We start from the raw sequence: 57671 nt of genomic DNA on the forward strand, positions 1-57671 counted from the left end.
CGCACCGAACGCACCGGCGCTATCAGCGGCAACGCCATCGATGAGCTGATCTATCACCACCTCGTCGATCTGCACTACGCCCGCCGCGGCACCCGACCCAACCGGGGCATGCTGACCAACCGCGGTCGCGCCGCCAAGGAACATCTGTCGATCGCGCCCGCGGTGACCATCGACCATGTCGCCGGGCAGCCGCTGAAGCTGACCCGGGCCGACTTCGAGGAACTGATCTCGGATCTGCTGCGCGATACGGCCGTCTTCGCCGCCGCGGCATTCGCGCGGTCGCCGAAGTTCCCGCAGGCCGTGATCGTGATCGGCGGCGGCGCCAATATCCCCGCGGTGATCTCCACCCTCGCCCGTGAGCTGGATCTGCCGGTGCACACCGTCGACGATCCGGAGGCGGTGATCGCCAAAGGCGCGGCACTGGTGGCGGATTCGATGCAGCCGTCGGTATTCCCGGTGGTCGCGCTCGGCGCGGCCGACGCACCGGTCGGCACCTTCACCAAGGTCGTCGGCACGCTGGCAGGTGCGATCGTGGTGGTCGGGCTGGTCGTCGGCTACGGCGTGAAGACATTCGCGCCGACCGGCAACGATGAGATCTCTCCGGCGGGCACCACCAGCAGCGCGCAACTACCGACTCCGCCGGTATCGGCGGTGCCGGCGACCGGCGTGGGTACCTCGACCACCGGCCCGAACCGGGAGAGCCCGAACCGGCCCTCCGGCGCCAATATCCCCTCGCTCACCCCGGATCGGAGTCAGCCGCCGACCTCGACCACCTCGACACCGGCCGCGACCACCATCCCGAACGCGCCGACGCTGCGTCCGGATCCGAATCTGCCGCCGATTCCGTTCCCGGAGTTGCTCGGTCCGCTGTTCGGTAATTCGAATGCGCCGGGTGTGGGCTCGTCTGGGCCGGAACACACTCCGGCCCAGGACTCGTCGACAGTGCCGCCGATCGGTACGACGCAGGCGCCTGCGCAATCGCGAATTCCCCTTCCGCCCAGGGCGAATTCGGGATCGTCTTCCGGGCACTCGGGAGCCGTGGTGCGGGTTGGGCCGAACGGCTGACCAGTGTGCGCGCTCGGTGCCGGACAGCGCTGCGCTTGGCAGCCGCGCGCTCGGTCGCGATCCGAACCCCCTATGGGGAGTCAGCCGACTCGACTGACCGAGACCGGGAGGCCGGGGTCGGTGGCGACCGTCAAGGGCGATGGTGTTGCGCCGCCCGCGATCACGTGGGCGCCAAGGGCCGCGATCATTACGCCGTTGTCGGTGCACAGGCGGGGTTTGGGGACGCGCAGGCGCAATCCGGCCGCCGCACAACGTTCTTCGGCCATGGAGCGGATTCGGGAATTAGCGGTGGCGCCACCACCGAGCACCAGGGTGTCGACCCCGACGTCCTGGGCCGCGCGCACCGCCTTCATGGTGAGCACATCGGCGACCGATTCCTGGAAGGACGCCGCGATATCCGGAATCGGCAGCTCCTCGGCGGTGAAGCCATTGCGCTGGGCCGCCTCGACGTAGCGGGCGACGGCGGTCTTCAGACCGGAGAAGGAGAAGTCGTAGCGCGGATCGCGCGGTCCGGTCATACCGCGCGGAAAGGCGATCGCCTTCGGATCGCCGTGCGCGGCAGCGGCATCCAGCGCGGGCCCGCCCGGGAAGCCGAGGCCGAGCAGCCTGGCCACCTTGTCGAAGGCCTCGCCTGCGGCGTCGTCGACGGTGCTGCCCAGTTCGACGATCGGCTCGGACAGATCGGTGACGTGCAGCAGATGCGTATGCCCGCCGGAGACCAGCAGCGCAACGCACGGTGGCATCGGACCGTGCTCGAGGGTATCGACGGCGACATGTCCGCCGAGATGGTTCAGGGCGTAGAAGGGCACATCCCAGGCTGCCGCATAGGCTTTCGCGGCCGCGACACCGACCAGCAGCGCACCGGCCAGTCCGGGGCCGATGGTCACCGCGAGCGCGTCGGGCTTGCTGATGCCCGCGGCCGCCAGTGCCCGGCGCATCGCGGGCACGATGGCCTCGAGATGTGCGCGCGAGGCGATCTCCGGCACCACACCGCCGAAGCGGGCGTGCTGTTCGACGCTGGAGGCGACCTCGTCGGCGAGCAGTTCGCAGGTTCCGTCGTCGTGCCGGCGCACGATGCCGACTCCGGTTTCGTCGCAGGAACTTTCGATACCCATGACGATCACGACAGCACCTCGTTCGGTTGTGCCGTTTCGCTCGGCTGCGGGCCCCAGACCTGGTTCGCGGCGGTCAGCGCGGGCCTGCGCATGGTGTAGGCGTCGGCGCCGCTCGGGTGGTAGTAGTTTTTGCGCAGGCCGATGATGTGGAAACCGTGTTTGGCGTACATCGCGATGGCCGGGGCATTGTCGGTACGAACCTCGAGGAAGACCGGTCCGCCGCGCTTGCCCGCCTCCGCGAGCAGCGCCTCCAGCAGCATGGTGCCGATGCCGCAGCGGTGGCAGCCGGGATCGACGCCGATGGTGTGCACCTCGGCCTCGGGGTGTTCGGCATCGCCGAGCAGTGCGATGCCCGCATAGCCGACCATCCGCCCGGCGTCGTCGCGGGCGACGATATAGCGGTTGTGCGGCCCGGCCAGTTCGGACCGGAAGGACACCGCCTGCCACGGATCGTCCTCCGGGAACAGCAGTTGTTCGAGTTCGACGCAGCGTTCGATATCCGCGCCGTCCATGGGCTCGATGCGAATCATGGATCTACCGGTCTCCACTGCCGTCACGCCCCCGTCCGATCGAGCGTGCGGTAACTGCGTTCGACCGCGTCCGGCCTGCGCAGGTACAGCGGGACCAACGGTTCCGGGGCGGTGCGCGCCAGTAGTTCGGCGGCCGCGACGCGCACCAGCCCGGCGGGCGATGGCGTCTCGGCCGGAAGCACGGGCAGGTCGAACAGGTCGACGTGCGAGGCGGATCCGGCGATCATGCTGGCGTGCACGGGATCCAGATCACCGGGCTTGCTCACATCCGGGCCCTCGATGCGACGTCCGTCACGGTAGCGCGCCCAGTACACCTCGCGCCGGCGCGCATCGGTGACCACCAGGAGCTCGCTCTCGGCTGTGATGTCCGGCACCACCGTGGGTTCGAGCACGGCGTCGGAGGCGATCGCGTCGAGGCTGCAGACCCCATAGACCGGCAGGCCGAGCGCGTCACCGAAGGCGGCGGCGGTCGCCATGCCGACCCGGAGTCCGGTGAACGGACCGGGCCCGATGCCGACCACGACGGCATCGATATCGGCCCTGGAACGACCTGCCTCCGAGAGGCATTCGAGGATTTGCGGGGTGAGCACCTCGGCATGGGCACGGGCGTCGACCCGGACGCGCGAGGCGACGGTGCGCACTCGCGCCGGGGCACCGGTGCCGGATGCGGCCTGCTCCAGTTCCACCAATCCCGCGGTAACGGCGGGTGTCGCGGTGTCGACGGCTAGTACAAGCATGATTGACCCAACGATACCGGGTGGTACCTGCGCGCGGTGCGGAGCTACTCGGTGGCTACACCACCGCGACGATCAGCGACGATCGCGGGCTATCCGACCCATTCCCAGATCGCGGTGCGGACATCGGAATTCGGCTCGCGCGAGAGCAACACGTACAGATGGCGCTCGGCGAGGTGTTCCACAACACCCTTGCCCCACTCCACCACCACGACCGCCTGATGCAGATCGGTATCGAGATCCAGCGCGTCCAGCTCGTCCAGGTCGCCGCCGAGTCGGTAGGCGTCCACATGCACCAGCGGCACCGGCTCAGCCCCGACGCGCGCTCCGGCGCGGTGCTGGCGGGCGATGATGAATGTCGGTGAGCTGACCCGGCCCTGCACGCCGAGTCCCTCGGCGATCCCGCGAGTCAGCGCGGTCTTGCCCGCGCCGAGGGGACCGTCGAGCACCACCAGGTCACCCGCGACGAGTCCGGCGGCGAGTTCGCGACCGAAGGCCTCGGTATCGGCGACCGTGGGCAGGATCCGCTGCTGCCGTTCAGCCACCGGCGACCTCCGAGGTTGACGGGATATGTTCGATGACACCGGCGCGCACCAGTAGCCGGTCGAGCGCGGCGTTGACGATATCCGGGAATTGCAGGTGCGCCATATGCGCGGCGTCATCGAGGCGGATGAGTTCGCTTTGCGGCAACTCGCGCGCCAGCGCCCGCGAATTGCGGAACGGAATGACGACATCGTGCGCGCCGCCGAGTACCAGCACCGGCATATGCGCGAGTGTTGGCAGCGCCGCCGATTCGTCGTGCAGTTCGAAGATCCTGAGAAATTTCACGATCGTCTCGACGGGCGTGCGATCGATCATCAGCGTGGAGAAGCGCGACAGGGTGGGGCTCACCGGCCCGTGATACGAGCTGACATGCAGTATCGGCGTGATCACATGCCGAACGGTGCTGCGCCCGGCCTGCACCAGGGTGGGCGCGGTGTGCACGGCCAAACGGAAGCCGTCGATCGCGGGGTTGCGCAAGAGCTGGGTAATGCCCGCCGAAGTGACCTCGGCCGCCGCGGTCGAGAGCAGACCGATCCCGATCACCCGCGCCGCGAACAACTCCGGGAACTGCGCGGCCGCGGCCAGCACCGCCATACCGCCGAGCGAATGACCGACCAGGGCGACCGGACCGGTCGGCGCGGTCGCCTCGATGACGGCGGCCAGATCGCGGCCGAGTTGGGCGACGGTACAGCTCCTGGTGGTCGGCGTGCCGGAGCGGCCGTGGCCGCGCAGATCGAAGAAGACCAGGCGAACCCTTGGGCCCCAATGCTTTTCCAGATCACGGCGCTGGAAGTGGAAGGTCTCCATGGTGTTGCAGAAGCCGTGTACGAAGATCACGGTGACCGGGGCGTCGGGCGGACCGCATTCCCTGGTGGCCAGGCGCACACCGTCTTCGGTGAGCACCGCGCCGGAGCGGTCCTCGTCGAGCAGGTTGAAGTTCTCGTCGCGGTATTCATCGACACGGGCGGGCCAGAGCACCCGGGCGCCGATGCGCCGCAAGGTGTGTGCGCCCGCCAGCGCGCCGACCACACCGGCGGTGGCCACTCCACCGACGACGGTGCGGTTTCTCATCCGGTTCCCCCTCCTACATGGCGCCGGACCACTCGGCCGTGTGGTGCGCACACGACCTCATAGTGGATGGTGCCGAGCAGATCCGCCCAGTCCTGGGCCCGCGGTCGGTCCGCGCCGAACAGGATCGCGGTGTCGCCCTCGGTGACGCCCGCCGCATTATCGCCCAGGTCGACGACGAATTGGTCCATGCAGACGCGACCGACAGCGGGGCGCAGCGCACCGCCGAGCCACACCGAGAATCGGTTGCTCAACGGGCGAAACACGCCGTCGGCGTATCCGGCCGGAATGAGGGCGACGGTGGTGTCGCGCGGTGCGATCCACTGGTGGCCGTATGAGACGCCTTCTCCGGCGGCGACCGGCTTCACCAATGCGACGCGGGCCTGGAAGGTCATCGCGGGCCGCAGGCCGAAGTCGCCGAGTTCGGGTATCGGGGAGAGTCCGTACATCGCGATGCCGGGGCGGACCATATCGAAGGCGAGATCCGGGCGGGTCACGGTGGCGGCCGAGTTGGCGAGGTGGACCAGCTCCGGTTCGAGACCGTATTCCTTGGCGGTGGCGATGGCATCGACGAACCGGTCGCGCTGGACGTCGAGGTAGGGGTGTTCCGGCTCGTCGGCGTGTGCGAGATGGGAGAAGATCGCGCGCAACCGCACCACCTGCTCGTCCACCAGCGCACGCAGCGCCGCGAGCACCGTCGGATACTCGAGCGTCGCGATGCCGTTGCGATTGAGGCCGGTGTCGACCTTGAGCGAGACGATGGCGGTCCGGCCGGTGCCGCGTGCCGCCGCCTCGATGGCCCGCAGATGGGCCAGGGATGAGACGCCGATCTCGATATCGTGTTCGATCGCGGCGCCGAAGTCGGCATCGGAATTATTCAGCCAGCACAGAATCGGCGCGGTGATGCCCGCCTCGCGCAATTGCACCGCCTCGGCGACCGTGGTGACCCCGAGTTCAACGGCCCCGGCCGCCAGTGCGGCCCGGCCGACCTCGACAGCGCCGTGGTTGTAGCCGTCGGCCTTGACCACCGCCATCACCGCCGCATCACCGGCGTATTCCCGCAGAATTCGCACGTTGTGGGCAATGGCATCCAGATCGACAACCGTCTCCACTTGCGCCTCCACGGCTACTGATCCTGCCATTCGCCGTAACGCTCGCGCGAGGGCGTCGGTCACCGCGGGCATACCCCCGGGTCAGCTGGCTGCAACGGCACGCAGAATGGCGGGGGCGGCGGTGATCGAGCAGGGGCGGCGCCGAGGTCGGGGCGGCGCAGAGATGGTCTTGATGTGCGGCAGTACTCCAGTGCGGGTCGCGAACGGTCACCGGCACCCGGCGCGGCCGGGCGGGCGGAAGCCAGCGCTGGTCAGTGCGCGGCGAGAGCGCGCAGGATGCGGATGGCGGGGCGGAGGTGGTCGAGCAGGGGCGTTGCGGAGGTGGGGGCGGCTGACGGGTGGTTTTCGTGGGCGGCGAGGTTCGCGGCCAGGGCGTGGGCGCGGGCGGCGGCGGCCGCGGACCAGGCCGGATCGCGGCCCGCGGCGAGGAGGGCGCCGATAATCCCGGACAGGACGTCACCCGCGCCCGCCGTGGCGGCCCAGGAGCCGCCCGCCTCGTTGACGAGTACCGGTCGGCCCGGGGTGGCCACCAGGGTTGCGCGGCCTTTGAGCAGGACGGTGAGTTGCCAGGATTCGGCGAGGTCGCGCACGGCGGATACCCGGTCCTGGCCGACCTCATGTCCGGTCAGGCGGGCGAATTCACCGGCGTGCGGGGTGAGGACGGTGGGGGCGGTGCGGCCGAGGATCAGGTCGGGATCGGCGGCGACCAGGGTAAGGCCGTCGGCGTCGATGACGACGGGAAGGTCGGTGGACAGGATTTCGGCGAGCCGTTTGCCGGCGTCGGCATCGGTGCCAGCGCCGGGACCGAAAACCCAGGACTGGACTCGGCCGGTGGACGAGATGGTCGGGGCGGCGATGACTTCGGGGAAGTGGTCGAGCACCGCGGCCGCACCGGTTCCGGCATAGCGGACCATGCCCGAGGTGGCCGCGACGGCGGCACCCGTGCAAAGCACCGCGGCTCCGGGGTAGGTGTCACTGCCAGCGCAGATGCCGGTCACTCCCTGGGTGTACTTATCGTCGGTCGGGCCCGGGGTCGGCCATCCCGCACCGATTTCCGCTGGCGCCAGGGCCGCGAGATTCGGTTCCGGTAGTCGTAAACCGATGGGCACCAGCTCGATTCGTCCACAGTAGGGCGCGGCCAGGGCATGCACCGGCTTGTAGGCGCCGAATGTGACGGTGATAGCGGCGCGAACGGCGGGGCCGGTGACCGCACCGGTATCCGGATCCACTCCGCTGGGCAGATCCGCCGCGATGATCGGAACATTCAGAGCGGCAACGAGTTCCGCCGCCGTGGGGCGCAGTGGACCACGGCCGGAAATGCCGACGATGCCATCGATCACCAGATCAGGTGCTGCCGAACCGGTTTCGGCCAGAATTGCCGCACCGTGCCCCGATCCCGCAGCCGCCCCATCGCGTATCACGTCCGATGCGGTTCGGATCCGACCACCCGCCTTGCGCAGTGCGGCAAGGCCTTTCGGGTGGGTACGTTCCGGATTCAGCAGTACCGCGGTCACGGCGACGCCGCGGCGGCGCAGCATCGAACCCGCCCAGAGCACGTCACCGCCGTTATCGCCCGAGCCGACGAGCAGCAGCACCGACCGGCCCGCGATACCGCCGGTTCGCGCACGCAATTCACCCGCGACCACCGTCGCCAATCCGTAGGCCGCCCGGTGCATCGGCATGCCCTCGGGGACGCGGGCGAACAGCTCGGCCTCGGCCGTACGCACTTCATCGGCGGTGAAATAGCCCCGCTGGCTGGACATGAACGCTCGCCTCCATGGTATTGGTCGGGCACTGCGATTCCGCTGGTGCGGGGCATCGCCATCGCGGTCGAACCGGCACCGCCATGGCGCCGCGCAGACCCGCACGGTCAGCAGACTACGCTTGGCCAGCATGCCGATGGTGCGCCGTGCGATATCCACCCGGGTCGCAGCCGGGTTCGTCCTGGCGACGACGCTCTTGCTAGCGGGCTGCGGCTCCAGTGAAACGAAGTCACCCGCCCCGGCCACCACAGCCGAGACGAGCAGCCAGGCATCCACCGCCAAGTCCGGCGATACGAAAACCGCCGCCGTCACCGTCGATGTCGCGGATATGAAGTTCTCCCCGGCCGACGTCACCGTCAAGGTCGGCGACACCGTGACCTGGAAGTTCAAGGACAGCGTGCCGCACACCGTGCAGGGCATCGGCGATAAGGCAATGGGCATCAATAGCCCGATCTTCGACCGGGGCCAATGGAGCTACACCTTCATCGCGCCCGGCACCTATCGCTATCTGTGCTCGCTACATCCGCAGATGCGTGGCACCGTCACCGTCGAATAGCCCACCGGCCGAGCGTGCGGGACTCCCACGCCGCGTGCCGTGTTGGAGTTCATCGCCGCCACGGCCGCGACCAGCAGCCAATTCATGGTCGGCGGCCTGGCGGACAGCGACGACACCATCACGTCGCGTCGCCCGACGCCACCGGCCAAGCATGCGAGATTCGCACGCTACCTGGCGGATTCGAGTTCATCGCCGCCACGGCCGCAACCAGCAGCCAATAGAGGGTCAGCAGCGGCTTGGCCGAGAGCCACGACACCATCACGTCACGTAGCCCGATGGCCCACCGATCGGGTGAGTGGGACTCCTACACCCCGTGCCGCGTTGGAGTTCATTGCCTCCACGGCCGCGACCAAGGGGGCCAATTCCGGGTCGGCAGCGGCTTGGCCGAGGGCGCTCGACAGGGCCTCGTCGTGGGTGGGGCGCGCTCGGGCCAACAGTTCCAGGCCCGCGGGGGTGACATCGGTGTAGATGCCGCGGCGGTCGTCCGGGCAGAGATAACGCTGCAGTAGGCCGCGGTCTTCTAGGCGAGTGACCAATCGGGTCGTCGCGCTCTGACTCAGCACAACGGCTTCGGCGACCTGGTTCATGCGCAGATGTCCGCCGGGTCCGTCGTGCTGGCGACTGAGCACGACGAGCAGTGAGTACTCCCGCACGCTCAGTTCTTGACCGGATTGCAGGGCGCGTTCGATATGCGCCTCGATCCGATCGTGCAGCAGTGACAGTGCGTACCAACCATCGGCCAGGCCGGTCAGGGCGGCATCCGCGGTCATGGCATTCCTTCTGCTTCGGGACTCTTCCCCTCCAGGATAGATGGCCCCCGCAATAGCCCGCGCTTGCAATTATCAAGCGCCTGCAATTATTGTTGTCGCCTGTAAAGCTCAGGCGCAACATCACGTGGAGGCTCATGCTCATGCCGCTCGCACTACTCGCCCTGACACTCGGGGCCTTCGGAATCGGCACCACCGAATTCGTCGTCGTCGGCCTGCTCCCCGACATCGCCGACACCTACACGGTGTCGATCCCCACCGCGGGTCTGCTGGTCACCGGGTATGCGCTCGGCGTACTGGTCGGGGCGCCGATCATGACCGGACTCGGCACCCGGGTATCACGCAAGCGCATGCTGCTGATCAGCCTGCTGCTGTTGATCGCGGGCAACGTATTGTCCGCGCTCGCACCGACTTTCGGCCTCATGCTGACCGGGCGCATCGTCGCCTCGCTGGCCCACGGCGCCTTCTTCGGCATCGGCTCGGTGGTCGCCGGAAATCTGGTGCGCCCGGACCGCAAGGCCGGTGCGATCGCCATCATGTTCACCGGCCTCACCGTCGCGACCATCGTCGGCGTACCGCTCGGCACCCTGCTCGGCCAGCAGTTCGGCTGGCGGCTCACCTTCGGGCTCGTCGCGCTGGTCGGCGTAGCCGGGCTGTTCGGCATCGCCGCGCTGGTTCCCGACCAGCCCGCACCACACGACGCCCGCCTGCGGCACGAACTCGCCGTACTCACCAATCCGCAGGTGCTGCTGGCCATGGCGATGACGGTGCTCGGCTTCGGCGGCGTCTTCGCGGCGATCACCTACCTCGCGCCGATGATGACCGAGGTCACCGGCTATGCGGAGAGTTCGGTCACCTGGGTGCTCGTCCTGTTCGGCATGGGCTTCTTCCTCGGCAATCTGATCGGCGGCAAATTCGCCGACCGGCACCTGATGCCGATGCTCTACACGACACTCGGCGGCCTAGCGCTGGTGCTCGCGCTGTTCACACTGACGGCGCACAACAAAATCGCGGCCGCGATCACCGTCGTACTGATCGGCGCACTGGGCTTCGCGACCGTCCCACCGCTGCAGAAGCGCGTCCTCGACCAGGCGGGATCGGCACCCACGCTGGCCTCGGCGCTGAATATCGGCGCGTTCAACCTCGGCAATGCGGTCTCCGCATGGCTCGGCGGTGTGGTGATCGCCGCGGGGTACGGGTACACCGCACCGAACTGGGTCGGCGTCGGCTTGGTCGTCAGTGCCCTCGGACTGGCGGTGCTGTCCGGCATCCTGGAGCACCGGACCGCCGAACGGGCGAGCGAGACCACCGAACCGCTGGTTGCCGCACACTTCTGAGCGCCCCGAACCGACTGGCGGCGATCGGGATTCGGCCGCGCGGGACAGTTTCCTTCGCGCAGCTCCGGGTGCGTCCGATGAGACCGACCGGGCCGCGCTTGATCCGCGCCCGGTCCAGGTCGAATCACTCGCGACACGCCGCGTCGTTCGGGCGCGATTCGGCGGCCTTGATGCTTCGGGTCGAGCCCTGGGGCCGTGTGGTCTTCAGCGCTGAGCAGCGAACCGCTATTCGACCGTGACGGATTTGGCCAGGTTGCGCGGCTTATCGATGTCATAGCCGCGAGCCTGCGCCACTTCCGCCGCGAAGATCTGCAGCGGCACGGTGGACAGCAGCGGCTGGAACAGCGTTGGCGCCGAAGGGATTTCGATGAGATCGTCGGCGAATGGACGCACCGTGTCATCGCCCTCTTCGGCGATCACGATGGTGCGGGCGCCGCGGGCCTGGATCTCGCGGATATTGCTCAGCAGCTTGGAGTGCAGCACCGCTCGACCCTTGGGCGAGGGCATGACCACAATGACCGGCAGCCCCTCCTCGATCAGCGCGATCGGACCGTGCTTGAGCTCACCCGCCGCGAATCCCTCGGCGTGCATGTAGGCGAGCTCCTTGAGCTTGAGCGCACCTTCCAAGGCCACCGGGTAGCCGACGTGGCGACCCAGGAACAGCACGGTCGGCACGTGCGCCAGTTCGCGGGCGATGGCACGCACCTGCGGTGCGGTCTCCAGCACCTGCTGCACCAGCTGCGGCATCGCCTCGAGTTCGGCGAATTCGCGCGCCACCTCGTCCGGATACTTGGTGCCCCGGGCCTGCGCCAAGGCCAGTCCGACCAGATAGTTCGCCGCCACCTGCGCGAGGAACGCCTTGGTTGACGCGACGCCGATCTCCGGTCCGGTCCTGGTGTAGAGCACCGCATCGGACTCGCGCGGAATCTGTGCGCCGTTGGTATTGCAGATGGCGAGCACGCGCGCCTTCTGCTCCTTCGCGTGTCGCACCGCCTCGAGTGTGTCCGCGGTCTCGCCCGACTGCGAGATGGCCACAACCAGCGTCGAACGGTCCAGCACCGGATCGCGGTAACGGAATTCGCTGGCCAGCTCCACCTCGACGGGCAGCCGGGTCCAGTGCTCGATCGCGTACTTGGCCAGCAGTCCGGCGTGATACGAGCTGCCGCAGGCGACGACGAATACCTTGTCGAAGTCGCGCAGTTCCTGATCGGCGAGACGCTGCTCGTCCAGCACGATCCGGCCACCGGCCGCATCGTGGGTGAAGTGCCCGATCAGTGTGTCGGCGACACCGGCTGGCTGCTCCTCGATCTCCTTCAGCATGAAGAAGTCGTGGCCGCCCTTCTCGGCGGCGGCCAGATCCCAGTCGATGGTGAACGGGCGGGTCCGCGCCAGCGCGTCGTTGCCCGCGAAATCGGTGACCGTATAGCTGTCGGCGGTAATCACGACCGCTTGGTCCTGGCCGAGTTCGACGGCCTCGCGGGTGTGCTCGATGAATGCGGTGACATCGGAGGCGATGAACATCTCGCCCTTGCCGACACCGACGACCAACGGCGTCGAACGGCGCGCGGCGACAATGACATCCGGGTGGTCGGCATGGGCGAAGACCAGGGTGAAAGCGCCTTCGAGCCGACGCAGCACGGCCAGCGCGCTCGCGGTGAAATCACCGGCGGTCGGCCCCTCGGCATACGCGCGCGCCACCAGGTGCACGGCGACCTCGGTATCGGTATCGCTGCCCAGCTCCACCCCGGCGTCCTCGAGTTCCCGGCGCAGCGGGGCGAAGTTCTCGATGATGCCGTTGTGCACCACGGCCACCTTGTTGGTGGTGTCGCGGTGCGGATGGGCGTTGCGGTCGGTCGGCGCGCCGTGGGTAGCCCAGCGGGTATGTCCCATACCGGTGGTGCCCGCGAAGTGGTCGGTCCCGACTTCGGCGAGTTCGGCCTCGAGATTGGCCAGTTTGCCCGCCTTGCGTTCCACCGCCAACACGCCCGCGCCATCCAGGATCGCGACGCCCGCGGAGTCGTACCCGCGATATTCCATGCGGCGCAAAGCGTCAACGACAACGCCGAGGGCGTCCCGGTATCCGACGTACCCCACGATTCCGCACATGGCTCACCAGAGTACTTATCGGATAACGTTCACGTCGTGTCGGCGTCTGTGAAATCACTTCTGAGCACCCTGACCAGCCGGGGGCCCCACCGCGTACTGCGCGGCAATCTCGCCATCGCCGGTCAGCCCGGCGTGGTGTTCACCCCGGAGTCCGGACTGAATCTGCCCGCGGTCGCGTTCGGCCACGGCTGGCTGACCAGCACCGCCAACTATCGCACCACCCTCGAACACCTGGCGTCCTGGGGTTTTGTGGTCGCGGCCCCCGATACCGAGCGCGGGCCGATTCCGTCACATCTCGGGCTGGCCACCGATCTGCTCACCACTCTGGATATCTGCACCGGCGTCCGGTTGGGTGACGGTGCGATCAGCGTGCATCCGGAACGCCTGGCCCTGGCCGGTCACGGGATGGGCGCGGGTGCGGCGGTCATCGCCGCCGGACAACGCCGCGTCGCCGCGGTTGCCGCGCTCTACCCCGCGCCGACCGCGCCGTCCGCCGAGACCATCGCGCCCGATATCGATGCGCCCGCATTGGTGCTGGCAGGGGCCACCGATATCGAATCGGTCAGCTCGAATGCGATCCCGTTGGCCGCGGCGTGGGCCGGATCGGTGGTGCTGCGGGAGGTCGACGGGGCGTCGCACAACGGCATTGTCGAAGGGCGTCGGGCGCTCGCGGCATTGGGTGCCGGAAAGCATGAAGCCAAGACCACCCGGACTACCCGGGCCATCTTGACCGGCTATCTCCTGCACAAACTGTTGCGCGACAAGACATATGCGGCGTTCTCCGATCCCGAGGCACACATCCCGCACACCACGGTGGTCGATCCGGAAGCGCCACCCGAGCAGGAGAAGCCGAAGCTCTCGGTCCTGCAAATCGCGCAGCTATTGCGCAAATAGCGCGCTGGTGGTCAGGGACGTAGTCCATCGAGCGCGAGTTCGATGAACCGCCGCCAATCGCCGAACCCGTCGCGGCTGATCGTGGCGACCGCGCCGACGAGCATATAGAGGTCGGCGACGGTGGCATCCGCGCGAATGCTGCCGTCGGCCCGGCCTCTGGCCAGTAGTTCCGCACCGAGTTCGGCCAGATCGTCGCGCACCGTACCGCGCGGTTCGGTATCACCGAGCACCGATTCGATGGTGCCCGACAGCACACGCCCCTGCTCATGCACTTCGGCGACATGGCCGAGGAAGCCTGCCAGCGCCTGCCTGGTATCCGGATTCGGGAGGCAGGTCCGTCGCACGTACTCGAGAATTCCGGCGAAGCGCTGTTCCGCGGCCGCCTCGATCAAGGCACGACGGGTCGGGAAATGGCGGTAGACGGTGCCGACCCCGACCCCGGCGGCGCGCGCCACATCGGCCATCTGCACCTCGTCACCGCGTTCGGTGAACAGCGCCGTCGCGGTTGCGAGCACGTGGTCGCGGTTGCGGGCAGCATCGGTGCGGAGCTTGCGGGTGTTCGGGTCGGTCATCGATCTCCCTGTCTGCTGACCGGTCGTAGGTTAGACCGGGCTCGGGATCGGTGCGCGGGTGCGTTCGACCACGATCGCGACCGTCAAGAAGATGAGCATCACCAAGGCGATGAAAAGTTGCGGATCCATTCCGATGACCTTGGTCGCGTCGGCCGCATGCTCGGGATCCTGCGCGGCGGTGCCCGGGAAGAGCAGCGCGCCGTACATGGCGAGCCAGGTGACGGATCCGAGTGCGGCGGACAGGAAGAACTGGTTGCGGAGGTTTCCGGTGCGCTGCCACAGGACGACCAGGCCGATCGCGCCGATCAGTACGCCCATGCCGATGTATTGGGCGTCATGGAATTTGGCGTGTGGGGGCCAGGCCGGGTTGTGCAGGTGGAGGTCGGCGATATCGGGGATGACCAGGTCGGCGAGGAGGGGGCCGATGAGGGTGTTGAGGAGGACGGCGCCGACGAGGATGCGCGGGAGGGTCCAGTGGGTGGTCATGGGTGGCCTATCGGTCGGGAATGATGAACCGGAATCCGATTCCGTTTTAACGGTAAGTCGGTGGCTGCGGACTGTCAACGGGCCGTGTGGGTTTCGCAGTTGTTCGCTCGGTTGTCCGGGTCGGGCGACGGCATTTGTCGACCGTGGACGACCTGTGCGGACTCGCTCGCGGACCGCTTGCACGGTGATCGGCCGCTCGGTACGGTCGATCCAGCTGAAAAAAGGGGGCGGGGAGCCGGTCCAGCCCTGTTCGATGTCATCGACATCCGGCGACGGGGAGGACCAGATGGTCAGCAGGGGGAAGCTCGTGGTTGGTGCCGCGTTCACGGTTGGTGTCGTTGTGTTGTCGGGGTGTGGGTCTTGAAGGGCGGCGGCCGAATACAAGGACCTGGAAACGAACCTGCCTCAGCAGAATCCGGCCACGCCGAAAATCTTCTCCTGGCCAGGTCTGTAAGAAAGGGGCGATCCGTTGTCCGGCAATGAGTCCACCCAGATCCCCCCGAAGGGGGAAAACGTATTCCATTGGGACCGTGGCGAAATCGAGGACGCGTTCAAACCGCTGGATCCCAAACCATCTCACGACGCGGCTATGACGTACTCCAACGTCGCCACCCAATGGGACCAGGGCCTAGAGACTTTCGCCCGTTCCGTCCAGGGCTCCATCGCCGAGGCATGGGAAGGTTCGGCCGCCGACAAGGCCAAGGATGCGATCAACCGATATGTCACCGACGCCCACCAACTGACTCCACTGATCACGCAGATGTCCAACGACATGCAGTCCGCCGCCGAGGGAGTCCGCGCGGTCGCCAATGGAATTCCGGAAGCCAACCACCACTCTTGGACCGCAAATGTCTGGCCGCCCCGCGCCCATGAGGAAGAGACCACCAAGAACGAGGCCACCGCTGGCGCCCGCAATGCCATGCTCACGAACTACGTGAACAAATTCGCCGAATTCGATGGCCGAGTCCCCGTGCTGCCCACCGCGCTCGACCCGACCAATCCACTCGATATCTCCGGACCGACCAAATCCGGTGGCAACGAGCCGGGTTCGTCCGGCCCCGGCGGAACGGGAGGCCCCGGTACAACCGGCGGTCCGTCCACCCCAGGCGGCGAAAGTCCTGAGAAGACCGATGGCGGCAAGACCACCGAAGAGCCGTCTTCCACGGACACCAACCCGACCGATACCACCACGAGCTCGACCGACCCGAGCAGCACGACGTCGACCACACCGACAACGACAACACCCACTATCCCGACCACAACAACGCCGAGCACCGCAACAACCCCGAGCTCGACTCCGATCACGACGGGCTCGCCGGGCTCCCCGGGTAGTTCCACTTCGACGTCGCCGAGCCCTGGCCGCACCGTATCCGGCACCCCACGCACGACCACCACCAATCCCGCTGCGGCCGCGGCCACTACATCCACCTCGACGACCGGACGTAGCGGAATGGGTATGGGTGGTATGGGTGCCGGTGCCGGCCGAGGAAAGTCCGACGAAGACAGCACCCACCAGATACCGGACTACCTCATCAACGCCGCCAACACCGAGGAACTGCTCGGCGAAATCGCAAGGACTGTCGAAGGTGGTGTGATCGGCGAGAACCCCGAATCGCCTCCGCCAGTACGCCCCTGATCGCGCTGATATCCGCTCCGGCTGTACGCGACATCGTGCGGCCGGAGTATCGGCGTGCCACCGGGCCCACTCAACTCGGGGCAGCGACCGGCCGCGGCAACTCCGGCTCGAACTCGGGCAGCGCCAGCGGACTCCTCCACCGCATCGCCGACAAACCTACTGGCAGCAACCGGAATACGTATTCCGACCGGACACATATACACCGCACGATCGATTGGATCCGCTAGATGGCTGAATGGACTTGGGAACCGGACGATTTCGCCGCACTGTGGTTCAGCCCCGCGAACGACCGCTTCCCCAATCCACTTCGCTTCACCAGCCGCTTCGCCTACCGCGACGACTTCGACGCCCACCGGGTCACCATGCGCGAGCGCTACTCCCCCGACGAACTCGAAGAGATCGAGCTCGCCCTGCACACCCTGTCCACCTCGACGATCCACATCCAAATCTTCGGCGGCACCACCCAACACAAGAACCCCAACGGGGGCGTCCGCGTCTACCGCATAGTCGGCGCACGCACCGACCACCACGCAATGTCATTGGCCCAAGCCACCTTCGGCGACACCAACGGCCCCATCCGCTGCCGCCTGTTCCCGGTGGACCACCTCCCCGCCCAACTGACCAGTTCCCTCCCGCCCTGCTCACCCGGCACTCACCCAGCCGCAACTTTCCACCCCGACGACATCTACGGCCGACCCAACGGCCACCTCGAAAGCATCACCCGCAACTCCCCTCGCGAGCGCTACCAACGCCTGCTGAACCGCCCAGCCGACGGCGGCGGCTCCGCCCTCCTACACACCGGCTCCGTCAATAGACTCACCACCCCCCGCACCACCGTCCAGTGGCACGACATAGCCAACGACGGCCGCTACACCGAACTCCGCGGCCCCCACATAACCATCCGTCCCACCACCCCCACCGCCCTGACCACCCACTTCACCAATTGGATCGACCAAACAACCCAACGCCTGCGCGAAGCGGAGGAAGACCGCTGGTAACCCGGGCGGTTAGGCGGCTGGATCTATTGCGGCACAACGTCTTCGGGTAGACCGCAACATCGCCCGCCTTCAGACCAACCAACTCTTGCGACGGTAGTACTCCGACTCCTCATCGCCCTCGTCATCGATCGGCATCACAACATCCTGCGCCTTTCGAGCCGCGATCGACCGCGCAATCGCCTCCCGCTGCTCACGCGCCTCCGCCGCCACGCGGTCTTGCTCTGCCCGCGCCTCGACCTCGAGCCGCTCCTTCTCCTCTGCCGCGAGACGCTCCTGTTCCGCGTACTCCGCTCGAGCTTGTTCGACTGCGGCGAGCACCTCGGCTCCGCCGTGCCCACTGAGGCTCTGCCGCATATCCTCGTATTCCTGCTGAAGCCGCCGGACCCCGCGCAGGTGTTCCTCTACGACACAGTCGATTTCGTAGGCGTAGTCCACGGTGTCATCCCTCCCGATTGATTGCCAGCATGGTCACAACGGCCCCGCCTCGGCGAGTTTGGCGCCACTATCGGTTGCCTCGCCGGGTTGGGTGCCGCTCGGCATCGGTTCCGGATAATGCTCGCCATCCTCCTCGCGCTTGCCCGATGACGGGACCCCAGGAACAGTCCCCGACTGTCCTGAGGGAGTCCCTTCAGGCGCGGGAGATTCGCCACTCGACTTCTCCGGCGTCGATTCCGAGGCGGACTTGTCGCCCGATGTGGACTTGTCGTCCTCTCCCTTGGGGTCGTCGGTCGAAACCGTCAGATTCCCCTTGTCATCCAGCTTCACCCCGTACTCATGGGTCTTGCCATCCGCATCGGTCATTACGAATTTCGGCTGACCATCGGCGCCGATCTCGAGCTTCAGGTGCTTGCCAGCCAGGTCGAACTCGGCTTTGACCGTGCTGTCCGGCTTGCCGTCGCCATCTTTGTCCTCGGTCTTGTTCGTATCGAAAACCTTCTCGATCTCTTTCACCGCGTTTTCGACCCCGTCCTTGATCGAGGTACCCAGCGATGTGAGTCCTTGACCGACGGATTCACCCAGGGACGTCAATTGCGACGCTGCCGAGGTCAGGGATGAGAGCCCGGACAGGAGACTGCTCGCTGTTGTGGCCGCCGTCGTAGTAGTGGTCGGCGAGCTGCCGGGATTGCTCGGCGAAGTGCCAGGGTTGCTCGGCGAGCTGCCAGGGTTGCTCGGCGAGCTGCCAGGGTTGCTCGGCGAAGTGCCAGGATTGCTCGGCGAAGTGCCAGGTGCCGACGGACTGGTCCCCGGATCGTTGGTGGTGGGCTTCACCGTAGTATCCGCTGGCATCGGGTACGCCCCGATGTCCAGTGTGTTGAGCGCCTTCTCGAGGTCGCCGTACAGTCGGCGAATATTATCCTCGGTACTTTTGCACAGCTCCTCGAATTTGGTCACAGTTCCTTCGACATGCGGAACAAAGGTCTCCTTCAACCACTTCTTGGCATCCTCGCCGATCTCGGAATCAGGCTGAAGGCAGCCGTAATCGATCAGCGAATCAATTTCTTTCCTACTGAGACCGTTCCCGTCCGGAATATCCGCCTGCGACCTGTTCCAGTATTTGTCAACCGTTTCCGCCTTTGCCTTGACGATACTTCGCAGGCCAGCAGTGGTCGACTTCAGCGTCAACGAGATTCCGGTGACATGATCATAATCGGTCTCAGCCCTCTTGACCTGGGCGTCCAGCATGTTCAGGGCCGCGTCTCCCGCCTGACCCTGCCACACCGTGGACAGCGCCGACCGCTGCCGACGCTGCGTATTCAGCTCCTCACTGAGCGAACTGACGATCTTCTCGAGGGTAGTAGAAATATTGTCGAGCTGCCCGAGGTCCATATCCCGCTCGGTATCATATTTCGCACACAGCTTCGTATACTCTTCATTACCGCACAGCTCGCGCTTACCGTATCCGAAATACGCAAATACCTTCACATATCTCGGCAGATAGTGTTCGAAATACTGCAGCCCGGGAGCGCCACCGTCCAGCATCTCCTTGACGGTTGCATTCGCCGAGGCGGTGTACGCAGACGATGCGTTATCAGCCATTAGCTCACCCCGCACATTCCAAATACATCAATCTGCCGGGAAATTTCACGAAGTTCCAGCATCACAGATCCACCCCCGCCGCTGTAATTTTCTTGACATTTGCATCATCGACGGTCGCGTAGGCATTCGCACTCGTACTGGCTTGGGTCCCCATTTTATCGACTGCCGTCTGCCAGTTCCTGAGCCAAGTTCCGATACGCCCCAGGGCGTCGCCGACCTTCTTGCCCTCGGCCGCGTAGTCTCTGCCCGCTTGGGCGGGACCGAACTTCCAGCCCTGAACATCGGCGGTCTTGCCGCCGACATTGGCCGCCGAAGTCTTCAGGTTGTTGCCGAGCTTCTGCAGCGCGGTTGGATCTACCGTTACCTGCCCACTGGCCACGAGAACCCTCCATCCCAACTACTTCGCGGTCGTCCCCACCCCAGCTGCAATCCAATGCCACAACAGGGTGCTGTCATATCTCTATGGACGCGCCCGCGTCGGGTTCGGTTCCATCGGATTGATTGCCCAGGTCGTATCAGCAGGAATCTACTGGGTGGGTCTATCGGCTACAACCGACCATCAGCCCGGCGAGCGGGTCTCACCGCGTCGATCAGATCCGCAGGTTCCACTGATCCGCACGTCTGTCGCGCGGATCAGTGCAGCCTGCGGCCGACGGTACCCACGAAGGGTCGGAGGTGTGGGGCCGTTGTCGGACAGTGTAATTGGGGGTCGGTAGCGTCGTCGAGACATAGACCGACGACGGGTCCACCCGGGCAGTCGCAGCACTGGGAACGTAGTGATCCCCAGTGCTGCAAGCAGTTTGATGCGCGGACCAGATCAGCGGTTAGTTGCCGATCTTCCCCTTATCGGTCCGCACCCACTCCGACGACCCATCGGGATGCCGGTGGAACTCCCATGCGGAGTAGTCGCCGTCCTTCTCCACCACGGTCACCTGGTCGGCGATGCCGTCGTGGTCCCAGTCGGTCCACACCTGCATGGCCTCGGGGCCGGTTGTGGTGATGGTGTCGAGGGTGCCGTCGCCGTCGATGTCCTGGGTGGGGTGGTGCAGTTCGACTTCGCCGAGGCCGTCCAGGGCAGAGGATGCGTCGATGCCGGGTAGATCCATGCCCGGGAATTCACCTGAGGTGATCATGACTCCTCCTGGTCGGGACTCGCGTGGGCGACACGGCGGTCGATCGGTGGGTACCGGTCCATAGTGTCATCCGCGAGTCCCGGGCGCAGCCGCTGCCCTATTTGTTGGGGACGATCACTTTTTCGGAATGATCAGCCACAGCACCAGATACACGATGAACTGCGGGCCGGGGAGCAGGCAGGACAGGACGAAGAGCAGGCGAACAACGTTGGCGTTCCAGCCGAAGTATTCGGCGATGCCACCGCAGACACCGGCGATCCACTTGTCGTTGTTGGAGCGGCTCAGGCGGCGGGTGGGGGCGGGGGCGGTCATGGCGTTCCCTCTCTGGTGATATTCGGTACGACATCAACTCTGCCGAGGAAAGCCGCGGCCCACATCGGTCGCATGACCTATCCCGACCCTGATTTCCGCAGGTCGGAACTCAGGGTGTGACCCCGAGCCCACGATGACCCGGCCCGCTGCGGACGCGCTGGGCGAACACGGCAGACTCGTGCGGGTGAGCACCACTCTGCACGCCCGCGGACTGTCCGCGGGCCACGGCGAACGAACCCTGTTCGACGACCTGGACTTCACCCTCGCCGCGGGTGATGTGATCGGCCTGGTCGGCATGAACGGCGCGGGCAAGTCGACGCTGCTGCGTATGCTCGCGAACCGATCCACGCCTACCGGCAGCATCACCTTGTCACCACCCGACGCCACCGTCGGATACCTGGCACAGGAGCCCGAGCGGGTCCCCGGGGAGACGGTGCTCGAATTCCTCGGCCGCCGTACGGGTGTGGCCGACGCGCAGCGGATCATGGACGCCGCGGCCGAGCGTTTGGCAGATGGCGGCGAGGACGAATATTCGCCAGCCCTCGAGCGCTGGCTCGCACTCGGCGGTGCCGATCTGGACCAGCGGGCCCAGGAGGTCGCGGCGGATCTCGGTCTCACGGAAGGCCTTCCGAACGGCCTCAATACACCGATGATCGGACTCTCCGGCGGTCAGGCGGCACGGGCCGGACTCGCATCGGTGCTGTTGTCCCGCTTCGACATTCTGCTGCTCGATGAGCCGACCAATGACCTCGATCTGGACGGCCTCGCCCGGCTCGAACAGTTCGTGACCGGCGTTCGGGTACCGCTGATGGTGATCAGTCATGACCGAGAGTTCCTGGCGCGCACGGTAAACCGCATCGTCGAACTCGATCTCGCGCAACAGCAGGTGGGGATCTACGACGGCGGCTACGAGTCGTACCTGATGGAGCGGGAGATCGCCCGCGAGCATGCCCGCGAGGCCTATGCGGAGTACGCCGACACCAAGGCCGGACTCGAAGCCCGCGCCCAGATGCAACGCAACTGGCTCGAGCACGGGGTTCGCAATGCTCGCCGAAAGGCGCGCGACCCCAAGAAGATCGATTCCGATAAGGCGGGTCGCAAGATGCGCGCGGAATCCACCGAGAAGCAGGCCGCCAAGGCCCGCCAGACCCAGCGGCGCATCGAACGCCTGGAGGTGGTCGACGAGCCGCGCAAGGAATGGGAGCTGCGCATGAGCATCGCCGCCGCCCCGCGCAGCGGTTCGGTGGTCGCCACCCTGTCCAATGCCACCGTCACCCGAGGAGAATTCGTCCTCGGCCCGATCACCACTCAGATCGACTGGGCCGACCGTATCGTGCTTACCGGAGTCAATGGTTCGGGAAAGTCCACGCTGCTCGCGCTGCTGCTCGGAAAGATCCAGCCGGACAATGGAACTGCCGCACTCGGCTCCGGCGTCGAAATCGGCGAGGTCGACCAGGCCCGCGGCCTGTTCCGCGGAAGTGCCGCCCTCGCCGACACTTTCAGCACCGAAATGCCCGACTGGCCCGATGCCGATGTCCGCACCCTGCTGGCCAAATTCGGCCTGCGCGGCCCACACGTCCTGCGTCCGTGCGAAACCCTGTCCCCTGGCGAACGCACCCGCGCCGCCCTCGCCCTCCTCCAAGCCCGCGGCGTAAACCTGCTCGTCCTCGACGAGCCGACCAACCACCTCGACCTGCCCGCCATCGAACAACTCGAGCAGGCCATCGAATCCTTCGAGGGCACAATGCTTCTGGTAACCCACGACCGCCGCATGCTCGACTCGGTCACCGCAACCCGCCGCTGGCACATGAATAACGGCCACCTCACCGAAAGCTAGCTGGCCCCTGCGCCGGGCAATCCGTTGAAGAGCCCGAAAGCCGTCTCAGCCACTGATGGTGCGCCAGACCGGCACCACCGGCTCCTCGGTCGGGCTCGCTGGCGCCCGGCACGTCGAATTGAGCACCACCATCACTCCGAGCCAGCCACCCTGACGAAACTTGGGAGACCTGTGTTGGGGCAGTGCGGGCGGGTGCACAGGGTGGCTCAGGGCGTGCTCGGGCAAGTTCCAAGAGTTCGGCGGCTTGGGTGTGTCCACGGCGTCTGTGGTGGCGTTGCAGTTCGAGGGTCAGCGCGGCACGCGGGACACCCCGGCGCAGAGCGGCGTTCAGGGTCGCCAGGGCATCCGGTCGGCTGGCGGTTCGTGCTACGTCGATTGTGGTTCGGGCGGCGTTGGTGGTGACGGTGCCGCGGATCAGTTCGAGTTCGGCTTTGTCCACATGGTCGCGGTGGATGATGAGGCGGCCGATGCGGGAATCCTGTTGACCAAGGACGTGGGTGGGGTGGTTGTGCTGGACCGCGAAGCCGTGGAGTTCGGCGGCAGTGTGGTAGGCGGCGGCGAGGGAAGGCACGCCCATCGATAGGCGGGCCGCCTCTACGCGCAAGTGGGCCGAAGGTGCGGTAGTGGCCTCGCGGAAGACGCCGCGGAAGACCCGGACCCATTCGCCTTGGTCGAGGAGTGCGCGCATCTCTGCGCGGGTGTATTCGCATAGCACCTGCCACGAGGCGAACACTCCGAATTGCTTGTCGCGCACTTCTTCCAGACCTGGTCGCATGTGCCAACTATCGGCGAACAGCGCCTCGTCCTCGGTGCGCCGACCAGCGCAAACAGAAAGTCTGTGGATAACCCGTTTCCTGTGGACAACTCGCCGCTTCGGGATCGCCCGACAACGGCGAGGACCGGTCCACACATCGTGACAGCTTCACATCCGGACATTGAAGCTCGCACAACGGGTGCGGTGCCGGGGCGGCCGCCGGAACGGCCTACACCGCGGCGACGCGCTTGGCCAGGTCGTCGGCCAGTTGTTGGGCCTGAACCGGGTCGGTGGCCTCGACCATTACTCGGACCAGTTGTTCGGTTCCGCTGGGACGCAGCAGGATTCGGCCCGAGTCGCCGAGAGCTCGTTCGGCTTCCTGCACCGCCTCCTGGATTTCGGGGGCGGCGGCGACCGCGGCCTTGTCGGTGACCGGAACATTCACCAGGACCTGGGGGACGGTCTCGAGTACCGATGCCAGATCGGCCAGTGTGCGGCGGGTTTGTGCCATGCGGGCCATGAGTTTGAGTCCGGTGAGGATGCCGTCGCCGGTGGTGCCGTAGTCGGGGAACACCACGTGGCCGGATTGTTCGCCGCCGAGGTTGTAACCGCCGCGGCGCAGTTCCTCGAGGACGTACCGGTCGCCAACGGCGGTGGTGCGCAAGGTGATTCCGGCTTCGCGCATCGCGATGTGCAGTCCGAGGTTGCTCATCACGGTGGCGACCAAGGTGTTCTGGGCGAGCGAACCGGTTTCGTGCATGGCCAGCGCGAGGATGGCCAGGATCGCGTCGCCGTCGACGATCGCGCCATTGGCGTCGACGGCCAGGGTGCGGTCGGCGTCGCCGTCGTGTGCGATGCCCAGGTCCGCGCCGTGCTCTCGCACCGCGCGCTGGATCTGGTCGAGATGGGTCGAGCCACAACCGTCGTTGATGTTCAGGCCGTCCGGCTCGGCATTGATCGCGAACACCGTGGCTCCGGCCTCGCGGTACGCGGCGGGACCGACCTCGGCGGCCGCGCCGTGCGCGCAGTCGACCACAACGGTGAGCCCGGACAAATCCTGTCCGGTCGCCTCGACCAGATGCTCGACGTAGCGCTCGTGCGTTCCTGCCAAGCTGTACTGGTCGGGTATGACCAGCCCGTGGTCCCGGGCACCGGATGCGTTCACCACTCGACCGATGGCGGCGCCGACCGGACGCAGCGGCGCGCCCTCGGCGATCAGCGCCTCGATCCGGTCCTCGATCGCGTCATCGAGTTTGTGCCCGCCCGCCGCGAAGATCTTGATCCCGTTGTCCGGCATGGGATTGTGTGAGGCCGAAATCATGACGCCGAGGCAGGCGTCGTACAGACCGGTCAGATATGCGACGGCGGGTGTCGGAAGTACCCCTACCGAAAGCACATTCACACCCGCGGCGGTCAGACCGGCGGTCACCGCGGCCTCGAGCATTTCGCCGCTGGCGCGCGGATCGCGACCGACCACGGCGAGCGCGCGCTTCTTGCCGCGGCTCAGAATCTGCGCCGCCGCTCCGGAAACCTGCAGCGCCAGTTCCGGACTCAGTGATCCGTTGGCAAGCCCGCGGACTCCGTCGGTGCCGAACAAACGTCCCATACCCTCGCCCATCATCGGTGGATCCGCGGCGTGCCCGAAGGCAGCGATCTGTACGACCGGGAAGTACCCCGCGAATGCCTCGAGTTCATACAGCACGAGAGCAGGCGCCCAGCGATACTGGGAGCCTGCTCTCGTGCAGGTGCCCCGCCGACCGTACCGTCTCCAACACTTCCAGAGTGACGGAAGACGGCGGCCGACGCAGCCAAAATCAGCGCTTCGAGTACTGCGGCGCCTTGCGGGCCTTCTTGAGGCCGTACTTCTTACGCTCGGTGGCGCGCGGGTCACGGGTGAGGAATCCGGCCCGCTTCAGGGCGGGACGGTCATCCGGGGTGACCTCGATGAGCGCACGGGCGATGGCCAGACGCAGCGCACCGGCCTGGCCCGAGGGGCCACCGCCGACGAGACGCGCGTGGATGTCGAAGGACTCGGTCCGCTCGACGGTCACCAGCGGGGACTTGACCAGCTGCTGGTGCACCTTGTTCGGGAAGTAGTCCTCGATGGTGCGGCCGTTCAGCACGAAGTTGCCGGTACCCGGCAGCAGGCGCACGCGGACGACGGCCTCCTTGCGACGACCAACGGTCTGCACCGGGCGGTCGATCACGATCGGGGCGAAGGTGGTGGGCTCGGCCTCGTAGCCGTACTCCTCCTCGACGACCTCGACGTTGGCGTCATCGACGACCGCGTCGTCGGTGTAGTCCTCGTTGTATTCCTCGGGAGCGGTCACTGGGCCACCTGCTTGATCTCGAACGGAATGGGCTGCTGGGCGGCGTGCGGATGCGTCGGGCCCGCGTAGACCTTCAGCTTGCCCGCGATGGCGTTGCCGAGCTTGTTCTTCGGGATCATGCCCTTGACGGCCTTCTCCACGAGACGATCGGGGCGCGACTCCAACACCTGACCGACAGTGCGCGACTTGAGGCCGCCCGGGTGTCCGCTGTGGTGGTGGATCAGCTTGTCCGACTTCTTGTTGCCGGAGATGGCAACCTTGTCGGCGTTGATGATGATGACGAAGTCGCCGCCATCGAAGTTCGGCGCGTAGGTCGGCTTGGTCTTGCCGCGCAGCAGATTCGCTGCCTGGACGGCGAGACGGCCGAGCACTACGTCAGTGGCGTCGATGACGTACCACTTCCGGGTCACGTCACCCGCCTTGGGGCTGTACGTAGGCACAGTGGTTCCCTGTCTGTAGTCGGTGTTGCCAGCCACGGCGCGCGGTCGAGCGAGGTCCCGGCGGCCGGTGGAGACCCGGGGCTCGACGTACCTTCCACACGCCAACGGGCAACGATACCAGCCATGCCCGAGCGGTATGAAACCGGTCAGATCTCGATCGGCGGACCGTGATCGATGGCGCCGGGCGGACCGGGCACGACATAGCGGGGTACGTCGATGCTCGGCTGCGCGCATTCGGCTCCGGCCGCGTCGTAGCCGGAGTCTTCCAGTACCAGGACCAGGCCCTGGTCGAATCCGCGCGCTGCGGCGATGCCCGCACGCTGCTCATTGGTGACATACGGGGTCAATGGACAGGAGACCGGCGCGATCGAGGCGGCCAATTCGACCCGGTCACCGCCGGACGGCATGCCCATGGCGGCCAAGGCGGCGGCACCGGCCACCGCTTGGGCGCCGAACAACTTGCCCCACCGCTTGCCCTTACGCGGCTTGTCCTCGTCATCCGATTCGGGTGGCCGCTCGCCCCACTGGCCCTCGGCACCAGGATGTTGCTGCGGTTGATAGGGACCGTGCGGTCCGAGCGGAGGCGCCGGCGCTTGCGGCGGCGGGCTCTGGGGTGCGGATCCTTGCGGACGCCCCATCGCGGCGTCGGGGTACTGCCCGGGCGGCCGGGTGAATCGACTTCCCAACTCGGCGAGGTTCGGCGGTAGGGATTCCCGACCGACCCGCGTGGTCGGCTCCTCACCCGTGGGTTCGGCGGGCGGCACGGTCGGATACCCGGGCCCGTACTGAACCACCGGCGCATGCGGTTGCGCTGGCTCTGGATGCCCGGACCTCGGTTCCGGACGAACCGGCACCTGCTCCGGCCGCGGCGGCAGATCCGGCCGCCCCTGCAACACCTCCGCCTGCCGCTGCGCCGATAACGCCTGCGCGGCCTCGACCTGCCGCTGCGCCGAAAGTGCCTGCTGCTGGGCCGATTCGACCTGTTGCACCGACTCCGCCTGCCGCTCCCGCGACACCGGCGGCGGCGTCGGCTCGGCATGCCGCCCCGCCGACTCGGGCTCTCCGTTCTCGTTATCGGTCACCAGCAGATGCGAGGCACCGAGCACCAGCGCATGCATCGGATGATCGGCCACATGCAACCGGTGCCCCAAGTGGTTCTGGAAGGCCAGCCGCAACGCGTCGTTGAAGCAGACATTGCCCGACAGCAGCACCGTCGAGGTGTCCGCGCCGATCGAGCGCGCGGCGGCCATCACCTCGATCACCACATTGTCGGCCGAACGCGCATCGCGCATGGCCTCGGCGGTCACCGGCACATCGACCGATTCGGTCGGCTGCTCATCGTCGCCGTGCACCGCGACCACCAGCATGGTCCGCCCATCGGAGTACACCCCGGTCGCGCCGATGCCGTGCGGATTGCGCTCATCCGGCGAGCGCACCAGACCGAGCGCACGCACATATCCGGATAGCGCGACACTCTCCGGCAACGGCTCCACCGTCACGTCGAGCCGCTCGACCAGATCGACGTACACATCGACCTTCGCATCGGGCCAGCCGTCCGGGAACGGCAGGGCCACCAGATCCGGTTTACCGCGCAGATATTTGCCGATGGCCGCGAGCGGGTTGTACATACGGGCCCGGAACACCAGTTCGGCGGGCCACGTCGCACCGGCGACCACGATCTGCGGATGGCCGAGGATGTCACGCACGTCGGCGATCGCCATCCCCAGATCCGGCCGCTGCCGCTCCACACCAGCGGTATGCAGCCGACCCGACGAATCCGCCAGCAAATATGCGGGCGGCGTATACGTTCCTTCTACCTGCACCGGGCGGATCGGTGTCCCACCGCCGCCTGCGGCAACGGACACCACATCCCACCCGAGATGTACTGCCCCAACTCGCACCGTCACAGGCATAAGTGTGCCTGCTGCGCGACCGACATGCTCACCGCATCCGGGTAGACCCCGGATGACCGACTGCTCACGCCGTCGACTTTCGCAACCGCAGGCGACGCCAGGTGATGATCGCGAGCACCGCGGTGATCGCGACGAGCAGGGCGATATCGAGGTACCAGATATTCGCCTCGTGCTTCCACAACTCATCGGTTTGCGCGTTGGCGAACAGTGTCCGAATATCCACCGTCGACGCCCCGGCCGCATAGCCCCAGCGCGACGGGAACAGCCACGAGACCTGCTCGAGTACGACCCGGTTGGTCACCGGGATCAGGCCGCCGGCCATCACCAGCTGGACCATGATCATCACCACGAGCATCGGCATCACCTGCTCGTTCGACTTCGCCAGACTGGACAGCAGCAGACCGAAGACCACGCAGCAGACCGCGGTCAGTGCGATATCGAGATACAGCTCGGCCGGTCCGTTCGGGATCACCGAACCCTCCAGCGGCGGCTTCTTGCCGACCAACGTGATCCCGACCAGCACCGCGGACTGCAGGAATGCGGTAATGCTGAACACGGCGATCTTGGCGAGTAGGTAGGCCGATGGCAGCAGCCCGACCGCGCGCTCGCGATAGAAGATGGTGCGCTCACCGACCAGATCGCGCACGGTAAGCGTGGACCCCATGAAGCAGGCGCCGAGAATCAACACCACCAGCAACTGCTGGGTCTCACTGCCGCCGGAGGGGACGAAAAGTGTCTCGTTGCCGCTCTGCACCTGCTCCAGCGGACCCGACTGGAAACCGTTACTGCCCGGCACCACCAGTGACAGCGCACCGAGAATGAACGGCAGAATCACCAGGAACGCGAGATAGCCCCGATCCGCGAAGATCAATCGCACCTGCCGCCGGGCCAGCGTGGAGAACTGCTTGGCGCGCCCGGATTGCGGTGGACTGCCCGCCGAACCCTGCCGCGGCGGCGCGGGCGGTGGCGGCGGTGGCGCGAACGCCAGTCTGGAGCGATACGCGGCGAACGCCTGATCCGGGTTCGCGGCCACCCGCCCGAAGATCTCCGCCCAGTCACTGGTGCCCATGGCCGCGCCGACGCTGGCCGGATGTCCGCAGAAGGCGGTCTTGCCGCCGGGGGCGAGCAGCAGCACCTGATCGCACATGTCGAGGCAGGCCACCGAGTGGGTCACGACGATGACCGTGCGCCCGGCATCGGCCAGCTCGCGCAGCATCACCATCACCTGACGATCCAGCGCCGGGTCCAGGCCCGAGGTCGGTTCGTCCAGGATCAGCAGCGACGGACCGGTGAGCAGCTCCAGCGCCACCGACGCGCGCTTGCGCTGACCGCCGGAGAGCCGGTCGACCCTGGTGTCGGCGTGTTCGGTGAGCGAAAGTTCTTTCAGCACACCGTCGATCACCTGTTGGCGGTCCGCCTTCGAGTTGTCCGGCGGCAGCCGCAGTTCGGCGGCGAAGCCGAGGGCCTGGCGCACGGTCAGCTGGCGGTGCAGCACATCGTCCTGCGGCACCATGCCGATGCGGGAGCGCAGCGCCTCGTATTCGGCGTGCAGGTTGCGGCCCTCGAAGGTGACCACACCCCCGGACGGATGGGTGGTGCCAGCGATCAATTTCGACAGCGTCGACTTGCCCGCGCCCGACGGACCGATGAGCGCGGTGAGTGTGCCACGGCCCGCCTGCATATTGACATCGATGAGCAGCTGCTTATTGCCCTCGACGGTGAAGCCGACGCCGTGCACGTGCAGGCCCTGTTCGGCGACCGGCTTCTGCCGAAGCACCAAAGTGCCCTGCTGGACGACGAAGTCGATATTGCCGATGGTGATGATGTCGCGCTCGCGCAGCACTGTGCGCTGCTCGCGATGACCATTGACGAAGGTGCCGTTGGCCGAACCGAGGTCCTCGATGGTCAGCCCCTCGGCGCCCGCGACCAGGCGGGCGTGCTTGCGCGAGGCCAGCGGATCGTTGACGACGATCTGATTGTCGGTGGTACGACCGATATTGAGCCCGCCGGGCGGCAGCCGGTCGGCCCGGGCGGTCGGCGCGGTCGACGGGCGCGAGCGGACCGGCGGCAGCATCGAGCTATCGGCCTTGAAGGTCATATTGACATTCGGCTGCTGCGGCTGGGCCTGCGGTGCCTGCTGAGGTTGCGGTTGCGAAGGCGGCTGCGGGTGCTGCTGTTGGGGCTGCGGCTGCGGCTGCGAAGACGGGTACGGAGATTGCTGTTGTGCGGGTTGTTCCGGACGCTGCTGCGCCGGTGGTGTCCGTCGCGGATGCTGATAACCCGGCGGCACCGACGACCGCTGCTGTGTCGCGGGCGGCGATGCGGACGGCTGGGCCATCGGAGCCCGCGGCCGCGACGACTGCGCCACGGGCAGCAGATGCAACAGCGGACCACTGATCGCATCACCGAGGCGCACCTGTGTGGGCCGGGTGATCGGAACCGGTTGACTCAACCGGCGCGCATCCACGAAAACGCCATTGGTGCTGCCATTGTCGGTAAGTACCCAGCTGTTCCCCTGCCAGGCGAGCGTCGCATGCACTCGCGAGACCAGCGGGCTGTCCACGAAGAGCGTCACTTCCGGTGCGCGACCCATCGTGACCTGTTGATTCGAATCGAAGACCCGTTCGGTTCCATCATGGCGCACGGTGATGGTCTGCGCCCCCGGTAAAGACATGCAGCGGATACTATTCCATCACCCGGACTTCGGCGGTGCCCCCGATGCGCCTCTTGCCCCGATCCGGAGACCGTCATGAACGCGCTACCGGCCGACTAGGGGGAGCCTTGCCGAAACTGCGAGCGACCGCAGTCCTGACCGCAGCGCTTTGCGTAATCGCAATGTTGGCGGGCTGTACTCGTGGGGTGAGCGGTCGTGCGGTTTCGGTCTACGACGATCCGTTCAAGGTCGCCGGACTGCCCACCACGAGCGGTCCGAGCGGACCGCGCCCCAACGTCCCCGACACCTCGCTCACCGCGATCAACGGCGACAGCGGTGAGGTGGATGCGCTGGCACTCAACGCGATCGAGGATATTCAGACCTATTGGCGCGCCGAATACAGCAAGGACTTCGACGGTGAGTTCAAGCCGGTCGACAAGCTGATCTCCTGGAGCTCGAAGGCACCGCGCAGTCAGGCGCTGGAATTCTGTAAGGAATCCACTTATCACCTGGTGAACGCCGCCTACTGCCGATTGGACAACTCCATCGGCTGGGACCGCTCGGTGCTGTTGCCGACGATCGAGGACACCTTCGGCAAGATGGCGGTGATCATGGTGCTCGCCCATGAATATGGGCACGCCATCCAGACGCTGGCCAAAATCGTGCAGACCAAGGATCCGGTGATCGTCAAGGAACAGCAGGCGGACTGTTTCTCGGGTGCGTTCATTCGCCATGTGGCCGAAGGAAAATCGAAGCACTTCACCATCAACACCTCCGATGGCCTGAACTCGGTGCTGGCCGCGACGGTCGCGATTCGCGATTCCAATCCCGATGACCCCGAGAGCGTGCACGGTTCGGCGTTCGAGCGGGTCACGGCCGTGCAGATCGGCTTCACCGACGGCCCGAAGGCCTGCAAGGCCATTGATATGAACGAGATCGCCCGCCGCCGTGGCAATTTGCCGCAGAGCTTCAAGGACGATCCGGGCCGCGGTGAGAATCCGATCGACAAGGACAGTCTGATCGAACTCAGCAAGGCCCTCGCCACGATCCTGCCGCTGAAGCCGGAGCCGACCTATGAGTACTCCGGCGCGAAGATCGACTGCAAGAACGGCGTCACGACACCGCCGGTCTCCTACTGTCCCGCCAAGAACACCATCGCGACCGATGTGCCCGCGCTCGCTCAGCGCGGCACCTCGAATGCCGACGACAAGGATCCGTTGCCGATCAAGGTCACCGGCGACTACAACGGCTATATAGTCTTCATCTCGCGCTATACCCTCGCGGTGCAGCAGAGCAACGGCCAGGATCTCGTGGGCGCCAAGGCCGGACTGCGCGCGGCCTGTCTGTCGGGTGTGGTCACCGGCAAGCTCGCGCAACCGGGGCGGACCCAGGCGCAGGGCGATATCGTCTTGGCCGCAGGCGATCTCGACGAGGCGGTCTCCGGACTGCTGGCCGATGGGTTGGCGGCCAGCGATGTCGAGGGTAGGACCGTACCGAGTGGGTTTTCCCGAGTGGACGCGTTCCGCGCCGGGGTGCTCAATGGCGAGCACACCTGCACGTCGCGGTATTCCTAGCCGAACGGCGGCGGGGCGGCGGGTTCGTAGCGCAGCACTCGGTTGCCGATCATGACTTCGGTGCCCGGCACCAGCACCATCGGCTGATGCGGTGTCAGGCGGATCCAGTCGCGGTAGCCGGGCAGTCGGGTGCGAGTGCCATTGGTCGATCCCCGATCCACCAGGGACACATCCCAATTCACCAGCAGCACCTCGGCGTGCGCGCGGGACATGCCGCCCGAGGAGTCCTCGACCTTCAATGGCACCATGCCGCGGCGCGCCTGTTCGGAATGCTCCGGATCGCGACCGAGCACCGCGTCCGCGGCCAGCATGTAGGTCATGCCGTCGTCGAGGACCAGCATGCCGAGCGGCGGACGCACCACCTCGATCAGCTGCTGCGTCTGATCCACCGGCATCCCGCAGACCGTGCAGAAGGCCGAGCGCGGATCGCTGGGATGGGCTCGCGCGCACTTGAATCCCATCACCTTGACCGTGAGCGCGGTGGACTTGGCGGTGGCCTCCAGTCGGCGCTGCAGATCCGGATCCGGACGCGGGGCCGGATTGGTGCCGCCCATTTGGGTCGGCGCGTGATGCGGGTCGACCGGTTGCTGGTCCTGGACCGAATCGAGCATCGCGGTCGAGGCCCTGGTTTCGGTCAGCTGCAGTTCGGGATGCGGCCTTTGGGTCGGGCCGGAATCGATGCGCGCGGTCGGTGGTGGATGGGCGGCCTCGGACGGCACCGATGCGGACCTGCCGCGCACCGCGTCGGACCAGACGATCGCGCCGCCCGCCTGTGCGATTCCCTCCACCAGCCAGCCGATTCCGCGCTCGGCGGGCAGTTCGGGAATGCGGCCCTTGGGGTCGTCGACGAATAACGCGACTGCCCGCGCGGGCACCGTCGCGACCCGATCCACCGTGAAGGCGGCGTCGCTGCCGCGGTAGCGCTCGACTGTCCCGTCACCGGCCAACACCGCCGTGATCGCGCCGTGCAGGAAGACCGCCACGCCGCCGGTCTCGGCCGCGGACAGGATGCCGAAATCGATTGGCGCACCGGGACTGATCTGTTCGGCATATTTCATGAGCCAGCGGGTTGCCGCGCGCGCGACCAATGCGCCGGGGCCGTCGGGATGCTGTTCGGCGGCCTCGCGGACGAGTTCGGCCAGTGACTCCAGTGCGATGACGGCGGTTGCCTCCGATGCCGGCCGGCCATGCCCACGATGTGCGACGAGCACCACCGCACCCGCGACCCGGGCGACGGCGTGATTTCCGGCAACAACCTCAACCTGCCGATCCTTCAACGGTATCGGCCTCCTATGTATAGGCATCGCAGGGTTGTCGCCACACACCCAAGGGTATTGCAACCGACCCCTCATAGGCCCTCCTCCCCGGCGTCCGTCCGGTAACTTCAGATGCACAACGGGAGGAACAAAGGGGTCTGCCATGGTCAGGACTTCGCGAATCGCGTTTGCCCTAGCTTGTGCCGCGCTGGCCGCGGTGCTGGCCGGATGCAGTGGCGTCCAGGGCACGCCGCTTGCGGCGGAACAGGACGTACGCAAACTGGAGGTGGGCACGTATCCGGTCGACCGGCACAGGTACGACCAGGACGCGGGCTCGCACGGGGCGCTGCTCGAGGGCATGCGGATGTCGGAGGCCGTTGTCGCGACCACGAAGATCGACCCGTCGCTCACCTATGGCCGTGAAGGAAAGGTGCTGAGCAGCATCGACGATGCCGTCGAACACGTCGCCTCGGCATCGAAGCCGGTACTGGTGAACCGCAACTACCTCACCGGATATGCCACCAGCGGATCGGATAAGCCCGATCCACCCGGGCAGACCCGGCCCTCGGCCGATACCACCGCGATCACCACTGTGGTCTTCCGGTTCCCGGACGAGTCCACCGCGAAAATCGCCGCCCGCGAACTCGAAGACGCCGATATCAATATCTCCCCCGACAACCGCAAACTGCCGTCGAACAAATACCCGGATGCCTATATTCATTGGCGCCCCGGCATTCCCAATATCGGAACCTTCATGGCGCACAAGGAATTCGTCATCTCGCTGTTCGTCGGGCGGCCCCGCGCGGACGGCCCGGACCTGCTGAGCTGGGTGGAGAAGACGCTCGACGCCCAGGTTCGCACGCTGGACACCTTCCAGGCCACACCGAAGGACCAGTTCAACAACCTGAAGGTCGATCCGGAGGGCATGCTCGCCCGCGCCGTGGTCGCCGACCGGCGCGGCCACACCCCGAATGCCGATAACTTCGCGGTCTACGGACCCAGCTACTTCGTCCAATCGGCCGAAGACGAGACCAAGACCCAGCAGCTGGTGGACGAGGTCGGGGTCGAGAAATTCGCCATCGTCGACAACGGCTCGGTCACCCGCGTCCGCGACTATCCGGCTGGGCAGAAGTTCATCGATGGCCTGATGGCCGAGGTGCGCGACACCTTCGACCCCATCGACGCCCCCAAGGATGTGCCGGGCGCGAAATGCTTGCAGCTCAATAGCAAAGGCGATCCCGAGCGGCAGTACAAGTACCGCTGCTACGTCGGGTACAAGCGGTATGTCGGTGTGGTCACCAGCGATAAGGAATCGGATGTGCGGCAGAAGGTGACCGCGCAGTACGCGCTGTTCGCCAACAGCCTCTGAGTCCTCGGACCCAGCGGTACGCATCGGCGGGCCCCCCGTTGTAGCATTCGGTCAGACTGTGACCCGGGGGGAAAACCGCTTTGAGACCAAATTCTGTTCGTGCTGCCTGCGCACTGATCGCAATCGGATTGGTGCTCGGTGGATGTGGATCCGAGAGTGCGGCGACTACGACCGCGGAGCCCGCGGTAGACCTGAACACACTCGAGGTCGGCAACTATCCGACCGAACCGCGTGACTACGGCACGGCCAAGAACCTCGACCAGGCTCGGATCGTCGAGGCCGAACGGCTGGCGAATTTCGTACCGACACCGCGGGAGATCGACCAACGGTTCGCGTATGCGCCGCACTTCAGCTCGAAGATCTTCTTCGACCCGAAGACCTCGGATCTGCACTGGGCCATCAAGCTCGACGAATTCGACGCGGTGGCACCGGATTTCATCACCGGCTTCGTCAGCTTCGGTTCGTCTGCGGAGGACAATCGCGGCACCGATCTGATGAATGTGGTCATGGAGTTCCCGGACGAGCAAAAGGCCGCAGACGCGGCGATCGCGTTGGAACGCTCCGACTTCGAGGCGGCCGCCGCCGCGAACCAGCCGGTCACTATTCCCAGATATCCTGCCGCCAAGGCACATTGGCGCCCGTCCCAGCAGTCCATTGGATCGTTTTTTGCCACCGGCAAGATGGTCGTCTACACCTGGGTCTACGACTACCGCAAGATCTTCCTCGACGAACAGGATCTGCCCGCGCTCGTCGCCCTCGTGACACAGAGCCTGGACAAGGCGGTTCCGGCGCTCGGCGAATTCGCCCCGACACCGCCCGCCCAGCTCATGAGCGCGCAGCTCGACCTGGACGGCATGCTGGGGCGCACCCTGCCCCGACTCGATGCGGATTTCAATCTGAATCCGCCCGGTGCCTACCACGCTCGCGGCACTGAACACTTCAGTTCCGCACCGGCGCAGGACGTTCCGAAATTCCAGGCCGTCGGCGTGGACCGGTTTGCCGTCGACAGCGCCGAGGTGTATCGCACGGCCGATGCCGCTGGGGCCCGACAATTGCGCGATGAGCTCGTCGGCCCCAGCCGCAAGTTCCGGTCCGCGCCCGCGCCGAAGAATCTGCCGCAGGCCCGATGCCAGGAATACCTCGGTCGGGACAAGTCGGTGATCCGCTTCTACTGCGCGGTGGCCTTCGACCGCTACACCGGATACACCTGGTCCGATCAGCTCAATGATGTGCAGCAACGGATTTCGGCCCAATACGCATTGCTGGTGAACGTCAAATGAGCACGACTCGCAAGCTGCGCAGCTACCTCGCGGTCGCGGCCGCACTCGCGCTCGCCATATTGCTCGGAGCGTGCGGGACGACCGTATCGCCGACCGCGCTGCCCGCCGAAATCGACGTTCGCAAGCTCAATGTCGGCAAATATCCGACCGAGCCGCGCAACGCACACGATGCCGCCTACGTCCCGAACTTCTACGAGATGGGCAAGGTCGCCGCCATGCGGTTGTCCGACCATGTCGTCTCCGCATATGAGATCGACAAGACCATGAAGTACGGCATGCATTCGGGCACCATTCCCGGACGACCCGACGAACTCGGCGACTGGTCCGCGGTCGAGCAGATCATCAAGCGCAACAAGATGATGTTCGGTTTCGAATCCCAGGGATCCGATAACGCATCGACCTCGCTGGCCTTCCCGGGCTGGCCGGTTCCGTCCCCGGCGAAATCCAGGTACGCGGCGACCATGGTCATGCAGTTCCCCGATGCGGATCGGGCCACAACCGCCGCGACCGAGTTCCACGAGGCCGACTTCGCGACCTTCAAGGACAGCAATCAGCCCGTGTCGTTACCGAAACACCATGCGGCACAATCACATTGGCGGCCGGACGCGCCGGTGCTGCGGACCGTCCTTGCACACGGGTCCTATGTGGTCGCCTTCCTCATCAGCACGCCCGAAACCGATCTGAACGCGCTCACCACACTCGCCGACCGGGCCTACGACCTGCAACTCGCCCAGCTCGACCAACTGCCCGCGCTGACCGCGGCCCAGACGATCGACCTGCCATGGGATCCGGATCGGCTACTCGACCGGGTGCTCGATCCCGACAGCAAGCAGCTGAAACCGGGATACGACGATGACGACGGATTCGTCAGCGGCAGTCACGGCATGCTGCATTTCGCCAAGGACCGCGAACTCGCCGATACCCGTTTCAGTGCGCTGAACATCGGCCGGTTCGCCGCGCTCGGACGCACCCCGGTGATCCAGTTGGCCGATGACGCCGCCGCCCGTGCCGTCGTGCGGGATCGGGTCACCATGACCGCGGTCGCCCGCGACGCCGCCGCACCACCCGGCGTGCCCGATTCGGCGTGTGTGGAAAACCAGGAATCCGGTACCAGGAGCAAGCGATTCACCTGCATCGTCGCATATCACCGATACGTGGGTTTCGTCAGCGCGAATCAACTCGGCGACGCCCAGCAGCAGGCCGCCGCACAGTACGCGTTGTTCGCGAACAACCGTTAGAGGAGATCAGCCATGGCACTGAGCCCCGGCACCATCATCGGCGGCTACCGCATCGAAAAGCAGATCGGCGCAGGCGGTATGGGGACGGTCTACCTGGCTCGGCACCCCAGCCTGCCGCGCAAGGATGCCATCAAAGTGCTCGGCGCCCAGCACACGTCCGACCACGAGTTCCGGACCCGGTTCGAACGCGAGGCCAATGTCGCCGCGGGACTCGACCATCCGAATATCGTCGCGGTCTACAACCGCGGTGAGGAATACGGTCGGCTGTGGATCGCCATGCAGTACGTGCCCGGCATCGACGCGGCCGCCGAAATCGCCCGCGACCCGCACGGCATGCATCCGCTGCGCGCACTGCGGATCATCACCGACGTCGGCAAAGGCCTGGACTACGCGCACCGCAAAGGGCTGCTGCACCGCGATATCAAACCGGCGAACTTCCTGCTGACCACTGATGACACCGATGAGGAGCGGGTTCTGCTCGCCGACTTCGGCGTCGCCAAATCCGCCGACGACGCAAGCGAACTCACCCAGGCCGGCACCTTCGTCGCCACCATCGCCTACGCCTCCCCCGAACAGCTATCCGGCCACCACCTCGGTCCGCGCTCGGATATCTACAGTCTGGCGTGCTCGTTCTATAAGCTGCTCACCGGCCGGAATCCGTTCCCGTCCGATCAGCCGACCGTGGCGATGATGGGCCATCTGCAACAGCCCCCGCCGCGCGCAACCGATACGCGACCGGGCCTGCCACCCGCCATCGACGACGTGCTCGCGATCGCCATGGCCAAGAATCCGGCAGACCGGTTCGGCACCTGCCGCGAATTCACCGACGCCGCAACCGATGCGTTGAAATCCGGCCACGCCCCCGCCCGCACGAACACCTCACCCACCTACCCCATCCAGGTCTTCACACCCGCCCCGCCGCGGCCCGAACCACCCACCCCACAGGTCACCGCGCCCCGCGGCCGCTGGATCGCCATTGCCGCGGCGGCCGTCGTGACGATCGCGCTCGCGATCGGGATCGGCGTCTGGGCCAGCTCCGGCGATCAGCGGACACCCGCGGCGGCGACCGCGGCGCTGTCCAAAGACGAAGTCCGCAAACAGCATCCGCAGTTTCTGGGCAAGCGGCTGACCATGGTCGATATCACCGACAATCAGAACGCGGTCTTCCTCACCCCGTCCAACCCGACCACCTTCCTGCAAGACCTCGGCTTCACCTATAACCCTGCCTTCACCAGGACCGGCGACGAACCGACACCCCGCCCGGTCGCCGTCGGCAACCAGTACGCAGTCTTCGGCAAGATCCAGTCCGGCTATGTGCTGGCCATCCGCAGCGACACCGGCTCCGGCTCCGGCGGACTGCGCGGACTACCTGGCGCACTGCTCGACTCCACCGCCACCGTCATCGCCATCGACGACCCCCGAACCGTGCGTGCCATCCACGACTGGACAGCGGATTCGGAAGCAGTCCTGCTGGAAAAGCTGGTCCCGGTGCTCGAGACCCAGGTGAAGTAGGATCCGCCCGGAGGAACGTGAACGGACGGGTGGGATGTGAGATTCGCCGCGATATCGAAACTTCGAACAGCAGCGATCGCCGCGACGGTGACGATGCTCGTCGTCGGCGTTGTCGCGGGCTGCGGCACCGAGGTTCCCGGTCACGCCGGACCCGGCATGATCGCGGTGGATCCGAAGAAACTCGATGTCGGCCCCTATCCGTCCGCGCCGCGGGACTACACCACCGAAGGTTTCCGGAAGGACGATGTGTTCCGCATCGAATCCCGGCGCATGCTGGGCTATTTGGTGCTGCCCTATGACGTCGACAGCGATATCGGCCACCTCGTCGATACCCGGCTGTTGGAGGCGACGTCCACGATCTTCGACAACGGATTCGTCGGTGTACTGCCCGGTCAGTACCTGCCGGTCGTCGAGCGCAACAACCTCATCGCCGGGGTGTACACGCAGCGGTCCAACGACAGTCTGCGCAGCATCAAGAATCTGGCCATTGCGCTACTTCGCTTCCCGTCCGACGCCGCAGCACGCACCGCGGCCACCGAATTCGACCGGGCGACCGATGAATTCAAACCGGGACGGCACCCGGTTGCGATCGACGGCTATCCGGATATCCGGGCCTCCTCGGACAACGATAAGAAGGGCTACATCTTCCTCGCACGTGGTCCGTTCGTGCTGCTCAGCATGATCACCATGCCGGAATCGGATCCGAAAGCCCTTGGGACGCAATTCAAGAAAATGCTGGACCTGCAAATTCCCGAGCTGGACAGACTGATCCCGACACCGGTGGACGATATCCTCGACCTGCCGCTGAACCCCGACGGAATCATGCGGCGCACACTGCCGCCGACCAAGGAGACACGGGAGTACTCGCGGGACCACTACGTCGGCATCTATGACGGCATCGGGCAATTGCACTTCGAGCGCAACGGCCCCGATCTGAAGCGGGCGCTGCAGGAAGCCGGTACCGATCTCGTCGCACAGAACCAGTCGACCCTTTACCGCACCCGTGACCTCGCGGCAGCATTTCGGCTCCAGAACGCGTTGGCGCACTTGGGCACCGATGACGAATCGATAAGCAGCCCGCCAGGACTGCCCGATGCGCGCTGCCTGAAGCTGGACGAGTTGGAGCCGATCTTCATCAGCAAATATCTGTGCATCCTCGTATACGACCGCTACGTCGCGGTGCTCGGTTCCCGGGGACAGGGTCTCGGGAACTTCGACCCGGCGCTGTACCAGGCGACCGCCGCACAGTATTCGATCCTGGCCAAGACCCAGTGAGCGCACCGATGCACCATCGATACCGAAACGGCCTGCTCTGCCTCGCAATTGCGGCTGTTCTCGCGATGACCGCGGCCTGCGGCGGGTCCGACGACTCCGCCCCCGCGGTCGATGTGTCGAAGTTGGCGCCCGGAAACTATCCGACGACGCCGCGCGATATCGATAAGCAGCGAACGGCGGAAACCGGTGCGGTACAGGAGTCCATCCGGCTGGCCGAATTCGTGCCGCTGATGATGGATCTGGACAGTCGCCTGGTCTACAACCAGCGCCCGTTCTACCTGCATCCGTTCACCCCGCAGAATCCACCGCAAAATGGCTGGCTGGGCGGATCCGTCGATGATTTCGCCGCGGCGGCCCCCGGTCTCGTCGCGGGCTGGACCACTTCGGGGCATCGCAGGAAGGACAATTCGCTCGGGCTGAACATCGACCTCACCCTGCTGCGGTTCTCTGACAATGCGCAGGCGAAGACCGCCATGGACGTGTTCTCCGACGCGAAGAACGACACCTACCCCCGAAAAGGGCCGCTCTCGATTCCCGGCTATCCGAACGCCAAATCCGCACTGAGCCAATATGATGCCGTCCACACCTGGATCGCGAGCGACGACTACCTGCTCTACACCTACGTCGGCAATGGCCTCGCGACCCCGCCGGATCCGGCCCCGCTGATCGACTTCACCAAGAAGCTGCTCGACAAACAATTCGAACTGCTGAAGGGCTATACCCCGACACCGTCGGACAAGGTCGCACAGGAACCCGCCGATATCGATGGCTTGGTAGCCCGAACGCTGCCGAACCAGCCCACCGACGGGTACGCCGACATCACCGGCGCCTATACCCCCCACGCCGCCCTGCATCTCGAGGAACGCCCCGACATCAGCAAGCGCGCATTCGACGACGCCAGGGTCGACCTGATCGCCCACAGCGACTCGTCGATCTACCGCACCGCCGACCCCGCCGCCGCAAGCAGACTCACCGCAAGCTTCCTCGACCAACTCACCGGCCTCTTCGACCCCACCGACAGCCCACCCGGCCTCCCCACCGCAAAATGCTCGAAAAAGCTCGACAACGACGCAACCAAATCCCGCAACCTCGTCGAATTCATCTGCTACCTAACGTATGACCGCTACGTAGCCGCCATCACCGCCAACCAGCGCCAGGATCTCGACCAAAAGCTCGCGGCACAATATGAACTGCTGGCGTTCGGCAGATAACCGCCAATGCCCTGGCCCCGCCCCGAATCCAGCCCCCGGTGCTGGCGGCTTGCGTCGAGTAGGATCCCGCGGGAAGTATGCGAGCGGGGAGAGGGAACGGGGGAGGTATGAGGTTCAGAGGCGGATTCGTCGCGCTGCTGGCCGTGGTGAGTGCGGGGTGCGCTGGGAGTGTGACGGGGCATCCGGGGCCGGGGCTGACGCCGGTGGACCTGGCGACGTTGAAGACGGGGGCGTATGCCCCCGAGCCCACGGCATACGACCCGGGCATCAGCACCATTCCCGCGATGCGCCTGATCGAAGCGCGTCGGATGCTCAACTACCTGGTCCATCCATACGAAATCGATAGCGAAATCTACGACACCGGGAATCAACGGCTCATGTCCGACGCGGATTCCATGGTCGGCGAGAATTATCTGCCCGAGAGATATCGTCCCGTCGCGACGGACAACAATCTCCTTGCCGGAGTGTATGTTTCGGGCACCAACAACAATCTCCGCAGTCGCAAGAAGCTGATCATCGCGGTGCTTCGCTTTCCGACCGACACAGCGGGCCGCGCCGCGGCCGACCAGTTCGATCAACTCACCAACATCGATGGGGGCCGCCATCCGGTGACCGTCCCTGGGCATCCGGATGCCAAAGCCTCTTCCACTGACGACAAGACCATCACCTCGTTCGTGGCGCACGGCCCGTACGTCGTCTTGGTGAATACGGCCCTGCCCCAACCGAACCAGGCCGCTGTCGCGGAAAATATCGGAAAGGTCATCGACCTGCAGATCGCCCGATTGGATCAGCAGCGGCCGATACCGATGGACGACCTGCTCGACCTGCCGACCGATCCGGACAGCATTATGCGACGAGCCCTGCCCGAGGCTCCGGACCACACCGACCCGTTCATCGGCAAGGACGACTTCGGCTATTTCCAACCGGCCGGAGAACTGCACTACGAACGCAATCCGATCGAAATGCAGAAGGCGTTCGACGAGAGCGGCGTCGATCTGGTCGGCCGCCGGGGCGCGGTCATCTACCGTGCGCGCGATCTGCGCGGGGCCTTCCACCTGCAATCCGTGCTGGCCAAGACCGGTAAGAACGACGAGGTCATGGCGTCGCCACCGGGCCTGTCCGACATCCGGTGCGTCAAGTTGGATAAACGGGACGGCACCCGAAGTTTCGACCAGTACTGCGTTGTGGTCTACGGGCGGTACGCGGCAGTCGTCGTCGGGAGCACGTTCACCGGGGCAGTGGACCCGGTGCTGTACCAGCGTGCCGCCGCTCAGTACGCGATTCTGGCGAAGAGTGAGTGAGTCCGACCATGCGCTTGCGACACAGTCTGTACGCCATCCTCGCTGTGGCCATCGCGGCGACCACCGCCTGCGGCGACAGCCAGGGTACGACCACGCCGACCATCGACATTGCCAAACTGGATTCCGGCAATTATCCGACAACACCACGCGATATGGAAACAACTCGCAATGCCGACTCAGGGGGCTATCTGGAGTCGGTACGGCTCGGAAACTCCGTACCGCTACCTTTCGATATAGACGGGAAATTCGCTTTCCAACGCCTGGCGAACATCGATGGGCGCACCACCCTGACATCCCCGGCGACCATCTCGTCGATCGATAACAAGGAATTCCCCGATCTCGCCCAAGGACTCGTCGCCGGATGGGAGACGACGGGTGAGCGCCGGAGCCCGTTCTGGCTCGGCCGCTCGGTGATCATGGACACGCTCCGGTTCACCGACCAGGGCAACGCCGAAACCGCGGCTCGTCGCCTTGCGGACCGTCAGGCCGAGGTACTGCCCGGCGAAACCGTAACGATCCCCGGGCATCCGACTGCTCGTGCGAAATGGTCGCCCAGCAAACGGACTCTCGACTCATTTCTCGTGCACGACGCCGTGCTTGTCTACGTCTATATCGACGATCCGGTCAGCGAACCGGTCGACACCGCACCACTGATCGCTTTCACCCAGGCGGCCTTCACCGAACAGATCGAGATGCTGAAGGACTACTCGCCGACGCCGATCGATCGACTCACCTCCCTCCCAATGGATGTCGACGGACTACTCGGCCGGACCCTACCGCTCGAAGAGCGGCAGAAGAGCGTATCCGGCATCGATCGCACCGTGCTGATGCCCGGACATGTCGCGCTGCATTCGGAGAACTTCCCAGCACTGGCCAAGGCGGCTTACGACGATGCGGGCGTCGATCTGGTCGCATACGCCGGTGAGAAGGTCTATCGCACACGGGATTCGAGCAGCACCGTCCGTCTGATTGCCGCCATGATCGATCAGAAAACCGATGGATATCGGCCGGTCGACGCACCCCCGAATATGCCCGACGTCAAGTGTTTCGACGTCAAGGATAAGAAGAGCTCTTCGCTTACGTATCCACCCGTGTGCTATCTCGCATACGACAGATACGTTGCGCGGGTCCAGGGGACCAATATGCAGGAGGCGTACCAAAAGGCCGCCGCACAATACAAGTTACTTGCTTACGGGCGTTAGGGGAGGCATGAAGCTCGCGACGAAGCCGACGGCCGTTCGATGGGTGGCGGCGCTGTGCGCGGCCGCAGCGCTGACGACCGCGTTGTCAGGGTGTGGCGCCCAGGTGACCGGCCAGCCGGTCCGCGTAGAACCCGACGTATCGAAGCTCGATGTCGGCAACTACCAGACCAAGCCGCGCCAGGTGGGTAATGCCAAGAGCGATAAGCAAGCCCGGACGCGCGAGGCACAACGGCTGGCCGATTACGTTGCGCTGCCTTACGAAGCCGATCCTTCCTACGTCGAAGATGCGTGGAGCACCGCGCCGCATACCGTGCTCAACCGCAAGACTCTCGGCCGTCTCGTCATCAACGACACCTTCGATGAAGTCGCCAAAGACCTGGTGGCGGGCTGGGTGAATGCATGGCAGACCGGCGGCGCGCCGGAAGACAAACGGCGGACTCTGAATATCGCGGTGCTGATGTTCCCGGACGCGCAGACCGCATCCACCGTCGGACCGACGCTGGAGCACGACGACTTCACCTATAACCACGACAACCAGCCAGTGTCGATCGCCAAGCCGGATACCTACGCGCATTGGCGGCCGGATATCTCCTCCGTCGGCTCGTGGACCGTGCACGACCGGTATGTCATCTACATCAAAGTCGTGGATGACACCTCCGCACCGAACCTGCCCGCGTTGACATCGCAGGTCGAGAAGATGCTCGATGTGCAGCTTCCATTGCTCGACAAATTTCAGCCGACTCCGGCGGGCGAACTCTCGCATATTCCGCTCGACCCACAGGGTTTGCTCGGTCGCACCATCCCCAGCAATCCGGAGCGGCCGATTCGTGCGGAACCCGATGGTTTCTTCAGTGGTCGCGGCACGGTGTCGTTGATGAATGCCAGCCCGGAGACACTGCCGGAGTTGGAGCAGCACGGCGTCGATCTGGTGTCCTTCGGGGATGCCGTCGTCTTCCGGACCAAGACGCTCCAGGATGCGCTGGGGCTGTGGACGAGATGGCAGCCGACGAAGTCCGACCAGAAATCGTCAGCCGCGCCCGCTGGGCTCGGTGACCATGTCCAATGCTTCGCGGATGGAGTGACCGATCAGAATCCGAAGGGAGCGATAAATCGGTGCCTGTTCCAGGTCGATCGGTACGTCGTGCAGGCCTTCGGCCAGCAGCTGCAGGATCTGCACCAGAAGATCTCCGCACAGTATGCCCTGCTCCAGAGTCGCTGAGAACGGTGCGGATGCGACTCGAATACCCACCGACGACTTGCTAGATTTCTGGCGGAGGCTCGCTTATCCGGGCATTCGACATCATCGAGGAGGACCGAATGGCGTTGCGGCCCGGCGCAATCATTGGGGGCTACCGGGTACTTCAGGTTCTCGGCAGCGGCGGCATGGGCACGGTGTATCTGGCCCAGAACCCGATCCTGCCCCGCCGCGACGCACTGAAAGTTCTCAGCGCCGATCTGTCCACCGATGACGAGTTCCGCGCCCGGTTCGAGCGCGAAGCGAATCTGGCTGCCGGACTGGACCACCCGAATATCGTCGCCGTCTACAACCGCGGCGAGGAGAACGGTCAGCTCTGGATCGCCATGCAGTACATCGACGGCGTCGATGCCGCGGACGAGGCCAAGAAGGGCCCCTCGGTAATGACGCCGCAGCGCGCACTGCGCATCGTGTCCGAGGTCGGCAAGGGACTCGACTACGCGCACCGGCGCGGGCTGCTGCACCGCGACGTGAAGCCAGCCAATTTCTTGCTCTCCGCCGCCGAGGAAGGAGACGAGGAGCGGGTACTGCTCACCGACTTCGGTGTGGCCAAGTCCGCCGAGGACGGTCAAGATCTCACGGCGACAGGCAATTTCATGGCCACCGTCGCCTATGCCCCGCCCGAGCAGCTGGTCGGAACCAGCCTGGATCACCGCGCCGATATCTATAGCCTCGGCTGCGCGTTCTTCAAACTGCTGACCGGTCAGAATCCGTATCCGTCGACCATGCCCGCCGTGGTCATGATGGGGCATCTGCACGAGCCGCCGCCGAAGCTGAGCGCGGTCCGGCCCGGTCTGCCGCCCGCACTGGACGCCGTGATCGAAAAGGTCATGGCCAAGGACCCGGAGCAGCGCTACGGGACCTGCCGCGAGTTCACCCAAGCGGCAGAGGCAGCGCTCTATGGCACGCAGTTCCGCGCGCCGGAGGCCGGGTACGCGACCGATGCCCGCATGTCCGTCGCGGGCTATTCGAATCCATCCATGCCGATGCCGGTCGTCGGGGATCCATATCGATCCGGCGCCGGCTACAACACCCAAACCCACACTTCCACTACCGGATTCATGCCGCGGGAGAATACGGACCAGAGCCTGATCGCGACCAAGCGGAATCACACCGAACGATCGCGCGCCCGTCGCCTCCTGGTACCCGGCGCACTCGCCGTGGTGGTGGTCGCCGCCATCGCGGCCGGAACCTTCCTATTGACCAAGGGCGGATCGGAGCCCGGCGGTGGCGGCGACAAGGTGGCCGAAGCCCGCAACGCCAATCCGCAATTCGCGGGGAAGACGGTCACCGCGTTCAATTTTGGTAACTCCACTCTCTCGGTGGTGCTGAATCCCAGCGAGCAATCCAAGTTCCTGCAGAATGTCGGCTTTGTCTACAGCCCCAAATACAAGGCCGTCGGCGATGAGAAGTCACCGCGTGCGCTGTCGGCCTCTGGTTATTCGACCGACGTCGATTCCGAGGTCGTGATCGTGCTGCGGACCGACAGTCAAGCCGGAAACGGTGGCCTGCGCGGATTGCCGGGCGGCATTCTGTCCAGCAACGCGAAAATCGTTGTGGTCGACGATCCTTCGACCGTGCAGGCCTTTCAGGTGTGGACCGGGCAATCCCAGGACACGTTGGTAGACAAGATGGTTCCGACGATCGCCAAGGTCGTCAAGTAGCGCATCGGGCGTGCCTCATGGCTCCTGTCGAACTGGGATCCGTCTTATAGACGCGACACTGCGCTGTTCGGTAGGGTGTTCGCAGCCAGCCCACTCGCCAGTTCAGGTGGCCGCGAAGGGGGAAGGAGGGGATCGGTGTGCTGGTGGCGACCGAAACGACGACATTGCGGTCCGAGACATCCGGGGGGATCTCTGAGGCCCTCCGACCGTGATGTGGCCGGTCGACAACGCTACAGCGCCCGTGCGACGCGGTGGATCTACCAGATTCTTTCGAACTGGATGGAACCGAACGGGCCCAGGACGCGTCCAACCATATGAAGAGGTCAACTAGCACTTGGGACGTTGACCAGAACCAGAACCAGGAGCAGAAGCGATGACTTCACCAGGGAATTTCGCTGCGGATACCGAGGGTATCAATGCAAAGGCGAAGGAGTTCCAGGAGCAGCACAACAGCCTGATGCTCGCCATCAGGCAGTTGAAGACCGATGAAGACAACGTGACGAACGGCGCCAACTGGCAGGGTGCGGCCCGCGACGCGTTCAACGCCTTCATGGAGCGCTACTACTTCCAGGCCGACAAGATGAACGACCAGCTGATGGAGACCTCCGAGAAGCTGCTCAAGATGAGCAACTCGTTCTCCGATCAGACCGATGATTTCGCCTCCAAGGTGCAGGCGCAGGTTTCCAGCCTCGACCTGCCTGCGGTCTAAATTCCAGAACTACGCAGCATAGGAGCTTGAATAATGAGCAGTGGCAAGCCCATCTCCGCTAATTTCGACGGCGTTGCGGACGGCGCCCGGCAGATCATCAACCGTGCCGAGAACATCCGGAACGAGCTCGAGGCGTTCGAGAAGAAGGTCAAGGCCTTCTTCGACACCCAGGGCGGTGCGGCCAAGGACGCCTTCGACCAGTACCAGACGACCTGGAACCAGCACGTCGTTCAGCTGAACACGACGCTGCAGGGCGCCGCCCAGCTCGTCGACAAGGGCAATTCCGAGCTTCAGGGCACGGACACCGCCCTCGCTGGCCTCTTCTGAGATACGCCCGCAGACCATTCGTGCCCCCGGCGAACTGCTGGGGGCACGAATGTTTGTGTGGGACAACGCAACAGGTATGGATGCGGAACGATGTCCCACCGAGAGAAGAGAATTACGGCGTCGTCTGGATGGATGCTGCGAACTGCTCGCAGGTCTGGGCGAGCGAGGGCCAGTCGCCGATGTACTGGCATCCCGTGCTGACCTGAAGTCCGTGCTCCACCAACACATGCCAGTTCACGGTTGAGCCGTCGCCGGGCTGTTCGATGTAGGCCAGGCCTGATTTGCCGCCGAATACGACGTCGCGCTTCAGCTCGCTGACCGAGCCGCTCGGGCGCTGCTTCATCTGGGCGTCGAGATTCGCCGCGACCTGCTCGTATCCGGTGCCCGCGGCGACTGGAGTCTGGATCACGGTGATGCGCATCCGAGTTCCGTCCGAGGGGACGAGATCGACCCGAGACTTGCTCGGGTCAGGTGTCTGCGCGAATCGCCACCCGGCCGGTATCTGGAAGCCCACGCGCCCAACGGTTTCCGATGCCGGCTTCGGTGTGGTCGTCGGCGCTGGCCGCACACCGGTCGACTGCGACGTCGGACCCGCAGGCACAGATGTGCTCGGTCCGGACGCGGTGGGTTTGTCTTCCGAGCCACCGAATGCGAACACGGCACCGATGGCAGCCGCGGCAACCACCGCGACCGCGGCAACGGCAACCAGCACATACATTTTGGTATTGCGACCGGAGGGCTGCATGGCCGCGGCCCGCTGCCGCAGCGGCTGCATCCATTCCGTCGTCGGCAATGGCGTGATCTCGGGTTGGTATTCCGGCCCCGGTCGCGATCCGCGCACCAGATCAGCTCCGGTGATCGTGCGCAGTTCCACGCTCGGTCCGCAGAACTGCTGCGCCACCGACCTGATGAGGTCGAGTTTCGTCGGATCCGAAACACCTACCGCCTGAACCATCTCGGCGGGCTGACCGCCGAGCAGACGATCGAAGAGTGCGGACAGCTCGTCGAACCCACTGCTTTCCGGTGCAATATCGGATATCGCGAGATTCGGTTCATGTTCACATGATTCGATGTGAATGCCTTGGTGGCTCCGCACAACGGCGGTGGCGGTGGTCGAGAGCGGCCCGAACTCCAACACGACCGTGCGCCTGCTGCGCGCGGCACCCGCATCGGCGACCACGGCACGTATTGCCATGTCCTCGAACAGGATATCGGTGGCGAAGCGACGCAGGGCATCGTCGATGACCGCGCGTCGTCGCACGCCCCATTCGGTCGGGCACACGACGGTGACCTGTTCGCACGGAATCGGAACACCGAGGTTCCGCAGCACCGTGCCGACCACCGCGGTCATCGCTTCGCCGATGGCCGGAATACGCGGCAGCAAGGCTATCCGGTCCGCGCCGACGTACTGGACCGCGGAACTCACCTGCGTCGGTGGTGTAAGAGGCTCTCCGACAACGAGATCCCCATTGCTACCGAGCACGATCGACGGGGGCGCATCCCAATGTGTGGCCGGGCCGCGCGCCCAGACGCGGGTGTCCGTCACCACCAGATCGACACTTGGCATCATTCCGCCGGAGGCATCCACGCCAGCTGGATCAGGCCCTCGCTATTGCGCGTGACGTAGGTACCGCGCCCGGGCGGTTTGATGCCGGGGCGGGTGTTACCGAACAACACGCCCTCGTCCTTATTGCAGCTCATGACCAGAGCGGCCGAACCGAGATCCTTCATACGCGCGACCGTCGCTTCGTACAGTGCGCGGCTCGCACCACCGGAGCGTCGCGCGATGATCACATGGAAACCGAGATCTCGGGCGTGCGGAAGGTGCTCCAACAGCGCCGATACCGGGTTACCGCTGGAGGAGGCGACCAGGTCGTAGTCGTCGACGATGACGTACAGCTCCGGACCGCGCCACCAGGAGCGATCGCGCAGCTGCTGCGGAGTGACATCGGTACCCGGCGTTCGCTGGGCCACGTAGGCGGCGAGATCGGCCATATTCTGGGTGAATTGCGGTGCGGTGGAACCGTATCCGGCGAGATATCCGTCCGGTACCAGTCCCAGCATGGTGCGTCGGTAGTCGCCCAGGATGAAGCGTGCCTGGTCGGGTGTGTTCGAGGCGGCGATGCCCTCGATGATCGAGCGCAGCAGGGTGGTCTTACCGCTCTCGGTGTCACCGATGACGATGAAGTGCGGGCTCTCGGTGAAGTCGAGGTATACCGGTGCCAGCTCGGATTCGTTGATGCCGAGTGGAATTCGCATGCACTTGGCTTCCGGGTTGACCTGCGCGGGCCAATTGCCAGCCAACTGCAGCAACTGTTCCCGTGGCAACATCTCCGGCAGCATCCTCGCCGCGGGCGCGGGACGGCCCGGCGTCAGTCGAGCGATGGTCGACACCGCGTCCGCGACGGCCTGGCCGAGATTCTCCTGGGCGGCACTGCCATCGATGCGCGGCAGACCCGTCAACATGTGCAGGCACTCCGGCGTCATACCGCGACCGGGGCGGCCCTGCGGGACCAGTGATGCGAACTTGCGGCCCAGGTCGGAGTCCATCGGGTCGCCGAGGCGTAGTTCGATGCGGGTGCCGATCTGGTCTTTGAGGGCGGGGCGGGCTTCGGCCCAGCGGGCCAGGGCGATGACGACGTGCACGCCGTAGGACAGGCCCTGGACCGCGAGGTTCATGATGGGCTGTTCGAGGGGGTCGAAGTCCTGGCGGATGGAGCCGAAGCCGTCGATCACCAGGAACACGTCGCCGAACGGATCCTCGTGTGCGCCAGTGGCGCCGGGGCTGCTGGCCGGGTCCATGGCGCGCAGGCGGCGGAATTCGGTCATCGATTCGATGCCGAGCTGGCGGAAGCGGGCCTCGCGCTGGCGGACGATGGTGGTCATTTCGGCGATGGTGCGACGGACCTTGTCCTCGTCCAAGCGGCTGGCCACCGAACCCACATGCGGCAACCCTTCCAGGCTGGCCAGGGTGCCACCACCGAAATCGAGGCAGTAGAACTGCACCTGTTCGGCGGTGTGGGTGAGGGAAAGCGCCATGATCATGGTGCGCAGGGCGGTCGACTTACCCGACTGCGGACCGCCGACGACTGCGACATTGCCTCGTGAACCCGACAGGTCGACGACGAAGGGGTCGCGGCGCTGGTCGTAGGGGCGGTCGACAATGCCCATGGGGGCGCGCAGGGTGGCGACGGCGGAGTATTCGCCGGTGAGCACGCTGCGCGGGATGAGCTGGTCGAGGGTGGGCGCCTCGTCCAGGGGCGGGAGCCAGATCTCGTGGGCCGGGCGGCCGTGGCCGCGGATGCGGGAGGCCAGCATATTGAGGTTGGAGATCTGTTCGCCGTCTTCGGACTGCGGTTCCGGATCGTGCGTCGGCTCCGACGGCAGCGGGACGCGGTCGATGGCACGGAAGTCGACATGGGTGGCGGTGAAAGGGCGTGCCTTGATGTCGATTTCGCCGCCTGCAACACCGGCCTGGGTGACCTCGCGCTGGGAGCCGCCGCCGACATAGGGGCCGGAGACGTAGGCGGCCTGGAAGCGCTGGATCTCGCCGGAGTCGGACTTGAGATAGCCACCGCCGGGGATGCCGGGCAGGTTGTAGGCGTCGGGAACGCCGAGGACCTGGCGGGATTCATTGGCGGAGAAGGTCTTCAGACCGATGCGGTAGGAGAGGTGGCTCTCCAGGCCCTTCAGTTTGCCCTCTTCGAGGCGCTGCGAGGCGAGCAGTAGGTGCACGTGCAGCGAGCGACCGAGGCGGCCGATCATGACGAACAGTTCGGCGAAATCCGGATGCTGGGTGAGCAATTCGGAGAACTCGTCGAGCACCACGAACAGTGCGGGCAGCGGGTCGAGGTCGGCACCGGCGGCGCGAGCCTTCTCGTATTCGGAGACATTGGCGAAGTTGCCCGCCTGGCGCAGCACCTCCTGGCGGCGGTTCATTTCACCGGCCAGCGCGTCACGCATACGGTCGACGAGGTCGGCTTCCTCTTCGAGGTTGGTGATAACGGCCGCGACGTGTGGCACACCATCCAGACCGAGGAAGGTCGCGCCACCCTTGAAGTCGACGAGCACCAGGTTCAACTGGTCCGGTGAGTGCGTGGCCAAGAGGCTGAGCACCAGGGTGCGGAGGAATTCCGACTTACCGGAACCGGTTGCGCCGATGCACAATCCGTGCGGGCCCATACCGCTCTCGGCGGCTTCCTTGATATCGAGTTCGATGGGCGCACCGTCCGCGCCGACACCGAAGGGCACGCGCAGCCGCTCACGGCCGTAGCGCGGGCGCCAGGCGTGTTCGGGATTGAACGTACCGATATCGCCGAGCTTCATCAGCTGGGTCCAGGTCGAGATCACTTCGGCGTCGTCGTGTTCGACATCGCTGCTGCGCTGGGTCGCGGCGCGATACGGGGCGAGGCGGCGCGCGACCTGCTGGGCCTGCTGCGGGCTGATCCGGTCGATGAGCGCGAACCGCTCCTGATTGCCGGTGGCGCCGCGACCGACGCATTCACCGTTCTCGACGACCATCTTGATGCCGCGGGAAACCGCCAAACGCGGTGCGTAACCGCACAAGTCGATAATGGTGACGCCCTCGTAGCCGGATTCCCGAAGTTGGTCTTCTTCGGCCTCCAGCAGGCCGCCATCGACGACAATGACGATATGCACCAGGTTGGCATTGGCGGGCTGGTTGCGGGAGTAGCGAACACGGTTGGCCAGCAACGGATGCAGGCCGGCGGTGGCCTCGCGGATCGAGCCGTAGAACATGCGCTGGGTGCCGATGCCGTCCTGCGCGTCCGGATGCTGGGTGTGCGGCAGCCACTTGGTCCACGCCCATTCGCGGGCGGTGTCCGGGCCGCAGACGATGGCAATGAGCACCTGGTCCGGCGCCTGGAACATGCACAGCTGCAACAACATTGCGCGGGTCATATCGCGGGCCTCGGCGCGGTCGCCGTCGAGTGCGATGGTCGCGAAGCCCTTGACCGCGATCGCGGTCGGCAGATCCGGAACCGTGGAGTGCGCGCGCACGAAGCGGCGCAACGAAACCGCCGCGATCGGCTCCAATTCCTCGACCGGACCGGTCTCCGGCGCGACCAGACGGGTGGCCAGGCGCTGTCCGCCGATGCCGATGCGGGCGTGGCAGAAGTCCTTGTCCCCGGCCCGACGTTCCCACATGCGGGAAGTCCCCGCCAGCATCCAGATCAGGGCCGGTTCCGGGTGACTCCACTCGACCGAGGCGCGCTGCTGGCCGGCGGTCTGGTCGACATCCTTGCGGACCTGGTCGAGATAGCGCAGATAGTCCTTGCGGTCCTCGTTCGCCTCGGCTGCCTTCTGTCCCTTGCCGCCGCCCTGACCGGCGAACATGCCGACCATGGAGACGACCATCATCATCGGGAACATCATGCTCATCGGATTCGATGCGATGCTGCCGCCCTGAGTGAACAGCAGCGCCATCATGCCGACCATGCCGACGACCATGACGACCGGCATCAGCTTCGAAACCAGACTGCCCGGTGTCACCCTTGGGATTTCGGGCGGCGGCTGCAGCGTGACCTCGCCACCGGGCGAGCGCGGCATCTCGCGACGCGCACGCCGCTGGAACCGGACGGTACTCATCGAACGAGATCCCCCTCTTCGCAAGCTGCACTTTTTCGGCCTCAGTGTAGAGGCCACAGCTGACATGTCGTACAGTTCGACCAGCATTCTGCTGCCCGAACGGTGGGTTCGCAAGCTCGGCCCCCTCGCTCACGGGACGCGGAAATACGAGGTAGAGACCGAGTTGGGGGAAGCTTGACGCACGCGCGACTTGACCACATCGACGAAGAATCCTCGCGCGGCATCGTCCGTGCACCCGACCTCGCGCGGGTCACGATTCTCGCGAAGCACACCCAGGTGGATATGGCGATTCCGGTCGATGTGCCGGTCGCGCTGGTGATTCCGAGTGTCGTCGATATGGTCGCTCAACACAGCCGCACCAATGACTTCGACAATGAGGGCGAGCGCTTCGAGCCCGCGGAATGGGTGCTCGCCCGAATCGGCCATCCCCCGTTCTCCAATTCGCTGAGTCTCGGCGAGCACGGCGTGCGCGACGGCGAATTGCTGATGCTGGAAAGCGCTTCACACACCGCGCCGACGCCGCTGTTCGACGACATCATGTACAACGTCGCGATCGCCGATGCCGATCACTATCGCAGCTGGACACCGAAGGTCGCGCGGATCACCGGTTCGGTGCTCGCCGCGCTCACCATGATCGTGGGCTGCCTAGGTCTGCTGCTGTCCAAGAACGCGCTGCCGGGCTGGGTGAGCGGTTCGCTCGCGCTGACCGTGGCGATTCTGCTCGTGGTCGCGGGCATGGTACTCAGCAGAATGTACGGCGACTCCTCGACCGCGCTGGTGCTCGGCGGCTGTGCGCTGCCCGCCGCGTTCACCGCCGGAATGCTCTATGTGCCAGACGATTACGGCTGGGCGCATCTGCTACTCGGCTCGGTATTGGTCGGTGCCACCGCGATTCTCGCGTGGCGGGTCACCGGAGTCGGGCTCGCGCTGTTCATCGGCGCTGCCACGCTCGCGGTGTACGCCGTACCGTCCGGGTTGGTCGGCGTGCTGACCGACCAGCCGGAGAAGGCCATCGGCGCGGCCGTCGCCGCGCTCGGCCTCGCGGGTCTTTCACTCGCACCGCGGGTTTCGATGCTGCTGGCAAGCCTGCCGCTGCCGCCGGTGCCGTCCCCGGGCACCCCGATCGATCCGACCGAAGACGATCCGGACGATCACCGCGCGCTGCCGACCATGGATGTGCTGCGGACGAAATCGGAGCGGGCCAGGATGTACTTGGCCGGACTGGTCGCGGCTACCACGCTGCTCTCGGTGGCGGGTGCGCTGGCAGCCACCGATCCCGGTGCGGACGATCCGTATTGGCCCGGTATCGCACTTGCGCTGGTGACCGCGGTGGTGCTGATGTTCCGCAGTCGCACCTACGCGGGCGCGGAGCAGGCCGTGGTGCTGATCGCGGGCGGCGCATCGATCGTGCTGCTCATGATGGTCGGCGTGGCCATCGGTATGGAGCAGCCGCTGGCCGTCTTCGGGGCGGCGATGGTCGTGCTGATCGCCGCGCTGATTCTCGGCATCATCATTCCGAACCAGTCCGCGACACCGCCGATGCGCCGTGGCGTGGAACTGCTCGAGTACGCGTTCGTGGCCGCCGTGCTGCCGCTGGTTTTCTGGGTGGCCTCGCTCTACTCACTCGTGCGCGGGCTGTGAACCGGCATTTGCGCGTCGCGGCTGCGGTCGCGGCGTTGGGCATGAGCGCGTCGCTGGGGCTCGGCGCCGGCGCCGCGTCCGCCGACCACCCGCCCACGGTGAACCCGGGTCTGCTGCCCGCCGGCGACCCGGCGGCGCCGCCCGAAAAGACCGAGCGGCCAGCGAATTCCGATTGTTCGAACACCGTATCCGGCGGTGAGGGCGCGACGATCCCCACCGCACAGCGCTCACTCGGTCTGGACAGCGCGTGGCGGTTCTCCAAGGGCGAGGGCCAGACCATCGCGGTCATCGACACCGGCGTGGCTCGCCATCCCCGATTGCCCGGACTCATCCCCGGTGGCGACTTCGTGGCGAATTCGGGCGATGGCACCGAGGATTGCGACGGGCACGGCACTTTCGTCGCGGGCCTGATCGCCGCGTCGAAGGTGGACGGTCAGGGGTTCTCGGGTGTCGCGCCGGAAGCGCGCATCATGACGATCCGGCAGACCAGCAAGATGTATCAGAAGGAGGGCCGGTCCAGGGAACGCAATCCCGACGACCTGCCCGAGGGCTACGGCAATCTGGCCACCATGGCCTCGGCGATACGACGCGCGGCCGACGCGAACGTCAGCGTCATCAATATCTCCGAGGTGTGGTGCGGCTCGTCCAATGACGTCGACGGATCCATCGGTGCGGCAGTGCGATACGCAACGCTGGAGAAGAACGTGGTCGTGGTCGTCGCCGCCGGTAACCAGGACGGATCCTGCAAGACCGAACAGCAGATCATCGATCCGCTCAATCCGTCTGCCGATCCGTGGAGCAATGTCAAGGTCAATGTGAGCCCGGCGCGCTGGGACGACTATGTGCTCTCCGTCGGCTCGATCGATTCCAATGGCGCGCCGTCGAAGTTCACCGTGCCCGGCCCGTGGGTGAGTGTGGCCGCGCCGGGCGAGAATATGGTCTCGCTCGACCCGCGCGGTACCGGCACCGCAACCGGCACGGTGAATCAGCAAGGGCAGCAACAGGCGATGAGCGGCACCAGCTTCGCGACGCCACTGGTGTCCGGTGTGGTCGCGCTCGTGCGTGCCCGCTTTCCGGAGCTGAGCGCGCTGGACGTGATCAAGCGGATGCAGGCCACCGCGCACGCGCCCGCGGAGGGGTGGAGTCCGTACATCGGCTATGGCGCGGTCGATCCGGTCGCGGCGCTGACCGATGAGGTGAGCAGTGCGCCGCTGCCGCCCAAACGGCCGAGCCCGGCCAGAAGCGCCCAGCTCGCGGTGCCCGCACCGGCGCCGCCAGCGGACAACCGGGCCCGCAATGTCGCGCTGATCGGTACCGGGATCATCGGCGCCGCACTGGTTCTCGGCTACCTCGCCTCGTTCCCGATCCGACGCCGGTTCGGGGTCAAGTCCGACGATATGTAGCGTCGTCATGGCAAACGGCGGTACATAGGGTGTCGCACCCGATCGATACAGGTAGTTCCCATGGTCCTGACGCGCGCAGCAGAACACGACGACGGACAACCGAGCCGTAGACAAGTCTGGGAACACGCGACCGGTATCCCGATGGTGGTGTTGGCCGTGCTGTTCATCGGCGTCTACGCCTGGCATGTGCTGGATACCGGTGCCTCACCGCGGTTGGATGCCTGGCTCGAACGGGTCGACATCCTGATCTGGGCGGTATTCGCCGCGGACTTCGGCATCCGGATGTGGCTGTCGACCGATCGCTGGCGGTTCGTGCGCACCCACCCGCTGGAACTGCTGATCGTATTGTTGCCGCCGTTTCGGCCGGTGCGGCTGCTGCGGGCCGCCCTGCTGGTGCTCGACACGCTCAACCGGAATCGGGTGACCCGCGCTCGGCTGGCGATATTCGTCGGCACCAGTTCGGCATTGACGCTGGTGCTGTGCAGTCTGGCGTTCTTCGATGCCGAATACGGCGCGCCCGACAGTAAGATTCACAACTTCGGTGACGCGCTGTGGTGGTCGATGGTGTCGGTGACCACCGTCGGCTACGGCGACGTGTATCCGGTGACGGTGCACGGCCGCCTGATCGCGCTGATCCTGATGACCCTCGGCATCGGCCTGATCAGCTTCGCCATCGGCACCACGACCAGCTGGGTAATGGAGCAGCTGCGGAACGTCGAGGTAACCGCCGACCGCACCGACCGGGAGATCACCGTGTTGATCGACGAAATCCGCTCGCTGCGAGCCGAAGTCGCCGAATTGCGTGCGGCTGCGATGCGGGACAGTTCCGACTAGTCGCTCAATTTGCCGAGGCGACAGGTGATTTCGACGGTGACGGGTCCGCGGCGATACCGTCATGGGCGACCATGGCGTCCGCGCGGGCCAGGCTGGGACCGGCCGCGAGCAGGCCGATGATCGGCCACGGTGCCGGTTCGGCCTTCGTGCCCGAATCGGTATCCATGCCGAGTGCCTTCTCGGCGTCGGCATCCTTGACGCCGTAGCGGACACCGGTGTCGGCGATGTAGAACTTACTGTCCTTGCGGCGGCTGTCCAGTTCGATGCCGGTGGTCTGGACGAATGCGCCGGTACCCGGAGCAATGTAGACCGAGTCGGCATT

Annotated in this window: 50 protein-coding genes (2 of these 50 only partly in view); 24 read left to right on the forward strand and 26 right to left on the reverse strand. The window is 65.7% G+C overall.

Annotation, left to right across the window (positions count from 1 at the left end; translation table 11 throughout):
• Positions 1-1065 carry the 3' portion of an Hsp70 family protein gene (locus ABZ293_RS27995; protein WP_355185408.1) on the forward strand. It extends 504 nt beyond the left edge of the window, so 1065 of the gene's 1569 nt are visible here — the last part of the coding sequence; its start codon lies beyond the left edge, outside the window; it ends in the stop codon at positions 1063-1065.
• Between the two features lie 80 nt (positions 1066-1145).
• Here ABZ293_RS27995 and tsaD read toward each other — a convergent pair whose 3' ends face one another.
• The 7 genes from tsaD to ABZ293_RS28030 form a co-directional block, all read right to left on the reverse strand.
• Positions 1146-2189 (reverse strand): tRNA (adenosine(37)-N6)-threonylcarbamoyltransferase complex transferase subunit TsaD, encoded by a 1044-nt coding sequence (tsaD, locus tag ABZ293_RS28000; RefSeq protein WP_355185410.1) that lies wholly within the window; start codon positions 2187-2189, stop codon positions 1146-1148.
• Positions 2186-2710 carry a ribosomal protein S18-alanine N-acetyltransferase gene (gene rimI / locus ABZ293_RS28005; RefSeq protein WP_355185412.1) on the reverse strand — a complete coding sequence of 175 codons (525 nt, stop codon included), beginning with the start codon at positions 2708-2710 and terminating at the stop codon, positions 2186-2188. The genes tsaD and rimI overlap by 4 nt, the downstream gene beginning before the upstream one ends.
• A gap of 23 nt (positions 2711-2733) precedes the next feature.
• The gene (tsaB, locus tag ABZ293_RS28010) at positions 2734-3447 is read right to left on the reverse strand and encodes a tRNA (adenosine(37)-N6)-threonylcarbamoyltransferase complex dimerization subunit type 1 TsaB (RefSeq protein WP_355185414.1); all 714 of its coding nucleotides are present in this window, start codon (positions 3445-3447) and stop codon (positions 2734-2736) included.
• Positions 3448-3536: 89 nt separating this feature from the next.
• A complete protein-coding gene (gene tsaE, locus ABZ293_RS28015) occupies positions 3537-3989 on the reverse strand; it encodes a tRNA (adenosine(37)-N6)-threonylcarbamoyltransferase complex ATPase subunit type 1 TsaE (protein ID WP_355185416.1) in 453 nt (150 codons plus the stop codon).
• Positions 3982-5058 carry an alpha/beta hydrolase gene (locus ABZ293_RS28020; protein WP_355185418.1) on the reverse strand — a complete coding sequence of 359 codons (1077 nt, stop codon included), beginning with the start codon at positions 5056-5058 and terminating at the stop codon, positions 3982-3984. Before ABZ293_RS28020 ends, tsaE begins: the two co-directional genes overlap by 8 nt.
• Positions 5055-6197, reverse strand: a complete 1143-nt coding sequence (gene alr, locus ABZ293_RS28025; RefSeq protein WP_355185420.1) for an alanine racemase — start codon at positions 6195-6197, stop codon at positions 5055-5057. Before alr ends, ABZ293_RS28020 begins: the two co-directional genes overlap by 4 nt.
• 221 nt (positions 6198-6418) lie before the next feature.
• Positions 6419-7930, reverse strand: coding sequence for an NAD(P)H-hydrate dehydratase (locus ABZ293_RS28030; RefSeq protein WP_355185422.1), 1512 nt, complete (start codon positions 7928-7930; stop codon positions 6419-6421).
• Positions 7931-8060: 130 nt separating this feature from the next.
• On the opposite strand from ABZ293_RS28030, the gene ABZ293_RS28035 reads away from it, so the two are divergent.
• Positions 8061-8486 carry a plastocyanin/azurin family copper-binding protein gene (locus ABZ293_RS28035; RefSeq protein ID WP_355185424.1) on the forward strand — a complete coding sequence of 142 codons (426 nt, stop codon included), beginning with the start codon at positions 8061-8063 and terminating at the stop codon, positions 8484-8486.
• A gap of 118 nt (positions 8487-8604) precedes the next feature.
• Here the strand turns inward: ABZ293_RS28035 and ABZ293_RS28040 are convergent, their stop codons facing one another.
• Together ABZ293_RS28040 and ABZ293_RS28045 are read right to left on the reverse strand one after the other, a co-directional pair.
• Complete coding sequence (locus tag ABZ293_RS28040; protein WP_355185426.1) at positions 8605-8745, reverse strand: hypothetical protein; 141 nt, start codon at positions 8743-8745, stop codon at positions 8605-8607.
• A gap of 4 nt (positions 8746-8749) precedes the next feature.
• Positions 8750-9256, reverse strand: a complete 507-nt coding sequence (locus ABZ293_RS28045) for a MarR family transcriptional regulator (protein WP_355185429.1) — start codon at positions 9254-9256, stop codon at positions 8750-8752.
• Positions 9257-9396: 140 nt separating this feature from the next.
• On the opposite strand from ABZ293_RS28045, the gene ABZ293_RS28050 reads away from it, so the two are divergent.
• Entirely contained in the window at positions 9397-10590 is a 1194-nt protein-coding gene (locus ABZ293_RS28050; protein ID WP_355185524.1) for an MFS transporter, read from the forward strand.
• A gap of 225 nt (positions 10591-10815) precedes the next feature.
• Here the strand turns inward: ABZ293_RS28050 and glmS are convergent, their stop codons facing one another.
• Positions 10816-12696 carry a glutamine--fructose-6-phosphate transaminase (isomerizing) gene (glmS, locus tag ABZ293_RS28055; protein WP_355185431.1) on the reverse strand — a complete coding sequence of 627 codons (1881 nt, stop codon included), beginning with the start codon at positions 12694-12696 and terminating at the stop codon, positions 10816-10818.
• A 36-nt stretch (positions 12697-12732) separates the two neighbouring features.
• Between glmS and ABZ293_RS28060 the strand changes: the two genes are divergently transcribed.
• Entirely contained in the window at positions 12733-13590 is an 858-nt protein-coding gene (locus ABZ293_RS28060) for a dienelactone hydrolase family protein (RefSeq protein ID WP_355185433.1), read from the forward strand.
• Between the two features lie 11 nt (positions 13591-13601).
• Here ABZ293_RS28060 and ABZ293_RS28065 read toward each other — a convergent pair whose 3' ends face one another.
• Complete coding sequence (locus ABZ293_RS28065) at positions 13602-14162, reverse strand: helix-turn-helix domain-containing protein (protein ID WP_355185435.1); 561 nt, start codon at positions 14160-14162, stop codon at positions 13602-13604.
• Positions 14163-14192: 30 nt separating this feature from the next.
• Positions 14193-14648 (reverse strand): DUF6640 family protein, encoded by a 456-nt coding sequence (locus tag ABZ293_RS28070; RefSeq protein ID WP_354951710.1) that lies wholly within the window; start codon positions 14646-14648, stop codon positions 14193-14195.
• Positions 14649-15117: 469 nt separating this feature from the next.
• Here ABZ293_RS28070 and ABZ293_RS28075 point away from each other — a divergent pair, with 469 nt between their 5' ends.
• Together ABZ293_RS28075 and ABZ293_RS28080 are read left to right on the forward strand one after the other, a co-directional pair.
• Positions 15118-16284 carry a hypothetical protein gene (locus ABZ293_RS28075; protein ID WP_355185437.1) on the forward strand — a complete coding sequence of 389 codons (1167 nt, stop codon included), beginning with the start codon at positions 15118-15120 and terminating at the stop codon, positions 16282-16284.
• 227 nt (positions 16285-16511) lie between these two features.
• On the forward strand, positions 16512-17282 hold the full coding sequence (locus ABZ293_RS28080) for an ESX secretion-associated protein EspG (protein WP_355185439.1): 771 nt from the start codon (positions 16512-16514) through the stop codon (positions 17280-17282).
• 69 nt (positions 17283-17351) lie between these two features.
• Here ABZ293_RS28080 and ABZ293_RS28085 read toward each other — a convergent pair whose 3' ends face one another.
• The 5 genes from ABZ293_RS28085 to ABZ293_RS28105 all read right to left on the reverse strand — a co-directional run bounded on the left by ABZ293_RS28085 (position 17352) and on the right by ABZ293_RS28105 (position 20764).
• Positions 17352-17717, reverse strand: coding sequence for a hypothetical protein (locus ABZ293_RS28085; RefSeq protein ID WP_355185441.1), 366 nt, complete (start codon positions 17715-17717; stop codon positions 17352-17354).
• A 33-nt stretch (positions 17718-17750) separates the two neighbouring features.
• Positions 17751-19319 (reverse strand): hypothetical protein, encoded by a 1569-nt coding sequence (locus ABZ293_RS28090; RefSeq protein WP_355185443.1) that lies wholly within the window; start codon positions 19317-19319, stop codon positions 17751-17753.
• A 61-nt stretch (positions 19320-19380) separates the two neighbouring features.
• Positions 19381-19698: a hypothetical protein gene (locus tag ABZ293_RS28095; protein ID WP_355185445.1), complete on the reverse strand. Its 318-nt coding sequence runs from the start codon at positions 19696-19698 to the stop codon at positions 19381-19383.
• A gap of 445 nt (positions 19699-20143) precedes the next feature.
• Positions 20144-20452: a DUF6802 family protein gene (locus ABZ293_RS28100; RefSeq protein ID WP_355185447.1), complete on the reverse strand. Its 309-nt coding sequence runs from the start codon at positions 20450-20452 to the stop codon at positions 20144-20146.
• A gap of 114 nt (positions 20453-20566) precedes the next feature.
• A complete protein-coding gene (locus ABZ293_RS28105) occupies positions 20567-20764 on the reverse strand; it encodes a PspC domain-containing protein (protein ID WP_354951724.1) in 198 nt (65 codons plus the stop codon).
• 184 nt (positions 20765-20948) lie between these two features.
• Between ABZ293_RS28105 and ABZ293_RS28110 the strand changes: the two genes are divergently transcribed.
• Both ABZ293_RS28110 and ABZ293_RS28115 read left to right on the forward strand, forming a co-directional pair.
• Positions 20949-22601, forward strand: coding sequence for an ABC-F family ATP-binding cassette domain-containing protein (locus ABZ293_RS28110; protein ID WP_355185449.1), 1653 nt, complete (start codon positions 20949-20951; stop codon positions 22599-22601).
• Positions 22602-22869: 268 nt separating this feature from the next.
• The gene (locus ABZ293_RS28115; RefSeq protein ID WP_355185451.1) at positions 22870-23184 is read left to right on the forward strand and encodes a hypothetical protein; all 315 of its coding nucleotides are present in this window, start codon (positions 22870-22872) and stop codon (positions 23182-23184) included.
• Positions 23185-23584: 400 nt separating this feature from the next.
• On the opposite strand, the gene glmM is transcribed toward ABZ293_RS28115, so the two are convergent.
• From glmM to ABZ293_RS28140, 5 genes are all read right to left on the reverse strand, one after another.
• A complete protein-coding gene (glmM, locus tag ABZ293_RS28120; protein ID WP_355185526.1) occupies positions 23585-24961 on the reverse strand; it encodes a phosphoglucosamine mutase in 1377 nt (458 codons plus the stop codon).
• A 208-nt stretch (positions 24962-25169) separates the two neighbouring features.
• Complete coding sequence (gene rpsI, locus ABZ293_RS28125; protein WP_355185453.1) at positions 25170-25685, reverse strand: 30S ribosomal protein S9; 516 nt, start codon at positions 25683-25685, stop codon at positions 25170-25172.
• The gene (rplM, locus tag ABZ293_RS28130; protein WP_354951732.1) at positions 25682-26125 is read right to left on the reverse strand and encodes a 50S ribosomal protein L13; all 444 of its coding nucleotides are present in this window, start codon (positions 26123-26125) and stop codon (positions 25682-25684) included. The genes rpsI and rplM overlap by 4 nt, the downstream gene beginning before the upstream one ends.
• 146 nt (positions 26126-26271) lie before the next feature.
• Positions 26272-28038, reverse strand: a complete 1767-nt coding sequence (locus tag ABZ293_RS28135; protein ID WP_355185455.1) for a hypothetical protein — start codon at positions 28036-28038, stop codon at positions 26272-26274.
• Between the two features lie 64 nt (positions 28039-28102).
• Positions 28103-30712 (reverse strand): FHA domain-containing protein, encoded by a 2610-nt coding sequence (locus ABZ293_RS28140; RefSeq protein ID WP_355185457.1) that lies wholly within the window; start codon positions 30710-30712, stop codon positions 28103-28105.
• Positions 30713-30819: 107 nt separating this feature from the next.
• Between ABZ293_RS28140 and ABZ293_RS28145 the strand changes: the two genes are divergently transcribed.
• Positions 30820-32265 (forward strand): metallopeptidase, encoded by a 1446-nt coding sequence (locus ABZ293_RS28145; protein WP_355185459.1) that lies wholly within the window; start codon positions 30820-30822, stop codon positions 32263-32265.
• Here the strand turns inward: ABZ293_RS28145 and ABZ293_RS28150 are convergent.
• On the reverse strand, positions 32262-33542 hold the full coding sequence (locus ABZ293_RS28150; RefSeq protein ID WP_355185461.1) for an FHA domain-containing protein: 1281 nt from the start codon (positions 33540-33542) through the stop codon (positions 32262-32264). The two genes, ABZ293_RS28145 and ABZ293_RS28150, sit on opposite strands and share 4 nt — an antisense overlap.
• A gap of 142 nt (positions 33543-33684) precedes the next feature.
• On the opposite strand from ABZ293_RS28150, the gene ABZ293_RS28155 reads away from it, so the two are divergent.
• The 12 genes from ABZ293_RS28155 to ABZ293_RS28210 all read left to right on the forward strand — a co-directional run bounded on the left by ABZ293_RS28155 (position 33685) and on the right by ABZ293_RS28210 (position 47864).
• Entirely contained in the window at positions 33685-34890 is a 1206-nt protein-coding gene (locus ABZ293_RS28155) for a hypothetical protein (RefSeq protein ID WP_355185463.1), read from the forward strand.
• An 80-nt stretch (positions 34891-34970) separates the two neighbouring features.
• The gene (locus ABZ293_RS28160; RefSeq protein WP_355185465.1) at positions 34971-36170 is read left to right on the forward strand and encodes a hypothetical protein; all 1200 of its coding nucleotides are present in this window, start codon (positions 34971-34973) and stop codon (positions 36168-36170) included.
• Positions 36167-37408 (forward strand): hypothetical protein, encoded by a 1242-nt coding sequence (locus ABZ293_RS28165; protein WP_355185467.1) that lies wholly within the window; start codon positions 36167-36169, stop codon positions 37406-37408. The genes ABZ293_RS28160 and ABZ293_RS28165 overlap by 4 nt, the downstream gene beginning before the upstream one ends.
• A gap of 12 nt (positions 37409-37420) precedes the next feature.
• The gene (locus ABZ293_RS28170) at positions 37421-38920 is read left to right on the forward strand and encodes a serine/threonine-protein kinase (protein ID WP_355185469.1); all 1500 of its coding nucleotides are present in this window, start codon (positions 37421-37423) and stop codon (positions 38918-38920) included.
• Positions 38921-39007: 87 nt separating this feature from the next.
• Positions 39008-40195: a hypothetical protein gene (locus tag ABZ293_RS28175; RefSeq protein ID WP_355185471.1), complete on the forward strand. Its 1188-nt coding sequence runs from the start codon at positions 39008-39010 to the stop codon at positions 40193-40195.
• Between the two features lie 65 nt (positions 40196-40260).
• Positions 40261-41406 carry a hypothetical protein gene (locus ABZ293_RS28180; protein WP_355185473.1) on the forward strand — a complete coding sequence of 382 codons (1146 nt, stop codon included), beginning with the start codon at positions 40261-40263 and terminating at the stop codon, positions 41404-41406.
• A 107-nt stretch (positions 41407-41513) separates the two neighbouring features.
• Positions 41514-42707 carry a hypothetical protein gene (locus ABZ293_RS28185; protein WP_355185475.1) on the forward strand — a complete coding sequence of 398 codons (1194 nt, stop codon included), beginning with the start codon at positions 41514-41516 and terminating at the stop codon, positions 42705-42707.
• A gap of 8 nt (positions 42708-42715) precedes the next feature.
• A complete protein-coding gene (locus ABZ293_RS28190; protein ID WP_355185477.1) occupies positions 42716-43909 on the forward strand; it encodes a hypothetical protein in 1194 nt (397 codons plus the stop codon).
• 7 nt (positions 43910-43916) lie between these two features.
• Positions 43917-45128, forward strand: coding sequence for a hypothetical protein (locus tag ABZ293_RS28195; RefSeq protein ID WP_355185479.1), 1212 nt, complete (start codon positions 43917-43919; stop codon positions 45126-45128).
• A gap of 98 nt (positions 45129-45226) precedes the next feature.
• Positions 45227-46828, forward strand: coding sequence for a serine/threonine-protein kinase (locus ABZ293_RS28200; protein ID WP_355185481.1), 1602 nt, complete (start codon positions 45227-45229; stop codon positions 46826-46828).
• Positions 46829-47201: 373 nt separating this feature from the next.
• Positions 47202-47537 (forward strand): WXG100 family type VII secretion target, encoded by a 336-nt coding sequence (locus ABZ293_RS28205; RefSeq protein WP_354951762.1) that lies wholly within the window; start codon positions 47202-47204, stop codon positions 47535-47537.
• A gap of 33 nt (positions 47538-47570) precedes the next feature.
• A complete protein-coding gene (locus tag ABZ293_RS28210) occupies positions 47571-47864 on the forward strand; it encodes a WXG100 family type VII secretion target (protein WP_354951764.1) in 294 nt (97 codons plus the stop codon).
• A gap of 112 nt (positions 47865-47976) precedes the next feature.
• Here ABZ293_RS28210 and ABZ293_RS28215 read toward each other — a convergent pair whose 3' ends face one another.
• Positions 47977-49431, reverse strand: coding sequence for a type VII secretion-associated protein (locus ABZ293_RS28215; protein ID WP_355185483.1), 1455 nt, complete (start codon positions 49429-49431; stop codon positions 47977-47979).
• A complete protein-coding gene (gene eccCa, locus ABZ293_RS28220) occupies positions 49431-53471 on the reverse strand; it encodes a type VII secretion protein EccCa (protein WP_355185485.1) in 4041 nt (1346 codons plus the stop codon). The genes ABZ293_RS28215 and eccCa overlap by 1 nt, the downstream gene beginning before the upstream one ends.
• A 174-nt stretch (positions 53472-53645) precedes the next feature.
• On the opposite strand from eccCa, the gene eccD reads away from it, so the two are divergent.
• From eccD to ABZ293_RS28235, 3 genes are read left to right on the forward strand one after another with little or no spacing between them, the layout of a single operon-like run.
• On the forward strand, positions 53646-55112 hold the full coding sequence (eccD, locus tag ABZ293_RS28225; RefSeq protein WP_355185486.1) for a type VII secretion integral membrane protein EccD: 1467 nt from the start codon (positions 53646-53648) through the stop codon (positions 55110-55112).
• A 41-nt stretch (positions 55113-55153) separates the two neighbouring features.
• Positions 55154-56515, forward strand: coding sequence for a type VII secretion-associated serine protease mycosin (gene mycP, locus ABZ293_RS28230; protein ID WP_355185488.1), 1362 nt, complete (start codon positions 55154-55156; stop codon positions 56513-56515).
• Positions 56516-56575: 60 nt separating this feature from the next.
• Complete coding sequence (locus tag ABZ293_RS28235; RefSeq protein WP_354951774.1) at positions 56576-57349, forward strand: ion channel; 774 nt, start codon at positions 56576-56578, stop codon at positions 57347-57349.
• Positions 57350-57353: 4 nt separating this feature from the next.
• On the opposite strand, the gene eccB is transcribed toward ABZ293_RS28235, so the two are convergent.
• Positions 57354-57671 carry the 3' end of a type VII secretion protein EccB gene (gene eccB, locus ABZ293_RS28240; RefSeq protein WP_355185490.1) on the reverse strand. The gene runs 1170 nt beyond the window's last position, so only the last 318 of its 1488 coding nucleotides appear in the window; its start codon lies off the right edge, out of view — the gene reads right to left on this strand; it ends in the stop codon at positions 57354-57356.

The organism is Nocardia sp. NPDC005998 (assembly GCF_040614395.1).
Lineage (GTDB): Bacteria > Actinomycetota > Actinomycetes > Mycobacteriales > Mycobacteriaceae > Nocardia.

Excerpts from the sequence above, each read along its gene's own strand:
- rimI (WP_355185412.1), bottom strand. The coding sequence starts at position 2,710 with ATGATTCGCATCGAGCCCATGGACGGCGCGGATATCGAACGCTGCGTC.
- tsaB (WP_355185414.1), bottom strand. The coding sequence starts at position 3,447 with ATGCTTGTACTAGCCGTCGACACCGCGACACCCGCCGTTACCGCGGGA.
- ABZ293_RS28020 (WP_355185418.1), bottom strand. The coding sequence starts at position 5,058 with ATGAGAAACCGCACCGTCGTCGGTGGAGTGGCCACCGCCGGTGTGGTC.
- alr (WP_355185420.1), bottom strand. The coding sequence starts at position 6,197 with ATGGCAGGATCAGTAGCCGTGGAGGCGCAAGTGGAGACGGTTGTCGAT.
- ABZ293_RS28030 (WP_355185422.1), bottom strand. The coding sequence starts at position 7,930 with ATGTCCAGCCAGCGGGGCTATTTCACCGCCGATGAAGTGCGTACGGCC.
- ABZ293_RS28035 (WP_355185424.1), top strand. The coding sequence starts at position 8,061 with ATGCCGATGGTGCGCCGTGCGATATCCACCCGGGTCGCAGCCGGGTTC.
- ABZ293_RS28040 (WP_355185426.1), bottom strand. The coding sequence starts at position 8,745 with ATGGTGTCGTGGCTCTCGGCCAAGCCGCTGCTGACCCTCTATTGGCTG.
- ABZ293_RS28045 (WP_355185429.1), bottom strand. The coding sequence starts at position 9,256 with ATGACCGCGGATGCCGCCCTGACCGGCCTGGCCGATGGTTGGTACGCA.
- ABZ293_RS28050 (WP_355185524.1), top strand. The coding sequence starts at position 9,397 with ATGCCGCTCGCACTACTCGCCCTGACACTCGGGGCCTTCGGAATCGGC.
- glmS (WP_355185431.1), bottom strand. The coding sequence starts at position 12,696 with ATGTGCGGAATCGTGGGGTACGTCGGATACCGGGACGCCCTCGGCGTT.
- ABZ293_RS28065 (WP_355185435.1), bottom strand. The coding sequence starts at position 14,162 with ATGACCGACCCGAACACCCGCAAGCTCCGCACCGATGCTGCCCGCAAC.
- ABZ293_RS28070 (WP_354951710.1), bottom strand. The coding sequence starts at position 14,648 with ATGACCACCCACTGGACCCTCCCGCGCATCCTCGTCGGCGCCGTCCTC.
- ABZ293_RS28080 (WP_355185439.1), top strand. The coding sequence starts at position 16,512 with ATGGCTGAATGGACTTGGGAACCGGACGATTTCGCCGCACTGTGGTTC.
- ABZ293_RS28090 (WP_355185443.1), bottom strand. The coding sequence starts at position 19,319 with ATGGCTGATAACGCATCGTCTGCGTACACCGCCTCGGCGAATGCAACC.
- ABZ293_RS28100 (WP_355185447.1), bottom strand. The coding sequence starts at position 20,452 with ATGATCACCTCAGGTGAATTCCCGGGCATGGATCTACCCGGCATCGAC.
- ABZ293_RS28105 (WP_354951724.1), bottom strand. The coding sequence starts at position 20,764 with ATGACCGCCCCCGCCCCCACCCGCCGCCTGAGCCGCTCCAACAACGAC.
- glmM (WP_355185526.1), bottom strand. The coding sequence starts at position 24,961 with ATGGGACGTTTGTTCGGCACCGACGGAGTCCGCGGGCTTGCCAACGGA.
- ABZ293_RS28135 (WP_355185455.1), bottom strand. The coding sequence starts at position 28,038 with ATGCCTGTGACGGTGCGAGTTGGGGCAGTACATCTCGGGTGGGATGTG.
- ABZ293_RS28140 (WP_355185457.1), bottom strand. The coding sequence starts at position 30,712 with ATGTCTTTACCGGGGGCGCAGACCATCACCGTGCGCCATGATGGAACC.
- ABZ293_RS28155 (WP_355185463.1), top strand. The coding sequence starts at position 33,685 with ATGGTCAGGACTTCGCGAATCGCGTTTGCCCTAGCTTGTGCCGCGCTG.
- ABZ293_RS28165 (WP_355185467.1), top strand. The coding sequence starts at position 36,167 with ATGAGCACGACTCGCAAGCTGCGCAGCTACCTCGCGGTCGCGGCCGCA.
- ABZ293_RS28170 (WP_355185469.1), top strand. The coding sequence starts at position 37,421 with ATGGCACTGAGCCCCGGCACCATCATCGGCGGCTACCGCATCGAAAAG.
- ABZ293_RS28180 (WP_355185473.1), top strand. The coding sequence starts at position 40,261 with ATGACCGCGGCCTGCGGCGGGTCCGACGACTCCGCCCCCGCGGTCGAT.
- ABZ293_RS28185 (WP_355185475.1), top strand. The coding sequence starts at position 41,514 with ATGAGGTTCAGAGGCGGATTCGTCGCGCTGCTGGCCGTGGTGAGTGCG.
- ABZ293_RS28190 (WP_355185477.1), top strand. The coding sequence starts at position 42,716 with ATGCGCTTGCGACACAGTCTGTACGCCATCCTCGCTGTGGCCATCGCG.
- ABZ293_RS28195 (WP_355185479.1), top strand. The coding sequence starts at position 43,917 with ATGAAGCTCGCGACGAAGCCGACGGCCGTTCGATGGGTGGCGGCGCTG.
- ABZ293_RS28200 (WP_355185481.1), top strand. The coding sequence starts at position 45,227 with ATGGCGTTGCGGCCCGGCGCAATCATTGGGGGCTACCGGGTACTTCAG.
- ABZ293_RS28205 (WP_354951762.1), top strand. The coding sequence starts at position 47,202 with ATGACTTCACCAGGGAATTTCGCTGCGGATACCGAGGGTATCAATGCA.
- ABZ293_RS28210 (WP_354951764.1), top strand. The coding sequence starts at position 47,571 with ATGAGCAGTGGCAAGCCCATCTCCGCTAATTTCGACGGCGTTGCGGAC.
- ABZ293_RS28215 (WP_355185483.1), bottom strand. The coding sequence starts at position 49,431 with ATGCCAAGTGTCGATCTGGTGGTGACGGACACCCGCGTCTGGGCGCGC.
- eccCa (WP_355185485.1), bottom strand. The coding sequence starts at position 53,471 with ATGAGTACCGTCCGGTTCCAGCGGCGTGCGCGTCGCGAGATGCCGCGC.
- mycP (WP_355185488.1), top strand. The coding sequence starts at position 55,154 with ATGAGCGCGTCGCTGGGGCTCGGCGCCGGCGCCGCGTCCGCCGACCAC.
- ABZ293_RS28235 (WP_354951774.1), top strand. The coding sequence starts at position 56,576 with ATGGTCCTGACGCGCGCAGCAGAACACGACGACGGACAACCGAGCCGT.